The sequence below is a fragment of the Paenibacillus swuensis genome (assembly GCF_001644605.1).
Lineage (GTDB): Bacteria > Bacillota > Bacilli > Paenibacillales > DY6 > Paenibacillus_N > Paenibacillus_N swuensis.
Map to the genome: position 1 here is coordinate 4,287,703 of NZ_CP011388.1, position 57,671 is coordinate 4,345,373.

General features: G+C 47.4%; 58 protein-coding genes and 1 pseudogene (2 of these 59 only partly in view). 14 read left to right on the forward strand and 45 right to left on the reverse strand.

Annotated features, from left to right (window positions below):
* The 12 genes and pseudogenes from SY83_RS19325 to SY83_RS23815 all read right to left on the reverse strand — a co-directional run.
* Positions 1-82: pseudogene (locus SY83_RS19325) on the reverse strand (metal ABC transporter ATP-binding protein); its annotated part reaches 593 nt to the left of the window's first position; the annotation flags it as partial.
* 175 nt (positions 83-257) lie between these two features.
* Positions 258-1,286, reverse strand: a complete 1,029-nt coding sequence (locus SY83_RS19330) for a metal ABC transporter solute-binding protein, Zn/Mn family (RefSeq protein WP_231891301.1) — start codon at positions 1,284-1,286, stop codon at positions 258-260.
* A 207-nt stretch (positions 1,287-1,493) separates the two neighbouring features.
* Positions 1,494-3,491 carry a methionine--tRNA ligase gene (metG, locus tag SY83_RS19335; protein WP_068609518.1) on the reverse strand — a complete coding sequence of 666 codons (1,998 nt, stop codon included), beginning with the start codon at positions 3,489-3,491 and terminating at the stop codon, positions 1,494-1,496.
* Positions 3,492-3,887: 396 nt separating this feature from the next.
* Positions 3,888-4,907 carry a class I SAM-dependent methyltransferase gene (locus SY83_RS19340; RefSeq protein ID WP_157279891.1) on the reverse strand — a complete coding sequence of 340 codons (1,020 nt, stop codon included), beginning with the start codon at positions 4,905-4,907 and terminating at the stop codon, positions 3,888-3,890.
* A 222-nt stretch (positions 4,908-5,129) separates the two neighbouring features.
* Positions 5,130-5,372 (reverse strand): membrane protein insertion efficiency factor YidD, encoded by a 243-nt coding sequence (yidD, locus tag SY83_RS22875; RefSeq protein ID WP_082882629.1) that lies wholly within the window; start codon positions 5,370-5,372, stop codon positions 5,130-5,132.
* A gap of 10 nt (positions 5,373-5,382) precedes the next feature.
* Entirely contained in the window at positions 5,383-5,775 is a 393-nt protein-coding gene (locus tag SY83_RS19345) for a Fur family transcriptional regulator (protein WP_068611221.1), read from the reverse strand.
* Positions 5,776-5,897: 122 nt separating this feature from the next.
* Entirely contained in the window at positions 5,898-7,019 is a 1,122-nt protein-coding gene (locus tag SY83_RS19350; RefSeq protein WP_068609526.1) for a GerAB/ArcD/ProY family transporter, read from the reverse strand.
* Positions 7,016-8,089, reverse strand: coding sequence for a GerAB/ArcD/ProY family transporter (locus SY83_RS19355; protein WP_197479900.1), 1,074 nt, complete (start codon positions 8,087-8,089; stop codon positions 7,016-7,018). Before SY83_RS19355 ends, SY83_RS19350 begins: the two co-directional genes overlap by 4 nt.
* A 42-nt stretch (positions 8,090-8,131) precedes the next feature.
* Positions 8,132-8,332, reverse strand: a complete 201-nt coding sequence (locus tag SY83_RS23380; RefSeq protein WP_197479901.1) for a hypothetical protein — start codon at positions 8,330-8,332, stop codon at positions 8,132-8,134.
* Between the two features lie 45 nt (positions 8,333-8,377).
* A complete protein-coding gene (locus SY83_RS19365) occupies positions 8,378-9,601 on the reverse strand; it encodes a Ger(x)C family spore germination protein (RefSeq protein WP_082882630.1) in 1,224 nt (407 codons plus the stop codon).
* A gap of 26 nt (positions 9,602-9,627) precedes the next feature.
* Complete coding sequence (locus tag SY83_RS19370) at positions 9,628-11,196, reverse strand: spore germination protein (protein ID WP_068609529.1); 1,569 nt, start codon at positions 11,194-11,196, stop codon at positions 9,628-9,630.
* Positions 11,197-11,330: 134 nt separating this feature from the next.
* On the reverse strand, positions 11,331-11,426 hold the full coding sequence (locus SY83_RS23815) for a hypothetical protein (protein ID WP_407944638.1): 96 nt from the start codon (positions 11,424-11,426) through the stop codon (positions 11,331-11,333).
* Positions 11,427-11,569: 143 nt separating this feature from the next.
* Between SY83_RS23815 and SY83_RS19375 the strand changes: the two genes are divergently transcribed.
* The 4 genes from SY83_RS19375 to SY83_RS19390 all read left to right on the forward strand — a co-directional run bounded on the left by SY83_RS19375 (position 11,570) and on the right by SY83_RS19390 (position 13,229).
* On the forward strand, positions 11,570-11,827 hold the full coding sequence (locus tag SY83_RS19375) for a GlsB/YeaQ/YmgE family stress response membrane protein (RefSeq protein ID WP_068609531.1): 258 nt from the start codon (positions 11,570-11,572) through the stop codon (positions 11,825-11,827).
* 63 nt (positions 11,828-11,890) lie between these two features.
* Complete coding sequence (locus tag SY83_RS19380) at positions 11,891-12,295, forward strand: YtxH domain-containing protein (protein WP_068609538.1); 405 nt, start codon at positions 11,891-11,893, stop codon at positions 12,293-12,295.
* An 89-nt stretch (positions 12,296-12,384) separates the two neighbouring features.
* Positions 12,385-12,750, forward strand: coding sequence for a DUF5665 domain-containing protein (locus SY83_RS19385; RefSeq protein ID WP_231891302.1), 366 nt, complete (start codon positions 12,385-12,387; stop codon positions 12,748-12,750).
* A 32-nt stretch (positions 12,751-12,782) separates the two neighbouring features.
* Positions 12,783-13,229 (forward strand): hypothetical protein, encoded by a 447-nt coding sequence (locus SY83_RS19390; RefSeq protein ID WP_068609540.1) that lies wholly within the window; start codon positions 12,783-12,785, stop codon positions 13,227-13,229.
* A gap of 81 nt (positions 13,230-13,310) precedes the next feature.
* On the opposite strand, the gene SY83_RS19395 is transcribed toward SY83_RS19390, so the two are convergent.
* From SY83_RS19395 to SY83_RS19410, 4 genes are all read right to left on the reverse strand, one after another.
* The gene (locus tag SY83_RS19395) at positions 13,311-14,405 is read right to left on the reverse strand and encodes an AI-2E family transporter (RefSeq protein WP_068609541.1); all 1,095 of its coding nucleotides are present in this window, start codon (positions 14,403-14,405) and stop codon (positions 13,311-13,313) included.
* A gap of 139 nt (positions 14,406-14,544) precedes the next feature.
* Positions 14,545-14,862 (reverse strand): hypothetical protein, encoded by a 318-nt coding sequence (locus tag SY83_RS19400; protein ID WP_068609542.1) that lies wholly within the window; start codon positions 14,860-14,862, stop codon positions 14,545-14,547.
* A 102-nt stretch (positions 14,863-14,964) separates the two neighbouring features.
* Positions 14,965-15,735 (reverse strand): sigma-70 family RNA polymerase sigma factor, encoded by a 771-nt coding sequence (locus SY83_RS19405; RefSeq protein WP_068609543.1) that lies wholly within the window; start codon positions 15,733-15,735, stop codon positions 14,965-14,967.
* Positions 15,732-16,187: an ATP-binding protein gene (locus SY83_RS19410; RefSeq protein ID WP_068609544.1), complete on the reverse strand. Its 456-nt coding sequence runs from the start codon at positions 16,185-16,187 to the stop codon at positions 15,732-15,734. Before SY83_RS19410 ends, SY83_RS19405 begins: the two co-directional genes overlap by 4 nt.
* A gap of 181 nt (positions 16,188-16,368) precedes the next feature.
* Here SY83_RS19410 and SY83_RS19415 point away from each other — a divergent pair, with 181 nt between their 5' ends.
* A complete protein-coding gene (locus SY83_RS19415; protein ID WP_068609545.1) occupies positions 16,369-16,845 on the forward strand; it encodes a Dps family protein in 477 nt (158 codons plus the stop codon).
* Between the two features lie 162 nt (positions 16,846-17,007).
* Here the strand turns inward: SY83_RS19415 and glgD are convergent, their stop codons facing one another.
* The 5 genes from glgD to SY83_RS19440 all read right to left on the reverse strand — a co-directional run bounded on the left by glgD (position 17,008) and on the right by SY83_RS19440 (position 21,145).
* On the reverse strand, positions 17,008-18,132 hold the full coding sequence (gene glgD / locus SY83_RS19420) for a glucose-1-phosphate adenylyltransferase subunit GlgD (RefSeq protein ID WP_068609547.1): 1,125 nt from the start codon (positions 18,130-18,132) through the stop codon (positions 17,008-17,010).
* 2 nt (positions 18,133-18,134) lie between these two features.
* A complete protein-coding gene (locus tag SY83_RS19425) occupies positions 18,135-19,334 on the reverse strand; it encodes a glucose-1-phosphate adenylyltransferase (RefSeq protein WP_068609549.1) in 1,200 nt (399 codons plus the stop codon).
* 228 nt (positions 19,335-19,562) lie between these two features.
* Positions 19,563-20,339, reverse strand: a complete 777-nt coding sequence (locus SY83_RS19430; RefSeq protein ID WP_068609551.1) for a sigma-70 family RNA polymerase sigma factor — start codon at positions 20,337-20,339, stop codon at positions 19,563-19,565.
* Positions 20,339-20,794 carry an anti-sigma B factor RsbW gene (rsbW, locus tag SY83_RS19435; protein WP_068609553.1) on the reverse strand — a complete coding sequence of 152 codons (456 nt, stop codon included), beginning with the start codon at positions 20,792-20,794 and terminating at the stop codon, positions 20,339-20,341. Before rsbW ends, SY83_RS19430 begins: the two co-directional genes overlap by 1 nt.
* An 18-nt stretch (positions 20,795-20,812) precedes the next feature.
* Positions 20,813-21,145, reverse strand: a complete 333-nt coding sequence (locus SY83_RS19440) for an STAS domain-containing protein (RefSeq protein WP_068609555.1) — start codon at positions 21,143-21,145, stop codon at positions 20,813-20,815.
* A 194-nt stretch (positions 21,146-21,339) separates the two neighbouring features.
* Here SY83_RS19440 and SY83_RS23385 point away from each other — a divergent pair, with 194 nt between their 5' ends.
* Together SY83_RS23385 and SY83_RS19445 are read left to right on the forward strand one after the other, a co-directional pair.
* On the forward strand, positions 21,340-21,498 hold the full coding sequence (locus SY83_RS23385; protein WP_197479902.1) for a hypothetical protein: 159 nt from the start codon (positions 21,340-21,342) through the stop codon (positions 21,496-21,498).
* Between the two features lie 30 nt (positions 21,499-21,528).
* A complete protein-coding gene (locus SY83_RS19445) occupies positions 21,529-21,720 on the forward strand; it encodes a hypothetical protein (protein WP_068609557.1) in 192 nt (63 codons plus the stop codon).
* A gap of 63 nt (positions 21,721-21,783) precedes the next feature.
* On the opposite strand, the gene SY83_RS19450 is transcribed toward SY83_RS19445, so the two are convergent.
* The 6 genes from SY83_RS19450 to SY83_RS19475 form a co-directional block, all read right to left on the reverse strand.
* Positions 21,784-23,820, reverse strand: coding sequence for a response regulator (locus SY83_RS19450; RefSeq protein WP_068609558.1), 2,037 nt, complete (start codon positions 23,818-23,820; stop codon positions 21,784-21,786).
* 28 nt (positions 23,821-23,848) lie between these two features.
* Positions 23,849-24,688 (reverse strand): CheR family methyltransferase, encoded by an 840-nt coding sequence (locus SY83_RS19455; RefSeq protein WP_068609560.1) that lies wholly within the window; start codon positions 24,686-24,688, stop codon positions 23,849-23,851.
* 39 nt (positions 24,689-24,727) lie between these two features.
* Positions 24,728-28,357, reverse strand: a complete 3,630-nt coding sequence (locus SY83_RS19460) for a response regulator (RefSeq protein WP_068609562.1) — start codon at positions 28,355-28,357, stop codon at positions 24,728-24,730.
* A 60-nt stretch (positions 28,358-28,417) separates the two neighbouring features.
* Positions 28,418-29,548, reverse strand: a complete 1,131-nt coding sequence (locus tag SY83_RS19465; protein WP_068609564.1) for a PP2C family protein-serine/threonine phosphatase — start codon at positions 29,546-29,548, stop codon at positions 28,418-28,420.
* A gap of 279 nt (positions 29,549-29,827) precedes the next feature.
* Positions 29,828-30,391 (reverse strand): hypothetical protein, encoded by a 564-nt coding sequence (locus SY83_RS19470; protein ID WP_068609566.1) that lies wholly within the window; start codon positions 30,389-30,391, stop codon positions 29,828-29,830.
* A 32-nt stretch (positions 30,392-30,423) separates the two neighbouring features.
* On the reverse strand, positions 30,424-30,897 hold the full coding sequence (locus SY83_RS19475) for a DUF948 domain-containing protein (protein ID WP_068609567.1): 474 nt from the start codon (positions 30,895-30,897) through the stop codon (positions 30,424-30,426).
* Between the two features lie 200 nt (positions 30,898-31,097).
* Between SY83_RS19475 and SY83_RS22885 the strand changes: the two genes are divergently transcribed.
* Positions 31,098-31,259, forward strand: a complete 162-nt coding sequence (locus SY83_RS22885) for a DUF1328 domain-containing protein (protein ID WP_082882632.1) — start codon at positions 31,098-31,100, stop codon at positions 31,257-31,259.
* Between the two features lie 83 nt (positions 31,260-31,342).
* Here SY83_RS22885 and SY83_RS19480 read toward each other — a convergent pair whose 3' ends face one another.
* The 6 genes from SY83_RS19480 to SY83_RS19505 all read right to left on the reverse strand — a co-directional run bounded on the left by SY83_RS19480 (position 31,343) and on the right by SY83_RS19505 (position 40,555).
* Positions 31,343-32,827 carry a spore germination protein gene (locus SY83_RS19480; protein ID WP_082882633.1) on the reverse strand — a complete coding sequence of 495 codons (1,485 nt, stop codon included), beginning with the start codon at positions 32,825-32,827 and terminating at the stop codon, positions 31,343-31,345.
* Between the two features lie 46 nt (positions 32,828-32,873).
* Positions 32,874-34,160 (reverse strand): molybdopterin molybdotransferase MoeA, encoded by a 1,287-nt coding sequence (locus tag SY83_RS19485; protein ID WP_082882634.1) that lies wholly within the window; start codon positions 34,158-34,160, stop codon positions 32,874-32,876.
* A 166-nt stretch (positions 34,161-34,326) separates the two neighbouring features.
* Complete coding sequence (locus tag SY83_RS19490) at positions 34,327-36,441, reverse strand: molybdopterin oxidoreductase family protein (protein ID WP_068609569.1); 2,115 nt, start codon at positions 36,439-36,441, stop codon at positions 34,327-34,329.
* Positions 36,442-36,813, reverse strand: a complete 372-nt coding sequence (gene nirD / locus SY83_RS19495; protein ID WP_082882790.1) for a nitrite reductase small subunit NirD — start codon at positions 36,811-36,813, stop codon at positions 36,442-36,444.
* 28 nt (positions 36,814-36,841) lie between these two features.
* Positions 36,842-39,271: a nitrite reductase large subunit NirB gene (nirB, locus tag SY83_RS19500; protein ID WP_068609571.1), complete on the reverse strand. Its 2,430-nt coding sequence runs from the start codon at positions 39,269-39,271 to the stop codon at positions 36,842-36,844.
* A gap of 45 nt (positions 39,272-39,316) precedes the next feature.
* Entirely contained in the window at positions 39,317-40,555 is a 1,239-nt protein-coding gene (locus SY83_RS19505) for a nitrate/nitrite transporter (protein WP_068609573.1), read from the reverse strand.
* Between the two features lie 406 nt (positions 40,556-40,961).
* Between SY83_RS19505 and SY83_RS19510 the strand changes: the two genes are divergently transcribed.
* The 3 genes from SY83_RS19510 (at position 40,962) to udk (ending at position 43,347) form a co-directional block, all read left to right on the forward strand.
* Positions 40,962-41,615 carry an ANTAR domain-containing response regulator gene (locus SY83_RS19510; protein WP_068609575.1) on the forward strand — a complete coding sequence of 218 codons (654 nt, stop codon included), beginning with the start codon at positions 40,962-40,964 and terminating at the stop codon, positions 41,613-41,615.
* On the forward strand, positions 41,612-42,646 hold the full coding sequence (locus SY83_RS19515; protein WP_068609578.1) for an anthranilate phosphoribosyltransferase: 1,035 nt from the start codon (positions 41,612-41,614) through the stop codon (positions 42,644-42,646). The genes SY83_RS19510 and SY83_RS19515 overlap by 4 nt, the downstream gene beginning before the upstream one ends.
* An 80-nt stretch (positions 42,647-42,726) precedes the next feature.
* Entirely contained in the window at positions 42,727-43,347 is a 621-nt protein-coding gene (gene udk / locus SY83_RS19520; RefSeq protein ID WP_068609580.1) for a uridine kinase, read from the forward strand.
* Between the two features lie 73 nt (positions 43,348-43,420).
* Here the strand turns inward: udk and SY83_RS19525 are convergent, their stop codons facing one another.
* Complete coding sequence (locus SY83_RS19525) at positions 43,421-44,677, reverse strand: bacillibactin exporter BcbE (RefSeq protein ID WP_068609582.1); 1,257 nt, start codon at positions 44,675-44,677, stop codon at positions 43,421-43,423.
* 185 nt (positions 44,678-44,862) lie between these two features.
* On the opposite strand from SY83_RS19525, the gene SY83_RS19530 reads away from it, so the two are divergent.
* Positions 44,863-45,189 (forward strand): hypothetical protein, encoded by a 327-nt coding sequence (locus tag SY83_RS19530; RefSeq protein WP_068609584.1) that lies wholly within the window; start codon positions 44,863-44,865, stop codon positions 45,187-45,189.
* Positions 45,190-45,686: 497 nt separating this feature from the next.
* Here the strand turns inward: SY83_RS19530 and SY83_RS19535 are convergent, their stop codons facing one another.
* The 4 genes from SY83_RS19535 to SY83_RS19550 form a co-directional block, all read right to left on the reverse strand.
* Positions 45,687-46,985 carry an ammonium transporter gene (locus tag SY83_RS19535; RefSeq protein ID WP_068609586.1) on the reverse strand — a complete coding sequence of 433 codons (1,299 nt, stop codon included), beginning with the start codon at positions 46,983-46,985 and terminating at the stop codon, positions 45,687-45,689.
* A 132-nt stretch (positions 46,986-47,117) separates the two neighbouring features.
* Positions 47,118-47,981: an anti-sigma factor gene (locus tag SY83_RS19540; protein ID WP_068609589.1), complete on the reverse strand. Its 864-nt coding sequence runs from the start codon at positions 47,979-47,981 to the stop codon at positions 47,118-47,120.
* On the reverse strand, positions 47,978-48,556 hold the full coding sequence (locus SY83_RS19545) for an RNA polymerase sigma factor (RefSeq protein WP_068609590.1): 579 nt from the start codon (positions 48,554-48,556) through the stop codon (positions 47,978-47,980). The genes SY83_RS19540 and SY83_RS19545 overlap by 4 nt, the downstream gene beginning before the upstream one ends.
* Before the next feature lie 441 nt (positions 48,557-48,997).
* The gene (locus tag SY83_RS19550) at positions 48,998-49,936 is read right to left on the reverse strand and encodes a CobW family GTP-binding protein (RefSeq protein WP_068609592.1); all 939 of its coding nucleotides are present in this window, start codon (positions 49,934-49,936) and stop codon (positions 48,998-49,000) included.
* 219 nt (positions 49,937-50,155) lie between these two features.
* Between SY83_RS19550 and SY83_RS19555 the strand changes: the two genes are divergently transcribed.
* Entirely contained in the window at positions 50,156-51,145 is a 990-nt protein-coding gene (locus tag SY83_RS19555) for a permease (protein ID WP_068609595.1), read from the forward strand.
* 16 nt (positions 51,146-51,161) lie between these two features.
* The gene (locus SY83_RS19560; RefSeq protein WP_068609597.1) at positions 51,162-52,034 is read left to right on the forward strand and encodes a TIGR03943 family putative permease subunit; all 873 of its coding nucleotides are present in this window, start codon (positions 51,162-51,164) and stop codon (positions 52,032-52,034) included.
* On the opposite strand, the gene SY83_RS19565 is transcribed toward SY83_RS19560, so the two are convergent.
* The 7 genes from SY83_RS19565 to SY83_RS19595 all read right to left on the reverse strand — a co-directional run.
* Positions 52,013-52,819, reverse strand: a complete 807-nt coding sequence (locus tag SY83_RS19565) for a cytochrome c oxidase assembly protein (RefSeq protein ID WP_068609598.1) — start codon at positions 52,817-52,819, stop codon at positions 52,013-52,015. The two genes, SY83_RS19560 and SY83_RS19565, sit on opposite strands and share 22 nt — an antisense overlap.
* Complete coding sequence (locus tag SY83_RS19570; protein ID WP_068609600.1) at positions 52,819-53,319, reverse strand: DUF2243 domain-containing protein; 501 nt, start codon at positions 53,317-53,319, stop codon at positions 52,819-52,821. Before SY83_RS19570 ends, SY83_RS19565 begins: the two co-directional genes overlap by 1 nt.
* Before the next feature lie 131 nt (positions 53,320-53,450).
* A complete protein-coding gene (locus SY83_RS19575) occupies positions 53,451-54,617 on the reverse strand; it encodes an iron-containing alcohol dehydrogenase (protein WP_068609602.1) in 1,167 nt (388 codons plus the stop codon).
* Positions 54,618-54,690: 73 nt separating this feature from the next.
* Positions 54,691-55,266: a thymidine kinase gene (locus tag SY83_RS19580; protein ID WP_068609604.1), complete on the reverse strand. Its 576-nt coding sequence runs from the start codon at positions 55,264-55,266 to the stop codon at positions 54,691-54,693.
* A 111-nt stretch (positions 55,267-55,377) separates the two neighbouring features.
* Positions 55,378-56,118, reverse strand: a complete 741-nt coding sequence (locus SY83_RS19585) for an alpha/beta fold hydrolase (protein WP_082882638.1) — start codon at positions 56,116-56,118, stop codon at positions 55,378-55,380.
* Positions 56,115-56,930, reverse strand: a complete 816-nt coding sequence (locus SY83_RS19590; RefSeq protein WP_068609606.1) for an inositol monophosphatase family protein — start codon at positions 56,928-56,930, stop codon at positions 56,115-56,117. Before SY83_RS19590 ends, SY83_RS19585 begins: the two co-directional genes overlap by 4 nt.
* 149 nt (positions 56,931-57,079) lie before the next feature.
* Positions 57,080-57,671, reverse strand: partial view of an ankyrin repeat domain-containing protein gene (locus SY83_RS19595; RefSeq protein WP_231891304.1) — the 3' portion only. It continues 131 nt past the right edge of the window; the window shows 592 of its 723 coding nt (coding positions 132-723); its start codon lies beyond the right edge, outside the window; its stop codon occupies positions 57,080-57,082.

Below are 57,671 nucleotides of genomic sequence, written 5' to 3' on the forward strand. Positions count from 1 at the left end.
GCGTCGGCTTAAGAAGACCGACAATCATACGCAGAAGCGTTGTCTTACCGGCGCCGTTCGAGCCGATCAAACCGACAAAGTCCCGCTGTTTAATGGAGAAATTAACATGCTGAAGCACATTCTTATGTTCATAGGCGAAAGAAAGGTCACGCAGGGTTATTACATCCTCGTGACACGCCTCACGCATACCAATGGGTTCTGTCATTCGTCATGCTCCTCTACTGAAACCCGCCATGATTTTAACCGTGGTCGTTCTTTTATTGTAATGCCTTTAATAAATTTTGCAAATTGACTTCCATAATGGAGATATAATCTTCACCCGATTGCTCTTGTTCCTCTGTCAGTCCTTCAACAGGGTTGAGCACAAGGGTGTCCGCATCCGCCTCGCTTGCCAATGTCCGGGCTAACTGGTCAGACACCAGTTCTTCAAAGAAAATATATTTAACTTTATGTTCTTTAACGAACTTTGCAATTTCCAGCAAGTCCTGACCTCTGGGTTCAGCATCCGGAGATAACCCCATAATGGACACTTGACGCAGTCCGTAATCCCGGCACAAATAACCGAAAGCATGATGGGAAACGACAATATCTTTCTTCACCGTTGCAGCAAGCTTAGTCTTAAATTGCTCATGCAGCGAGGTTAGCTTCTCTTTGTAAGACGCCCAATTCTCCTCATACTCTCCTTGATGGGCTGGATCAGCTTTCACCAAAGCATTCTTGATATTCTCACCCATAATTAATGCTGAAGCGGGGCTGCTCCATGTATGGGGATCCGTGGATAGATCATGCTCGTGTTCACTGTTATGGTTTACGTTTCCGGCAGAATCCGAGTGTGTGTTCCCTTCTTCTGCATGTTCATCCGCGTGTTCCTCTTCCTCTGCGGAAATTAACGAGATGCCTTTGCTTGCCTCTACTGTAATCAGCTTGGAGTCTTTCGGCATCGTACTTAAGAAATCGTCCACCCAGCCTTCAAAGCCCGCACCGTTATAGAGAAACAGCTGCCCTTCGGCAATGTTCTCCATATCACGACTCTTCGGACTCCAATCATGCGGTTCAACGCCGGAAGGCACAAGATTGGATACATAGACCCGCTCCCCACCTATATTACGGGCGAAATCGGCCAATGGAAAGAATGACGTGATGATCCGAACTTTTCCTTCCGCGGCTTGGCGCTCCTTCTCCGCGCCGGAAGTACCGCACGCCGAAAGCACAACGATGAAAAGCACAGCAGCAATCAACATATAAACAGGACGTGAACGCATAGGATTCAGAGTAAGCTTAAACATAACAACACCTCATTATTTGTGGTAGACCCCTGTGTATATGTGTAAATCGTAAGTATTTTTATTTACAAGGTCAGGATTGATTATACAAATGAGCCTCTGCCCTGTCAAGACTTATTCGTAATTGTTCTTAATAAGACGATGTAACAAGACCATAAAAATGCTTCGCCAAGGATTATTACTCTCCCCGGCGAAGCATGATTCGTTCTGTTATTTCACAATAGCTCCGTTTGGCATGTCATCCGGTACGGTTGCCAGCGTTAGCTTATCACCGTGCGAAGCCGCCAGGATCATCCCTTGCGACATCTCCCCGCGGAGCTTTACCGGTTTCAGGTTCGTCACGCAGATGACCTTCTTCCCGACCATCTCCTCGGGCGAATAGAACTTCGCGATGCCTGAAACCACTTGCCGCTGCTCGTAGCCCAGATCCAGCTGCAGTTTCAGCAGCTTATCCGCCTTCGCCACCGGCTCGGCAGCAAGAACCTGCGCCACGCGCAGCTCCACCTTCGCGAAATCGTCTATGTTGATTTCCGCGGCCGCTTCCGGCTGCGCGACTGCGCTTGCCTGCGGGGCTGTGCCCCCCGCAGGCGCCTCGTCCCCGGCCGCGGCAGCCGGAACCGTTCCGCCGCCCATCGCTTCCGCGATGTAGGCGACTTCCGGCCCCGCCTCCAGCCGGGGAAAGAGCGGCTCGCCCTTGGCCACGCGGGTGCCCGCTGCCAAGGCGCCGAAGCGGTGCACGCTGTCCCACTCGGTCAGCGTGCCTTCCGCTACGCCAAGCTGCGCCCAGATCTGGCGCGGCGTGCGGGTTAAGAAAGGCTGCAGCATCACGGATACGATGCGCAGACTTTCCGCGAGGTGGTACATGACCGAGCCCAGCACCTCGCGCTTGCTCTCATCCTTGGCCAGTGTCCAAGGCTGCGTTTCGTCAATATACTTGTTGGTGCGGCTCACAAGTGTCCAGATGGCGCTTAGCGCGACGGAGAACTCCATGTTCTCCAGCGCCTCTTCCGCTTTGGAAACCGCGGCGTCAGCGGTTTCGACTAAAGCGGCATCAAACGGGGTCGCGTCCGGAACATGTGCCGGTACTTCACCGCCAAAGTACTTGTCGATCATCGCTACCGTGCGATTCAACAGATTGCCCAGATCATTCGCCAAATCCGAATTGATCCGGTCAATGAAGCTTTCGGGAGTGAAGGTGCCGTCCGAACCGAACGGAACTTCACGCAGCAGGTAATAGCGAAGCGCATCCAGACCGTAACGCTCGATCAGTGTAACCGGGTCAACGACATTTCCTTTGGACTTTGACATTTTGCCGTCCTTCATTAGAAGCCAACCATGACCGAATACTTTCTTTGGCAACGGCAAGTCAAGCGCCATCAGCATAATCGGCCAGTAAATCGTATGAAAACGTACGATTTCTTTGCCTACCAGATGAACAGCGGCCGGCCAATACTTGTTATACTTCTCCGGATTTTCCGTGTCATAACCGAGAGCGGTAATATAGTTTGACAGCGCGTCAATCCAAACATAGATGACATGCTTGGGATCGCCCGGCACTTTGACTCCCCACTCGAACGTTGTCCGGGAAACAGCCAAATCCTCCAATCCCGGCTTAATGAAGTTGTTAATCATCTCGTTTTTGCGGGATTCCGGCTGAATAAAATCAGGATGCTCTTCATAGTACTGCAGAAGTCTGTCGGCGTACTTACTCATCCGGAAGAAATAACTTTCTTCCTTCACCAGCTCAACGGGACGTCCGCAATCCGGACAGTTTCCGTTCACTAGCTGCCTCTCTAGGAAAAAGGACTCACAAGGCGTGCAATACCAGCCTTCATAGTCTCCCTTATAGATGTCCCCCTGCTCCAGCAGCTTGGCGAATATGCGCGCCACAACTTCCTTGTGGCGGTCTTCGGTTGTACGTATAAAGTCATCATATTGGATTTCGAGTTTATCCCACAACTGCCTGATGCCCGAAACGATGCCGTCCACAAATTGCTGAGGCGTTTGGTTCTTGCTTTCAGCGGCGCGTTCAATCTTTTGTCCATGCTCATCCGTACCTGTTAAATACCAGACGTCATATCCTCTTAAACGCTTGTAACGAGCCATAGCATCCCCTGCAACGGTTGTGTAAGCATGACCGATATGCAGTTTATCGCTTGGATAATAAATGGGGGTTGTAATATAAAATGTTTTTTGGTTCTCTGACATCATCATTCCTCCTCAAAATATGTAAACAAAACGTCGTAAATCCTGTAACAACAACAAAAAAAGCCCTTCCCCCCACAAACCATGGGGCGAGAGCTGTCTCACGCGGTACCACCCAAATTTCCCCTGCAGCCAGTTCTGACAACCGGGGCTCTATAGGCTTCGTTCCCGAAGCCGTTCCGCTAACGCCGGAATTCGCGCCGATGCTTGCCTATCGTTCAGGCTCACACTCGGTTCCTCCAGGACCATGTTCCAAAGGTGTTCCATACCGGTTTTCAGCTCCCCCGGCTCTCTGCAATGGACGAAACTTTGTACTTATCCGTTCACAGGAACATTCTATACATAATAGTATAACCATCTATGCAAAATATAACGTTTCGGTATGCAACATGTCAAGTTTTAACCGCGATTGCGGGATAATGATTTTCGTTTGGATCCCGAGGATCCGGCTTTACTCGATTTACTTCGCTTGCCGACAAGCCGATGCACCTTCTTCTTGTTCGCTGTTTTAGTCCCTTTTCTACCTTTTCTGCGCGGATTAACTACTACGGAAGGCGGCTGATGTCCAGGGCTCTCCTGAGGGGCTTCAATTTCTTCGGCTACGTCCGCCACTCCTTGAACATTCTCCGCCTGCATAACGGTTGACTCCTCAGTCCAATCTGCCCCAGGCTCCGTTGTTTGCTCATCCACAATTTCTTCCGTTACCGGTTGAGTACAGTCTATTGTATGTGAAGTTAGCTCCTCAAGTTCAAACCCGTCAAAAGATAATGTTCGTTCTCTCGCGGAAAGCTCGGTCCACTCCTCTTCGGAAACGTCTTGCTTTACTACTGCGAAACAATATAGAATTTCATCCACTACATTCATCTGGGTTTCCCTCAGCAGTTGCCGTTCTTCCTCGTCCAGCAAGGACGACCGATACTCGGGAAAGTAGGAATATTCCATACTCAGCAGCCTTAAGTCCATACCCGGTCCCTGAGTACCGTCCGGATCAAACAAAGGCAATCTCCCTTCGGGCGGAATGGGCTGGGGATCATCTTCATCCATAACAAATTCGGACGGGGTAACTTCCGGTTGCGATCCGGCTCTGTAAGTATCCACACCTGTAAAGAAACGAGGGGTATGTTCGTTAAAGAGGTATCGGTTGTATGGATTGCCTATATGACATTGCGAGTGAGCATACGGCGCAATAATGTATACGATGGCTTTATGGCGACATACCCGATAAATCTCCCGCATGACATACATTAAGTTGTCGACAAATTGCAGGGAATGAGACGCTACAAGTACATCAACCGAATTTTTCTCCAGAGGCAAACCTTTATCCAAATCACAAACGACATCCACACCGGCAACAGCGAACCGGTCAATCCCCACAAATCCTTTTTGCTTATGAAAACCACAGCCTAGTTGAACCTGCATTCCGTTCACCCGTTTCCGTCGATATTTCCACTAATGCAACTCCTGTCTTCTGTCCGGATCCATAGTATAGATTATGGTGTGTATGCGGTGTTGGTATGGGTATCTAATCAAAATGGGTCAATCCCCTTGCCCTGTCCGCATAAGCCTTTCCATAACAAATAAACAACCCCCGCGGACAGAATGGTGGATATTCTCCACTCTGTCCGCGGGGGTTGCATACTGTTATGATAAGTCCGTTATTCGTTTCGGCGGGACCGGATCCAGACCGCCCGGATGAAACGGATGGCATTTACAGATCCTTCTGGCAGCAAGCCATGATCCTTTAGCCGCCCCATGAATTTCAATGGCCTCTAAAGCATAAGCCGAACAAGTCGGGTAAAACCGGCAAGTAGGAGGCTTAAGCGGTGAAATCCATCTGCGGTAGGCTTGAATCGGCAACTTCAGCGTTCGTGATATCCCCTTCATACGGCTTGCTTCACTTCTCCTGTTTACAATCGTTACAATATCCGAATACTTCAAACTTGTGACGCACCACTTGAAAGTCATCAGGAACCTGACAACCCATATCCATGGGACAGAATACGAGCGGATACGTTTTCTCGCACTGCAGACAAATCAAGTGGTGATGATGATGCGCTTCCTGACAATGCACCTTGAATTTAATCCCGTCTTCAAATACAAATTGCTCTAATACGCCCAGTTCATGCAATACTCTTAAATTTCGATAAACGGTATCAAAGCTTAGACCGGAATACGTATTTCCCATGGCGTCATATACATCCTTAGCCGTTAAATATCCGTCAGCTTCCGCGAACAGCCGGGCAAGTGTCTTTCTCTGATCTGTAATGCGCAAGCCTTGTCCGGCCATGACCTTGACGATTTCTTCCGTATTCAAGCTGCAACCCTCCAGCTGACTCCTGTGATCTTATTATAATGCATGAATTCAGAACCCTCGTCAAACCAACCCCGTCCATTCCTATTTAAAATAGTTTATTCCATGCTTTTGGAGCTGCGCTTTCTTTTGACTACAATAATCATAGCCATAATCAGCGGTATTCCGTACTGCATCGGCACATGCATATAAAGCGGAACCTTCTTCAAACCCGTTTCAATATGCTCGACGTAGCTGCCGCTCATCACGAAAGATAGCCATAGTAATCCTGCCCCGAATATAAACGCGATGATTTGTCTATGTTGTGGCTGATTCAACTTCATGAGGGTCGTAAACCCTTGGACGGAAGCATAAAAGAACACCGTAACTTTATAAAACACACCGAGAATAAGAATGGAAATTGCGAATGCATCCATTCTTTGAATGAAGCTGCCGATACTAATTCGTCCGATAACCGTTAATAAGGGGAAATGCTCCAAGCTTGCACGTTTGGCTCCGAGAACCGCAATATCCGTCCAGATGACCACAGTCAATATGGCCCCGCTGGCCAGCACAGCTTTCACCATCACGGTTCTGATTCCTGATTTGGTTGACGTTCGGACGTTAGGAAAAATCATCAGGAAGGCGATTAACTCACCGAATGGGAACGTGGAGGTAAGCGGATAAGCCGTGGATAAAACGGGCTTCCATCCTTCGCCCAACACGGGTAGAGTATTTTCCGGCCTTATAATATCCGAGAATGAAATCAACAGAGCCAGAAAAATGCCAATGAGCACCATAATCTCCATAACCATTTCCCCGCTTCTCGCGAACGATTCAATCCCTTTCAGGTAGGCGTAAAGCACGACGAAGCCCATCACTATTGCCACAGGGATCGGCGACGTAAGATTTAAGGAAGAACTAATTAACAAAGCCCCGAAATCTCGCAACACCCGTCCCGCGATATACAGAAAATAAATAATATACCCCAGGGCTATTGCCGTACCGATCCAGGGACCGAACACGTTTACAATATGATCTGTCCATTCCTTCCCCGACGAACGCTCATGCAAGTAAGCATACAGATGTACGGCTGCAAGTCCGGAGAACATGCCCAGCAATATTGCGATCCATGCATCCTGCCCGGCATCCATACCTAAACCAACAACTATGGCGCTGCCCAATTCAAACAGAACCACCATACAGAAAAGTTGTCTCACGCTTATCTGATTACTCATCATTCTCTCAAGCCCCTGTTCAACTGGCCTCTAATCGTTGTTAAGAGCAACAAGAATAACGGAATAATAAATCCCATGAATACAACTGTACCCGGTATGATACGCGTGGTCACATGTCCCGTAAATGCGCTATTGGGCGAGACATAATAAGCTAAAGGTACTAGTACTAAAGCCAGCGGCCAAGTTAAAGGTTTCCAGTCTTTCGTACCTGATAATCGCGAGATCATGACTAGGGCTACATACATACATATCGTTATTTTGTAAAATATTGTAACAAACCAGATGCCGGCCATCATTATTTCCAACCTCCCAAAAAAACCGCCTGCTTCAATCGACTGCGCTAACCTGTACGTGGGAAATGTATTTACCGAGGTCAGCATCGCCCCGTTACACATAATGCACAACAGAGTCAGCACTGTAATGCAGCTCCCACCAATCCAGACCGCGTGAAACATCGCTTTCCGAATTGTGCGATATTGGTTGGAAACATGAGGAGCTATAACAAGAAACAGAACCATTTCCCAGTAAGGAAAAGTCATGAACATGAGACTTGCTTTCGCAATTCCAAACAAACCAAACCCCATATAAGGTTTAATGAGATCAATCTCGGAATCTTGAAGCAGGAATACGGTAAAAAAAATCAAGATGAGGCAAATCAGCGGAAAGAAGATTTCCGTTGAACGCCCCAACGCTTCCAATCCCACCCTAACCGCATATGTGCCCAGCACAGTCATCACGATTAGAATTGTGACTAAAGGTGTTGCTGTTTCAATTTGCGTCGTGATGAAGGTTCCCATATCATTAATGTTCAGTGTAGCAAGGATGAGCGCAAATGCGATATATAGTAAATTAAGCATGCCTCCTGCCCATGTACCAAGTGTAACGTTTAGATACTGTTCGAATGACAATCCATTCATACAGCGGTAAATAGCCACATACAGCAAGATGCTAAACATCGCTCCCACGGTCCCGACGATTCCCGAAATCCATCCCGCTTCCCCGGCGTATCTCGTTAATAAGCTAGGTAAGTAGAGGATGCTGCTGCCGATGATAAACAGACAAATCAATAACATGTACTGCCTTGCACTGATAACGCGCAACAGATTCACCTTCCCTTACATGCTGATGGGAGACTTCAGAACGGAAGCCAGAATTGAATTGGAGATATTATCCATTCGACCCAAAGAAGCGGACTCGGCAACTCTATATGCATTGCCAATGCGCCAGACAATGACCCGCCCGCAATCAAAAATATTGCGAATACTCCAATCTCCTTGCCTTCGCGGCGAGAAATCAAACCAGGATATTCCTTCCAACCAATGAAAATCACTGCGGCGATTACGAGCATTATTCGCATTTTGTTACTCTCCTTCTACGATTATTCTGCGATTTAGTGTCCCTGTACGACGAATTGCGTAATCTATTTTATACTCTACTTTTATATCAGCGAATCGTTCAGGCCAGTCCTTCTCCATGGCTTTCCATTCTTGCGGGTATCTTCTATGAACAGCCTCGCCAAAGCCGTAAATATCAGCTTTGTATTTTTGAGCTTTTTTAATCGATGCGCCCATAATGTCAATTAATGTCTTCTTCGCGGACGTTTCCAATTCATCGATTACTTTAGGATCGGAGATGTCCACTTTGCACATCACCTCGCCTATATTAGCTTCCACTCTGGATTTAATCAGAATAAGAGGTTCTTTTCTCCGCATCTCCGCCTTGAACTTCGTATTCACATGAATGAGTTCCAGATTGAGCAACCCGCCATCCGGACAGGGAATATGCCCTACCGTATTTTCAACGTTATTGGTGATATAGTTATAGCCTTTACTTTCTTTCTCATTAAACCAGGTGATTAGACGATCCTTTTTGAAAAGGGCAAGATTCCCTATTTCAAGCCGAGTTGGAGGATCGATGCTGGAAATATTACCTGGTTGCTTCCCCTCTTCCATGTTGCCGTTTATTATGATCCCGGTTAGAACAGGGGATTTGCTCTTGCTCATAATCGAGGTTAACAGCTCGTCCAAATAAATCCCGATAGACGGAGCAAATGCCTTTTCGGCCGTAGTCAATGTGCTGAATATTTTCTCGGCAGGTATGACTTCCAAAGGGGTAAAGACGCTGAGTACGTCCTGTGCTGTGGCATCCTTCGCTACGGTAACGTAGAAATCGTTACGCACTTCATAATCCCTTGCCAGCAAATCCAGAACCGGTGCAACTCCTTGTCGAGCCAGTTTCTCGCCGATAATCAGAATACGCAGATGGGCTACATAAATTTTACGGGGAGATTGCTTCGTAATTTTCCGGACCGCTTCATAGACGGTTGAAGCTTTGGAAACATATGTAACTACGGCTGAACCGCTCCCAGAGCCGGATCTGTTCGCAATAGAGGAAGGATTCACAACTTGCGCGCTCACCACGTAATTTCCTTCGTCATCCACATCCAGACCCAAACCGACAGTTATGGCTAATTCATTCAACTCCCTGCGGTTCCAACATCCGGTTAGCAGTCCGGTCAGGAGAAGGACAGATAGAACAATCCAGGCTGCACGTCTGAACTGGTTTAAGGAGATTTGCTGAGACAATCATTTTCCTCCTCCACTTGTGGACCCTATTCTTTATTCGATGCGGGTTTGTATCTCTTCACATAATCCGGAACTTTCTTCTTCATCCAGGATGGAAAGCGAAATATGGCGTCGCTTTGGTCATCCACATCCCACGGTGCGAATGGAGATAAATAAGGAACACCAAATGACTTTAAAGAACACAGATGCAGGATTAACACAATCAAACCCACCGTTATCCCGAACAAACCGAACGTAGCTGCGCAGATCATAAAAATAAATCTAAGCATACGTATGGAAATGCTCATATTGAAGGAAGGGAATACAAAGCTTGTAATCGCTGTTACGGACACCACAATAACCATAGCAGCGGAAACAATACCTGCCTCTACCGCGGCTTGCCCGATGACCAAAGCTCCGACAATCGATACGGCTTGACCGACCGCGCGAGGTAGTCTTACGCCGGCTTCCCGCAGAACTTCAAAGGTAAATTCCATAATAACCGCCTCAATAAAAGCGGGAAACGGAGTGCCTTCACGCTGGGCAGCCAGGGAAATCAGTAACGGCGTCGGCAACATCTCCTGATGAAAAGTGGATATTGCAATATATAAAGCCGGAGCCAACAGTGAAATAACCAGAGCTATATATCTCAATATTCGCAAAAAGAAGGCGATATCCGCACGTTGATAATAATCCTCCGCCACCTGGAAAAAGTGAACGAATAATGCGGGCACCAGCAGGACAAAGGGTGTTCCGTTTACAAGAATGGCTACCCTGCCTTCCATAATCGCGGCGGCTATCGTATCCGGACGTTCCGTGTTGTAAACTGTCGGAAACGGGGTCAGGAATTTGTCCTGAATATATTCTTCGATATTCCCGCTCTCGAGTATGCTGGTTGTGCGAATTTTCTCCAACCGATGGAAAAGCTCCTGTACGACCTCAGGGACAGCAACGCCCTCCATATACATCACGACTACGTCTGTTTTACTCATTTCTCCGATGATCATTTGTGTACACCGCAATCGTTTATCACGGATCCTCTTGCGGATTAACATCATATTCGTCCGCAGATCCTCCGTAAAGCCTTCTCTCGGTCCTCGAATAACTGTGGAAGAGGAAGCTTCCTCAATTGATCTTTTCTCCAGTCCTGCGGAATGAATGGAAAGTGCTTTGGAAATACCATCAGCAATCAGCATTGTATTTCCGGAAAGGAGCTCAAGATACAACGGTTCCCAGGTGTCGACCTCCTTTAAATCCCCTACAGCAATCACTTGATCTTTAATCCAACGAAAATCCTTCGATGTTTCTGTTCGCCTGTCTTCTAACTTATCCTTCCATTGGAGCAACGGCTTTACAATGGAATCATTAATGGTATGGGGGTCTGACAAACTGTCCATATACACCAAATAAGCTTTATTCGTGAATGGTCCAAGTGGAATCGGTTTGAATACTAGATCCGCATCCTTGCCAAACGTTTGTTGAATTTGTTTCTTATTGATGTCGATTGAGCTGTCTATATATTTATTTTCCGCATCAAGCGAAGGGTTTGGGCGAGGTTTTGCCTTATGATCAGCACGTTTCTTTCCCGAACGAAACCATCTTGTAAAACCGTTCATAACATCCCTCCTTTCCCGGTAGCTTAACCAACTTCTGCCATGTCAATTCTTTGAGAATCAAACAGGAGATCAAGAGGGATTCCCTTCCGGGCTAGGTCTAAAACGGGTATAATCCGAAGCCATTTAGCGCATACCTACAGTAAAGGAAGTTTCTTCCCATTCATATTTATCACCGCGATCACATAAACACGTTCTACATCATCTCTTTCGGTACGCAGGCGAAGATGCACTGTTTCCTTGTTAATGCTGTAGACGCAATTTTTCTTAAAAAAGTTCAAACTATACCCTCTCCTGTTTCAAAGCAAATGTTGTCGTGTAAGAATAGGCATGCAAGTCAACATCCAAATTCGAAACATTAAAGGAGTGATGAACCATGTGGAGTTTATTAATCAGTATCATTATGGCAATTGTCATCGGACTAATCGGAGACGCACTGGTAAAGAACGATATGCCGGGCGGTATCATCGGCTCGATGATCGCAGGGTTTGTAGGCGCTTGGTTAGGTAACCTGTTGCTAGGTTCTTGGGGCCCGGATATCGGCGGTTTCGCAATCGTCCCAGCCATCATCGGTGCAGCCTTATTCGTCTTCTTGCTAGGCCTGATCTTCAGAATGGTACGTAAAACGGCTTAATCTATTCAATTTAATGCTAGCTTCAGAAACATAATAAATGATATTTTAAAGGAGAGATTTATAATGAGTACAACAAAAACAAGTAACGGTATGATGTCTGGTGTCATTGTCGGAGGTTTAATCGGTGCCGCGGCTGCATTACTGTTCGCCCCTAAGAAAGGTACTGAACTTCGTCAAGATCTTATGAACTCTTGTTCTACGCTGAATGATAAAACTACAGAATTGGCTTCCAATCTAAGTGTGAAAGCCAAAGACATTGCAACTAACGTTTCCGCTTCGGCCGGAACGGTTGCAGGTACAGCTACAGATGCGCTGACGAAAGCTAAAGAATTAGGACAAGGCGCTTTGGAAGAATACAAAACTTGGCGTACAGAGCAACAAAGCGCCGGTATTGATTCCGCTCCTGAAACTGACACTGCTCCGAAGTCAACTCCTGCTTCCGTTAACACGAACAATACGACGGTTTAACCCCAAATGACTTTAGAGAATAGCCAGACGTTCTATCTTTATAGACACTGGCTATTCTTTCTTTTATAAACCAACCGGAGGTGATTTTGATGTCTATGCGACAACCTAATGCGTACTCAACGAAATCCAAAGAACGAGCGGAATTTCCTCATCATGAAGGTCCTGGTGCGCGTTCAGAGGAACATAAAGATGTGAAGAAGTTGGACAGTAGATTGGAAACCTTGAACCGTTTTCTTGAGCAAGCTGAATTTAAGGATATCCTGGAGAACTACGGAAATACCCGTAAACGCTTGTTTAGCAATTTTACCGCGGGGATCGCTCGTGGTCTGGGAATGACGTTGGGTACAGCGCTCATTATCGCATTAGCGGGTTGGTTATTAAGCATGTTCATTGACATGCCCATTATTGGCCAGTACATTGCGGATCTCCAAAGTTACATTGATGCGTACAAATAAATTCATCACATTATGAATGCGAGGGAAACCCTATGCAACGATCTCTGTTTGCCAATTCATCCGACAAGCACGTTTATCCGTTTTCTTTCATGCATTCTGTCTTTACACAGCTCGGATTTTATTCCTCTGAAGGAAACGGGGATGCTGGATATCGATTCACTTTAAAAGACGACATCCATCTTGTTATCCCCTTCCACAGTGCAGATCAAGAGGCTGCTACTGTGGATTGGGGCAATGCTTACATCACAGACAATCCCAACGATGAAGTGGCTTATAACGACGCCATCATCCGTTGGGAGGAAACTAAGGAAGCCTTTGCCAGAAAAAGCGAGGACTACGAAAAGATGAAGCTTGCCGATAACAGTTCATTGGCTCAGAATGAAAGTGAGCTTGTGCAACTGGGCAAAGATATGGATAGTATGAAAACCAATGAGCAGTTAAGAGCGCGCGGCGTTATCTCCGATCCGATACAATCCTAATCGCATAGCTCTCTGCCTAATAATGAAAAAACAGCACCTTGGAGGTGCTGTTTTTTTTGTATGTTCGAGACTGATTAATGGTCAACCCTTCTCTTGCAGCTCCGGCCGCGAGCGTAGCACAAACAATCGAATTGCATGTTGTACGATCAACTTCCCTACAGCGTAAACCGGCACGGCCAATAACATGCCCAGAAAGCCTGCAAGGCTCGCCGAAATCAATAACAACAGGATAATGGTTAGAGGATGGATATCCAGCTTTCTGCCCATAATATGAGGCGATAAGAAGTTACCGTCTATTTGTTGGGCGATGGTAACAACAATGATTACTTTAAGGACCATCGTGGGAGAATGGATGAAAGCCACGATGATGCTCGGAATAACACCTATAAGCTGGCCGATGGAGGGTATTACATTCGTCACCATGGCCAGTATAGCTAATAAGAGGGAATATTCCATACCGATGATGGAATAACCAATAAATATGACGACGCCAAGTACCAAGCTTACTAAAAATTGTCCCTGAATATAGGAGCTCAGCGCGTCATCCATATCCGCAAGGATTTTACGTCCCTCTATTTCATGGCGTTGAGGCAGCCATTTTAATAGTATTCTCGGTACCTTCTCCCCATCCTTCAGCATATAGAAAAGAATGAAAGGGATCGTAGAAAGGATCACGATAGCGCTTGTTGTAGCTGCCATAAATGTTAACAAACGATCCCCCATGGTGGACATGGATTGATTCAGGTAGGTTGCGACTCGATCCGTCAAATCCGCATTCCCTCCGCCCCCAAATAATCCTTTGGCCCAAGGTTTCTGCTGAAGTTCGGTCAACTGCCCTCTAAAGTTTTCTACAAGCTCCGGCAGATTCGTGACCAGCATTTCTACCTGCCGTTGTACGATAGGTCCTATCAGCAACACTACGGCCGTTATAAGGCATGTGACCAGCAGATACAGCACGATGATGGAGGCGGACCGGTTAATACGTCTTTTCTCCAGCAATAACACCAGCGGCCTTAGTATGTAATAGAAAACACCGGAAATTAGGAAGGGAAAGAATAAGGCGCGCACAATTGTAAAGATCGGTTGAAACAGATAATCCACTTTCGTCGCCAAATACGCGATTAACAAAAAAATAATGATTCCATATCCGATACGAAAATACTTGCCCTGGGGCATATGACACCTCTTTCTATATCCAGAAACAACATGAGAAAACCTCTATCGGGGCCACTCGGATGAGCGACCTCGCCTAGAGGCGGATTTACTTTAATGAAATGCGGGCTGTTAACCCGCGTAAGCGGACGCGTATGCTAGTTTAACCTGCCAAGATTGTGGACCATTCATCTTCAGAGAATTTCTTCTCAATGACCCAATTCGCGGCATAGCTTTCTTTGTCAGGTTTAGTGAACGAATTATTCTGCAAATAGTATCCTTTTTCCTTGGCAATCGTGTACATGTGGCAAAAGTATTGTGCGGCAGATACGGCGTCATCTTCGTCAAGAAACGTTTCCAATGCGCTTCCGAACCCCAACGGATTAAGCAAGGACTGAATGCTCAACTCATATGCCTCATTTTTGTGCACCACCAATATTTCACTATCGAAACATTTGACACGATGTTTAATCTTTTGCATAGATTTCACCACCTAAGGAATTTTTGTGTTTATGGGGTTAGTTATCATTACCCTTGACAATCGGTGGTGAAACCGCTTTATCTTGTCCTATGGCATTTTATTTTAGTAACTGTCCAACTCGGACAAGATTCGTTTCAGCTTCTCCATCGCGCGTCTCTGAATTCGGGAAACACTCATTTGAGACATCCCCATCTCCTGCGCTATCATACGTTGCGAGTAACCGTTATGATAAGCCAGCGTCAGAATTTGCCTCTCTTCTTCCTTCAGTCTCTCAAACGCCTGTTGAAGGTCTAAACGATTCTCAATGAACGCATAGTCGTCAATATCCGACGAAATCATATCTCCGATGGTTGAAGCAGCTTCCTCCATGGAGAGGGGCGTATCCAAAGATACATACTGATAACACTCGCGACCCGCTAACACTTCTACCGTCTCCTCAACCGAAAGCTGCAAATGCGCCGCAATTTCCGCAATATCCGGAGAACGCTCCAGTTTCATGGTCAGCTCGTCTATCGCTTGCTGTAATAAGACACCCTTTTCCTTAATACGCCTGGGCACCTGAATATACCATGAGCTGTCTCGCAAGTAATTCTTCATGCGTCCAATCAAGCTCTTCATAGCATAAGGTTCAAAGGGGATGCCCAGCGTCGTATCGTATTGTGTGAACAGCTTCAGCAAAGCGATCTGGCCGATTTGATACAGGTCTTCGTACAAGTCGTTACGATTTCTGGACATCTTGATGGCAGCCAGCTTCACCATAGATTCATAATGCTGCAAGAGGCGGGTAGCAACATCCTGGCAATGGTTCTGTTGGTACAGAATAATATCGTCTATCGAACTTGAGCCTGGCAATGGACCGGTTTGAGATTTCATAGCCAACCGCTCCTGTGAATCTGTTTCGTTAATATAACCTCGGTTCCGCCATCATTGGTGATTCTGACTTTATCCATTAACGTACTTAGCATGAGTTGACGTAATTCCGGCGGCACCTGATCAAACTTCTTTAATGAAGAAGGATCCTTGCTTAACGGCGGTACCGATCGCTGATAATAGTAGCCGGAAACTTCATCTTTAACGATGATGGTCAACGTCTCGTGATCTACAATGAAGGAGAGTTGAAGCAGATAAGAGTTACTCTCGTGACTGCTAAAGAATAAAGCCCCTTCGCAAGCTTCCGTAACCGCGATCTTCATATCTTCAATATCTTCGAAGCAGAATCCCATTTTACTTGCGACACTGTACAACGTTGCCCGGACCACTTCGAAGTATTCCAGTTTGGCAGGTATATGTAGAACTATGGATTCCTGACTTTGACTTGTATTCATTGTCCATCCCGTCCTTTTCCTGTAAATTCATTTTCCATTGACGAACATTTAATTTTAGTTGTATTTAAACTTAATTTTTTTGTTTGAAACCCAATCTAGCGCAGTGTTTGAAGTTGCTAGGATGGAGGTAATAGAGGATAGGCAGTACTACTAAATTAAATTTATTGGAGGTTTTACAGAAATGGCAACGAATAAATCACCGAAAACAACTACTCAAACTCTCGAAGAGGCACTGAATCTGCAAGTGGCTAACTTCTCCGTCCTTTATATGAAGCTGCATCATTATCACTGGTTTGTTACAGGGCCTACATTCTTCTCCTTGCATCCTAAATTTGAAGAAATGTACAATGAGATTACGCTCCATCTGGACGCATTAGCAGAGCGTATGTTAGGACAAGGATATAAGCCGGCATCTCGCCTCAAAGATGTGTTGAGTATCTCTTCGATTAAAGAAGCTGAAGGCGGTGAAAGCGCCGAAGAAATGGTAACACAACTGGTAGCGGATTATACCCAGGTGTGCACGGAGCTGGATGAGGCGATCACCATGGCCGAAGAGGAAGAAGAAGACCAAGCTACGGCGGATCTGTTGACTCAATTTAAACAAGCCATTGAAAAGCATGTATACATGTTGAATAATTTCTTAGGCAAAAAAAGATAAAAATAAAACGAGGCTGTCCCAAGGGTAACTAAACCTTAAAGGACAGCCTTCTTTATTTTCTGAAATTTTGTAAATCCATACTTATGGAACAGCCTATATACAACAATAAAACCGTCCGACGGCCTTCAGCCATCGAACGGTTATTATTTGTTCGCGTACACCTTAAACTAACAGACCGCGGTCAACTTGATTCATGGTGACTTGAACCAATTCATACGAAGAGACGTTCGGTGTGATTGAACCGTTGGGACCCAAGATCACATTCTCTAAGTCCGCGCCTGGAGGCACCGTACATCCTTCTAAAATTACGCAATTCTTTACGCGGGCTCCGCGTTCAATATGCACTTTGCTGAATATTACCGAACTTTCCACACTTCCTTCAATGACACAGTCACCCGCAATCAACGAATTACGAACGATGGATTGTTGGGAATAATGTGTCGGAGAAGATTCCTCGGCATGGGTATAGATGGTATGATCACCGCCAAACAGTTGATCCCATACCTGCGGCTTCAACAAGTCCAGGCTGTGTTTCAGATAACTTCCGGCAGAATCAATATGCGCCGTATAACCATAGTACGGATGTGCAAATACATCATATTGGTCGGCGTTCTCCAGAACTGCATTCATGAGCACGGTGTGAATACCTTCATCATAAGTTTTCTTAATCAGATCAATTAAGAAGGTCCGACTCATCATGGCCGTGCCTAAGAACACATTCTGTATTCCCCTGCGGTTCATACCGGCTTCTTCCGTTGCGATGACATATCCTTTACGGTCAAGTGTCAACACATCGCAATCCAATGAAACTTCTTCTTGCATCGAATCTGTTGGCTTATACAGCAAAGTAACTTCAGCACCGCGCTGTTCATGCACTTGACGCATTTGGAGGTAATTTTCCGTACATAACACATGACTGGAAGTAAGGATTACATATTTCTCCTCACAGCTTTCTAGGTAATCGAGATGGCTATGGAATTTATGCACATCACCTGTCATATAACCAAAGTCAAGTACAGTCGGCAACACCGTCAAACCGCCGCGACGACGACGTTCCATCCCCCATGTCCGTCCGGACGATACATGATTAATCAGCTCACGGGATTGGACATTGGAAAGTACCGCCGCTTTCGTGATACCTGAGTTCACCAGGTTCGAAAGCGCGAAATCCACCAGTTTGTAATTCGCTGCAAAAGGCAAAGTCCCTACACAACGGTTCCACGTCAAATCAGAGAGTGCCTCTTCTCTTTGATGTGTCAAATTAACAATACCCAGTATATCCTGCATGATTAACCGATCCTTTCAAGAAGATGTAATAGTTGCTTTTCGCGGGAAGTAAAGACGATGGTATTGTCCTTTTCAACCGGGTTCAAATCTTCTTTGCAGAAGAGCGAAACCTGTTGTGAATTGCCGATCATATCTCCGTCCGCAATGATAGTGCCTTCTCCAATGATCGCGTTATGAATTTGCACATTCTCACCAATCTTCACATTCGGCATAATGACCGAGTTTCGGATCAAGGAGCCCTGTCCCACCTGAACACCATAAGAAAGAACGGAGCTATCAACGTCCCCGAAGATCTGGCAGCCTTCGCTTAACAATGAATTGCTTACAGAAGCGGGACCGCCGATATATTGCGGTGCACGATTCTGATTAGCCGTATACAGGGGCCAAGCTTTGGAATTCAACCGAAATTCCGGTTCATCCCCCAATAAATCCATGTGGGCATCCCAGAGACTTTCAATCGTGCCGACATCTCTCCAATACCCTTCGAAAGGATAAGCGTAAAGCTTCACATCATTGGCAAGCATGGCCGGAATGACATCTTTACCGAAGTCATGAGTGGAGCCCGGCATTTGCTCATCTCGCAGCAGATACGTGCGCAGAACATCCCATTTGAAAACATAAATGCCCATGGACGCCAAGTTGCTCTTCGGCTGCGCCGGCTTTTCCACAAATTCTGTAACTCGGTTCCGATCATCTGTCGACATGATGCCGAAGCGGCTCGCTTCATCCCATTTCACGCCGATGACTGAAATCGTGACATCCGCACCGGTTTCCTTATGTCGGTCAATCAAGGCGCGATAGTCCATGTTATAAATGTGATCTCCGGATAAAATAAGCACGTGTTCCGGATTGCAGCTATCCAGATAATTGAGATTCTGGTATACCGCATTTGCCGTACCGGTATACCATTTCATCTCCTTCTTCTCCATGTACGGAGGCAGAACGGTTAAACCGCCGCGATCATGATGCAGGTCCCATGGTGTTCCGACACCGAGGTGAGATCCCAGCGCAAGCGGTTGGTACTGAGTCAATACGCCGACCGTATCAATCCCTGAATTTGCGCAATTGCTCAATGCAAAATCAATGATTCGATACTTCCCTCCAAAATGGACTGCGGGCTTAGCTACGTTGGCCGTGAGCGCTTTCAGTCTTGAACCCTCTCCTCCCGCCAAAAGCATCGCCACACATTCTGTTTGTTTCATTCTATATCGTCACCTTTCATCGTGTAGTAAACATAGTCTGTGATACGAACGTTTCAACGTTTGATATGAATTTATACACGCAATGCTATCATTTGAAACAATATATTTTGGATAATGTCACGAAGTTTCATAGAAAGGGGAATGAATCATGAGTTTCATGTAAAAGTAAACAAGAAAAAGCCGATCCGATCTCCGTAGGAGAATTCGAATCGGCTTTACATGGATATATTAACCATCCATCACATCTTGATACCCTGTAAGTAAGTCCTTTAATTTATCCACAGCGCGTTTCTGAATGCGGGATACGCTCATCTGGGATACTCCGAGCATCTGTGCAATCATACGCTGAGATAATCCTTTCTCATAAGCCAGCACTAGAACCTTCTGTTCTTCTTCTTTCAGTTTCACAAAGGCTTCGCGCAAATCCAGTTTCTTCTCAACGGAATCATAATCGTCAACCCCGCTGCCGATGAGATCGCCGATTGTAGCCGCGCTTTCTTCATGCGAAAGCGGAGTGTCCAAGGATACATACTTGTAACACTCGCGACCTGCAAGTACTTCCATCGTTTCTTCCAAAGAAAGATCCAGGTGTTGCGCGATTTCTTCCACAGAAGGAGAGCGCTCCAACTTGACCGTAAGATCGTCAATAGCTTGTTGGATGACGAAGCCCTTCTCTTTCACCCGGCGCGGCACTTGAACATACCACGCCTTATCGCGCAGATAGTTTTTCATGTGACCGATTACGCTCTTCATAGCGTACGGTTCAAATTGAATACCTACATTTGTATCATATTGGTCAAACAATCGGAGCAGGGAGAGTTGCCCTACTTGATACAGATCTTCATACAAATCGGGACGGTTACGAGATATTTTGCCTGCCGCGATTTTCACAATCGGCTCGTATTGTTTGAGCAATTCGGTAGCGATATCGTTGTCATGACTTTGCTGGTATTCTAAGATCTGTCCGATCCAGTCTCTTGGTGAATCCGAAGCTGAATTCGGCATTAGGCCATCTCCTTCTCCTGGCTGCGGCTTAGCAGTTTGGTCAGTACAACCTCCGTACCGGTTTCGCTTTCTACACGTACATCATCCATGAGTGCTTGCATCAAGTAAAGCCCTAACCCACCTGCTTGCACTTCATCCAATTGCTTGTTGTGCATTGAAGCATTCTCTGTATCACGTCCGCCCACATCGAAGCTTTTACCTTCGTCTTTAACCGTAATCGTTAAAGAATCGATACCGCGCTCGAAGCGGATTTCCATATATCCCGCCGCAATCCCTTCATAAGCATGAAGCACAGCATTGTTACAGGCTTCAGATACGGCTACTTTCATGTCCTCGACTTGTTCATACGTAAATCCCATCTTTACAGCTATGCCGTACAGGGTCAATCTAACAATATCCACATACTCCGCGTCTGCCGGCAATCTCAGACTAACGTATTTATCAGATGCATTCATTCTGTTCCCTTCCCTTTCTTATGCAAATTGTCCGTTGGTTGGAATAAATTTCGATACACCCGTCATATCGAATAAACGCTTGATCTTAACCGGAATTTCCTCCACTAAAAAAGGACCTTCATTCGCCGTTCTAGCTTTGAGTATGGAGAGGATAATGCCGATGCCTGTGCTGTCAATATAACTTAATTCTTTAAGGTTCAAGATTAATGTACGTTCTGTCTGTTCAATTAGCGGTTCCACCGCGGAACGCATTTCACCGGCCATCGACAAATCCAGTTCTCCGCTGATGTAAACTACACATTCAGTTTCTTTGTTTTCTGTTGTTACTTTGAACTTATCCATTTGATTCATTAAGATCCCTCTCTATATACAAAGTTATTTTATAACTATCTGTGTTAATTAAACCACATTTGTTAGCTTTGAAACATCTAAACGAAAAATGTATTTTCGGGACTTTTTGCATACTTCCTGTTTAATTTTCCTAAAGCGGTGGTAAGGAAAGATAGACGTTGAGACGAATTACCCAAATACAGGAGGTTAGGATCATGGACGAAAATAAGAATGTTGAAATTGAACAACGGCATGTTGAGCACAAATCGGATTCAAGTTTGGTTGCTTCAACTCTAATCAAATATTTGGCATACGTCATCATTATCTTCGGAATCCTTTATTTCTTGGTTCAATACGTTTTCCCTAAATTCTAGATTTTCAAATTACTACAGAGGTGACATCGAATGAGAACGCAAACGATACAAGTAATGAAGAAAAATAAACAATTCTTAAGCTCCCCCGTACGCGCAGTGAAGAAGCATGCGGAATCCAAGGATCATCCTCTTCAGGAATTTTACAAGCTGATGCTGGAGTACGGGACGCCGAAGACCAAACAACAAATACTCCAGATGGGATTAGCATCCCCAGTTAAGTAAATTAACTGCATCAGTGGACATGAGAAAAGCCGGATTAGAGTCAAGACTCTAATCCGGCTTTTCTCATGTGAGAATCTGGTGCAACAAACGTTTAACCTGTTCCAGTTTCAGTGGTTTAGGAATAAAGTCGATCATGCCGGCATCCAAACATTTTTCTTTATCTCCATCTAACACGTTGGCGGTCATAGCCACCATCGGGGGGTGCTTGTCTGTCCTTGCATGAATCAATCTCGCAGCCTCCAAACCGTCCATTACTGGCATATGGATATCCAAGAGAATGAGATCATAGTCCCTGGTTTCCGACCATTGTACCGCAAGTTCACCGTTTTCCGCGATGTCAAAGCTGTAGCCTAACTTTTGAAGCATACACGAAATTAACTGCTGATTAATATCATTATCCTCCGCTACAAGGATATGTTTATGCTGAAGCTCACCTTCAGCCTCCGCACTGCTGGCACAATAGGGTTCCGTTTCTTCCATGAAGTGATCCGACTTGTAAGGTTCCAACAGAATGGTAAATATAAACATCGTCCCGTTTTGCTCTTCGGGAGTTTCCACCCGAATCCGGCCCCCCATCAGTTCAACCAAATTTTTGCAGATGGCTAAACCCAATCCGGTTCCGCCGTATTTACGCGTCATGGATGAGTCCAATTGAGAGAAAGGCTTGAACAGCTGCGGCATTTTATCTGCCTGAATCCCGATACCCGTATCACGCACACAGAATTCTAGTTCAATATATTCCTCGTCCTCTTGCTTCTTAGAAACAACAATATAGACGCCGCCTTGATCCGTGAATTTCACCGCGTTTCCGACCAGGTTCATCAGGACTTGACGCAGCCTCGTTACATCGCCAATGTACCAAGACGGAAGGCCAGGATCAATACAAGTCACCATTTCAAGATTGCGCTCTTTGGACTTGGCGCTAAATAGATCCAATGTCTCTTCTATGCAAGAAGAGATACTGAAAGGATGCGGATCCAGCTCCATTCTTCCGGATTCCATCTTGGAAATATCCAAAATATCGTTGATAATCGCAACGAGGGAATCACCGCTCTTCCGAATAATATCGGCATATTCACGCTGCTCTTCGGATAAATCGGTTTCCAATAGCAGATCCGTCATGCCGATGACTCCGTTCATGGGTGTACGAATTTCATGGCTCATCATGGCGAGAAACTCCGTCTTGGCTCTGGCGGCGATCTCCGCTTTTTCTTTAGCGTAAACCAATTGTCGCTCCGCTTGCTTTCGCTCCGTAATATCCGAGACAGTGCAGGCAAAAATTCTTACTTCATCGATGAGGGCTTCACCTATCTGTATTTCAGCATCAAACGAGGTACCATTGGCGCGTCTGGGTTTCACTTCAGACAACTTACCTACTATATATTTTCCGGACAAACCCTTTCCTGCTGCCTCGCCGGAACGATTCTCAAGGTCAGAAAGAGCAGGAAGAATCAGGTGTATGTCTTTATCAACCAGATCCGTGTCAGGATAACCAAACATGATTTCCACTGCGGGATTGACCGTCATAATTCGACCTTCTTCATTAAACGTAATCATGGAATCGATCGAGGTTTGGTGAATCATCCTTGCCTGTGCTTCCACTTTGGTCAATGAATACGTGACCCTAAGCAGCTCGTTGTTCATTTTCTCAAGCTCGAGTGTTTTCTGGTGCAAAAGGTTCGTTTGCATTTGTAATGTTTTTGTGCTGATATACAGGCTGACAAAGCCTTCAATCTTGGATTTCAGAATCTGGGGAACGAACGGCTTGACCATATAATCCATAGCGCCGACCGAATAGCCGGCAAATAAGTGATTCGTTTCTTTACTGTTCGCTGAAATAAAAATGATCGGGATGTGTTTGGTTTTGTCTCTCGCTTTAATCAGTCTGGCGGTTTGAAAACCATCCATTCCGGGCATTTGCACATCCAGCACAATTACGGCAAAATCATATTTAAGCAGGTACCGTAACGCTTCTTCACCGGAATTCGCTTTAATCAAGTTGTAGTTTTCATCGGTTAGTACGGCTTCAAGCGTCAACAGGTTTTCAGGTTGATCATCGACCAGTAACAGATTGACGGGTTCGTTATATGATTGAGACATATTCTCATTCTTCCTCCTTTCCTGTGAACTATCTAACCTTGCGGTAAAGCTTCTCTTTATCGCTCAACACTTCATATTGAGCCATATGGGCGGTGAAATTAATGGATTCTTTATTTCCTAATGCCAATACGCCGTCCATAGCCAAACTTTCGTAGAATAATCTGTGAACTCTGTCCTGAAGCACTTTATCGAAGTAAATCATTACATTCCGGCAAAAGATGACCTGAAACTCATTAAAAGATCGGTCCGTGGCGAGATTGTGTTCTGCGAAAATAATATTTTTCTTTAGAAATGGCTGGAAAATGACGGAATTATATTTAGCCGTATAATACTCCGAGAACGACTGCGTGCCGCCGGCATCCATATAATTCTTCGTGTAATCTTTCATCTTCTCCAGAGGAAATAAACCTTCTTTGGCTTTATCCAGAGAGAATTGGTTCATATCCGTCGCGTAAATCCGGGTACGATCATATAATCCTTCTTCGTGCAGCATGATCGCCATAGAATAAACTTCTTCCCCGGTTGAGCACCCAGCATGCCATATACGCAAGTAGGGATAGTTCCTTAAAATCGGTATTAGATGTTCGCGAAACCATCGAAACATCGTCGGATTGCGGAACATTTCAGTCACAGGAATACTTAAATCAGAAAGCAGTCTTTCCAGCGCTCCCCGATCGTGTAATATTCTTTCTTGCAAAGCGGATACCGTTTGTAGCTTCTCTGTATGAATCCGGTGCCAGATCCGACGCCGCAGGGAAGAGTATGCGTAATTCCGAAAATCGAAACCATAGAACCGATGAATACCGTCCAGCATCAATTCTATTTCAATTTTCTCCCGTTCATCTTCGCGGTTCATCATGTCATCCATGGCTATAACTTCCTTTTTGTCCAGATCTTCTAGTATAAATTATTTATAAAGCCAAACTCTCATTAATGATAGCAATTGATCGGGTTGAATCGGTTTAATCACATAGTCGGAAGCTCCGGCTTCAATACACTTCTGACGGTCATCCTTCATGGCTTTAGCTGTAAGCGCAATGATGGGCAATTTGGAATATTTAGGCATCTCCCGGATGTTCTGCATCGCTTCATATCCGTCCATTTCGGGCATCATAATATCCATCAGCACCAGGTCATAGTTCGCTTTGGTGTTCAATTGCTCCAGAGCCTCTCTGCCGTTCTCGGCAAAGCTGACTTGCATTCCGTATGCTTCAAGTACACTGGAGATTGCGAATACATTGCGTATATCATCATCCACCAACAAAATGCGTTTACCGTCAAAGATCGCTTCCTTGTTCTGGTAGCGGCGAAGCATCTCCCGTTTCTCCAGTGGTAAATCCGCTTCAATCCGATGCAGGAACAGCATAGTTTCATCCAACAGACGCTCAGGTGTGCGGACATCCTTAATGATAATGGCTTCAGCGTATCGCTTTAATTTCACTTCCGTGTACTTATCCATCTCTTTACTTACGTGAATGATAATGGGCATTCCTTTCAACTCATCGCTGGCACGAATCAGGTCGAGTAACTCAAATCCGGAAATATCCGTTAATTCCATATCCAGAACCATACAATCAAACTGTTGATTCCTCAGGATCTCTATCGCTTCTTCACCCGTATGCACTTCAGTAATCATAATGTCGTCATGCCCAATCAAGTCAACCAGTTCCTTACATTGCTTTATATCACTCTCAACAATTAAGAGCTTCCGAAGGTTTCGTTCAATGAAACCTTCAATCTCTGAAAACACTTGCTCCAGACGATCGCGCTCGGAAGGCTTCTTCAAGAAAGCCATTGCCCCCATAGTCAGACCCTGATGTATCTCATCGGCCACCGAGATGACGTGTACAGGAATATGCCTTGTTTCGGCAGCATTTTTCAGATGATGCAGAATGGACCAGCCGTCCATAACAGGTAATTGAATATCGAGTAAAATCGCATCAGGAGTATACATCTTAGCCAAGGATAATCCTTGATCCCCTTGTTGCGCGGTAATCACCTTAAAGCCCCGGTTGCGGGCCATATCCATTAGTATTTTCGCGAAATTGACATCATCCTCTACAATCAGGATTACCCGGTCTTCCGAATTCAGATCCGCTCGGTCATCCTCCAAACTTGGCATAGGAGCCTCACTTAATCCTTTGCCCGATTCGATCGTAGCTATAACTTCGTGATATAACGGCACTGTAACAATCGGTTGTTCCACACTTGCCGCCGCCTCTTGCATGGCGCTCGAGTTAAGTTGCAGCGGAATGGTTAATATGAAGGTGCTTCCCTGACCTTCGATACTTTCTACTTCTAGGTTGCCGTGCAACAGTTTGGCAAGCTCTCTGCTTATGGATAAGCCTAAACCCGTTCCACCGTATTTACGGGAGGTTGTACCGTCGGCTTGTCTAAATGCCTCGAAAATAAGTTCCTGCTTCTCCTGAGGAATGCCGATTCCGGAATCCCTAACAATCATTCGTACCGACTGATCACCGGTTGCCTCCATGGAGAGGGACACATAACCTAAATTAGTAAATTTAAAAGCATTGGAAAGCAAGTTTTTCAGAATTTGTTTCAGGCGCTGCGTGTCCGTATATAAAGTAGGCGGCAGCATGGCGTCAACTTTGACCTGAAAATCTATTTTCTTATCGGAAGCGACAGGGCCGAAATTGCGTTCCACATAGGAAACCAGACTTTGAATTTGCAGAGGTTCCGCATACACATCCATCTTGCCTGTTTCTACTTTGGACAGATCGAGAATTTCATCGATAAGTTTCAGTAAATCGCTTCCTGAACCATGAATCGTCTGTGCATATTCCAGTTGTTTATCGTTTAAATTACCTTCTTTATTATCCGCTAACAATTGGGATAAAATAAGCAATGAATTTAGTGGTGTTCTTAATTCATGCGACATATTGGCCAAGAATTCGGTCTTGTATTTGGAAGCCAGGGCTAATTCTAAGGCTTGCTTCTCAAGCGATTGGCGTTGAAGTTCCACTTCGTGATGCTTCGTGTCGGTTTGCTTGATTTGTTCTTGAAGCAGCTGGGTTTTCATGACCAACTCTTCGTTACTGTGCTCCAAATCCGCTTGTTGGCGCTGTAACAGATCCTCGGATTTCATTAAAGCATGGGTATGCTGCTCCAGCTTCTCATTGGAAACCCTTAGTTCTTCCTGCTGCGCCATTAATTCTTCAGATTGTGCTTGCAGCTCCTCTGTCATCGTCTGGGATTCACGAAGCAGGTCTTCGACTTTCATGCGGCCGATAATTCGATTCATTATAAATCCGGTGCTGTCGGCTAACTGAGATAACAAATCTAATTCCAAGGATGTAAACTCCGACATTTTGCCCATTTCAATAACTCCGAGCACCTTATCTTCAAATCGCACAGGTTGCACAACCACGCTCGCAGGTAAGGCTTCGCTCAAAGCGGAAGTAACTCTGATATGCTCCGAAGTGATACCCTTCAGCAGAATTTGACGGTTGTCACGTAACGCCTGACCAGCCAAGCCATCCCCTGCCATAAGGCTTTGGCGTCCGTTCGCTTGGTTAAAGCCGTATGTTCCGTGTAAACGCAACAAGTCTTCATTATGTTCATCGACGATATACACCGCCCCGAAGGAGGCCCCCAACACAGGCGTAAATTCACTTGAAAAAGTCTGTGCCAGCTTAGACAGATCCGTAATTTCGCCATAAACTTCCGTAAGGCGGGCTACATGCGTTTTGATCCAGGTCTGAGCTTCCTTCTCCTCCAATATTTTGCGTTCGGAGACATTGCGTTCTTCCAAATCCACAGCCAGTTTCTTAAACACAGTCGCCACTTCGCCAAGCTCATCCTTCGATGTAACTTTAACTCGGCTCAATGCCTTTAACTTACCTTTAGAAAATCCGCTCATCAATAAATTCACAACGTTAATACCGCGTGTAATTGAAATCGTAGTCCACAACACAATAGCCATGCCGATCAGCAATCCTAATAAAGTAAGGGATGATAACCACTGGATCGATTGACGGAACGTTGACGATGAATCGGAATAAGCCGAGTCCATCTTATTCTCTTCATAGGACATTAACTGCTCCGCCAGTTCCAGAAACCTCTCTTGAAGGCCGAGACCGGTAGCTGTACGAAGGGCTATGGCTTCTTCTACCTTCCCTGCCTTGGTCAGCCGGATAACTTCATCCGCATACGTGTTAAATTGCTGAGCCAAACTCGCTCCCGTGTACGTTAGCTGTTGTTCTTGTTCATCAATCGTTGATGTTTCGCGCAACTTAACGGCTAATTCTTTATTCACTGCGACGCTTTCTTCCAGCCTCATCATGTTCGCAGCTGAATTGGTTTGGCCCGGAATCATAGCATTAGCGACGTATCTGGCCACCTTATTTACTTGCCCGCGCATGTTCTGCGCGTTCTTATAATTCTGATAACGTTCATTATAAATCATTTCCAGCTTTTCATTCATCGTAGACATTTGGTTATAAGCCAAAGTTGTCAATACAAGCATAATCAACATCATGGCGCTAAAGCCCAGCAGTAATTTGGCTCTGATCTTCACTTTACCATCCCCTTTCTTTCAAAATCATGTCTGCAGATTAAATCCATCGTTTCAGAGGATCTACGGCTTAATATCAATAATCACGATACACATATCATCCTGAATTTCTTGTCCTTCGAAGAAATGTTGATGTATGGTGTTAAGATCCGATTTCTGATAGGGAGCAAGCTTCGAAACCATGGCAGGAAACAACTCTTCATCTTCTTGAACCAGGTGGTCGGATAGTCCGTCTGTATACAGGACGATACGGCACTCCTCGTTATACTCCACGGTTTGGGTATGCACCTCAATTGAATCGAAAAATCCGATGGCGCAAGCGCCTTTGTCCAACGGTCTGGAACGACCTTGTTCCTCGAGCATTAAACCTGCGGGATGTCCTGCATTAGCGTATTGAATCGTTCTGTTCTTGGTATCGACCACCAGATAAATGGCCGTAAAATAATATTGTACAAATGAACCCGGCACATAAAGCTGATTCATGCGTCTGTTCAATTCCTGAATAACCTTCTGAGGCGTAATCATCGTGGTAATAATGTCTCTGAGCAAAGAAGCCACAAACATGCTGACCAAGGAGGATGAAATACCGTGGCCCATCACATCCAACAGAATGATGCCACGCCGATGTTCATCAATAGGATACCAAGCATACAGATCCCCCGCAAGTACGGCGGACGGCTGATAAATCGCTTGAATATGAATGTGATCCTCAAGCAAAGTAGGTGTCAATACACCTGTCTGTACTTGCTTGGCTAGCTGTAATTCGTTGCGCATATGATCATCACGTTCTTTGTGCCAATCCTTCTCATGCTTCAGGCGCAAAGCAACACGTATTCGGGCCAGCAGCTCGACACGGTTTATCGGTTTGGTTACATAGTCGATCGCGCCCGCATCTAATGCTTCTGCCAGCTTATTGGAGTCTCCTAACGCCGTAACCATAATAACAGGAATATCTTTCAACGCCGGCAACAATTGAAGTCTGCGGCACGCTTCAATCCCATCCATATCCGGCATCATGATGTCCAGCAATATTAAATGAAAAGGCGAAGTTCCCTTGACTTCTTCCTGCTCCAGCAGCTCAAACATGACCTGTGCGGACGGAGCGGTTATCAGATCGCGGTAGCCGGCCTTCTTCAGAATTTCTTTAATAATTATTAAATTGGTGGGATTGTCGTCAACAATCATTATGCTCATAGATCAAGGCTCCTTCTTTAATTGATCCCACGGTGCTTCATCGAGATGTTCTGAGAATACACCAACCTCTATACTAGACCATCCTATCTGTAAAGTCTATGTCATTCACAGCAATACAGAAACCAATATATACAACATGTACCAACGGGATTACACACTCAAATATACCAATAAGGATGAGAGATTTGGGCTCTTTCATCCTTATTGGTATATTAATTAAACCGATTATAACGATATAAACACACGAAATCCCTTTTGAATCAACATAAGCATATATTTTTAGATTGCTGATTTAGAGAAATAATCCACACCTATCACAGCACCTGTTTTCGGATGAGTAAAGGCCTTAATTACATCGCTCGCACGTTCATATACATATCCGTCTTCCGCTACATAATCTGGCTTTCCGAAGTAACCATTCAAACCGGCTTTACTGATTCCAACTTGTCTTCCATTCACAGACATGAAACGTTTGGTGGCAGGTATCGAAATGTACTCCACAGTTCCTTCATAGAATCCGACAGCTCCGTCGCGAAATTTATATTCCACCGTTCCGAGCCATGAATCCTTTGAAACAGCTGATGGCGCTCCTTTATATTTAACAACAGCGCTTTTGGACTGACCCAATAGGATACCATTCACCGTAAGCGGAAGTTCAGAAGCTGAGTCCGTAGTTGCGTAAGTCCCAACGGATTGTATAGCTGCAACCTCTGCCGTATAGTTGGAAGCTTCTGAAACGCTGACTGTGCGGGTATGAGCCACCGATTCTTCCGCGAACGATGGAATTGCAGTTGACGCTGCTGTTAATGCGAGAAGCAAGACCCCTTTGAGTACATTCTTCATTGCTGCCACCCCTTTCAATCAAAAAACTCTATTTACATCGTTGACTTCACCTTGTTATTTTGCCAGCGGTTAATGATCCGGCTTCCCAAAGAAACATAGCTGGCAATGGAAGACACGCGGTTCAAAATATTAGGATTAGAGGAAGAAGCTACGGGATAACCCGTAGTAGGAACACGTTGTCCCGATCCGGTTTCACCTAATACGGCAGCCGTAACTTGCTTAACAGAATTCGTCACACCGTGCAAAACCTCGCCTACGTCTTGAGCAGTCTCAAAGAAAGGTTCAACCGAGTTGATCTTTCCTTTAACGTCAACCGTAATTTGATTTACCGTGTGCATTAATTGTTTCGCTTCCACCGTCAAATCATTAACCGTATGCTGTACCTCGGTAAGCGTTCGGTTCGTTTGTTCTAACGATTCCATTACTTTCTTAAGGGTTTTAATAAGAAATACGACTAAGATGGCGAAAGCCACGGCGATCACGGCGACACTGACTTGAGTTAACATATTGAGGTTCCTCCTTGATTTCAATCCTTCTGTGAGGATCGGTTATGTATGGAAAATACCCCACGGCTTCTTCTTTGAAACAAAGCAGGACGGGCGAATCCGGCTGCTCCACGGGCAAATAGAACCTCTTGTTTCACCCCGTTCAGATAGGGTTAAGAACTGACTATCGCAGCATAAAATTACGAAGGAGGAACAACATCATGTTGAAATGGAGTTTTATATTTCTAATCATTGCTTTAATCGCAGCCGTATTCGGATTTATGGGTATTGTCAGTGCAGCCGCAGGTATTGCCAAGGTTCTGTTCTTTGTATTCATCGTACTGTTCATCGTATCTTTGTTTACAGGCAGAAGCCGAGCCTAGATATCATTTACTGGTGCAAAATAAACCCAAAGAAGGCAAGCCGATCTGATCGGCTTGCCTTCTTTTGTGATTAAAGTTAAATTCTAGGTTCGGCTGCCGTCTTTGGGTTGAAGGACGGAGGGACGTTTATGTTTCGCAGGCACCGGGGAACGCACGATAATATCCAATAATGCTTTCCCGTTAAAGGGCAGCAAAGGCCATAAATAAGGCGTATTCAGAGACTTGGTAAAAGCAAGCAGCAAGAACCAGAACAAGGTGCCCGCGATTAAACCGATTCCATGAAAAAAACCGGTGAGGACGAGCAACGATAAACGAACAATCCTTGTCGCCATTCCGAATTCATAGCTGGGTGTAGCAAATGTGCCCAGAGCGGATATCGAGAGAAACAAAATAATATTCTTCGTTAACAACCCTACATCCACAGCGATTTCTCCGATCATCAACGCCGCTATAAGGCCTAATGCCGTCGCTAGCGCATTCGGTGTATGGATCGCAGCCATCCTTAAAGCATCGATTCCGATCTCTGTAAGCAGCGCTTGTAACAGAAACGGGACCTCGTGCTCCCCTTTAGGCAACAAGAACCGCAGATCGTCCGGTACGTTGGCAGGATTCACCGCTATGAGCAGCCATAGCGGCAATACAAAAACCGAGGCTAACATGGCAGCGAAACGTACCCATCTTAAATAAGCCCCAACGATAGGTTTCTGACGATACTCCTCCGCATGCTGCACGTGATGAAACAAAGTAGTTGGCGTAATCATGACACTCGGGGAAGTATCCGTATAGATGAGCACATGCCCTTCCATCAGATGGATAGCGGCCACATCCGGTCTTTCCGTGTAGCGAACCATCGGGAACGGATTCCAATGCCTTTTGAACAGAAACTCTTCAATCGTCTTGTCCGCCATCGCCAAACCTTCAACCTCAACCGCCTGCAGTTTGCTTCGAATCGTATCCACCAGTTGTTCGTCTGCGACATCTTCCAAATACGCTAAAGCGATATCTGTTTTGGAACGTCTTCCGATTTGCAAATATTCCATCCGAAGGGAACGGTCCCGAAGTCTTCTCCGGGTTAAAGCCGTGTTAAAGATCAGCGTCTCTGTGAATCCATCCCGCGACCCGCGGACCACCCGCTCAATATCAGGTTCATCCGGATTTCTTGCGGGATAAGTTCGGGCATCAATCATAATCGCCGTGTCTGAACCTTCTATTAATAATACAGGCGGTCCTGCCAGCACAGCGGCAATGATCTTTTCTGTATCCTTGACCGTTTCCGTTTCAACATAGGCGATATGCGTGTGCAGCAATTTGCTGACGGCCGACGGATTTAGATCTTTAAATTCCAGCTTGGCCAAATGAATGAATATGACGTTCAGCACGTCGTCCTTCACAAAACCGTCCACAAAAAACAAACCCATCCGAACGCCCGCAAATTCGAGCTCGCGATGGATAACGTCAAAGCTTTTTTTGACCCCTAGCGATTCCTTTAAATATTCCACATTCGTGTTGAAATCCGTAGTAAGCTCCTTTAAATCTCTGGCGCCAGTAATGTCCGATGCTGCGTCCATCTGATGTCTCCCCTAACCGGTTCTTAGATATCACCAGTTTTTCCTATTATAGGGGCAGGTATTCAACCGGACCGTAAATGACAACTTCGGCCGTGTCACCGGTCTCTAAACAAGAATGAGCAGGCAACCGAAGTAAAGCGTTGGCTCCGATAAAACTCCCGATCATACCGGAGGACTGCGCTGCCGGAATATGTATGTGTAAGCGTCCATCCTTCATAATAACGGTACCTCTGAGATACCGGTCCGCAGGCGCGGTTCTCCTTACAAATCCTTCCGAAACCGTAGCTACGGTCACCTGATTCGCATACCGCTCGTGTCCTGCCATATAACGGATCGCCGGGGCTACAAAGAGTTGAAAATTAACAAACCCCGCTGCTACGTTTCCGGAAAGTCCGAACAAAGGCGTTTCTTCATATATAGAGAACCTAAAGGGCGCGCCCGGCCTCATCCGAACCTTGGTGATTCTCTGCTCCGCCTGCAAGACTTCATATACGGCGGGCATGAGGTCGAAATCACCGACAGATACGCCGCCTGTTGTGATGATCGCATCGGTTTCCATTGAGGCTTGTCGTATAACGTTGGCAATCGCGGCTAAATCATCCTGTTCCGCGCTATAGACTCGCGGCACCGCACCCGCTTCTTCTACCAGCGAAACCAGCATGGGCGTATTGGAGTCCCTGATTTGGGCTCCTTCAGGCAACGTATCGGCATGGACCAATTCCGAACCGGTTGCCAGAATGCCGATGACCGGTTTGCGATATACAGAAACGGCCGCAACGCCAAGTGCCGAGAGGACGGCAATCTCCGCGGCTCCGATCCGTTTACCTTTACACAGAATGGGCGCCCCAAGCGACACATCTTCGCCTTCCCAAGAAATATTCTCACCAAACGTAACAGGTCGGGTAACATGTATAGTTGTAGCTACGCCGGTCAATGCTTCAACCGTATGTTCAAACCTGCAAACCGCGTCAGCTCCCTCAGGAAGCTTACCGCCCGTCATTATCCTTGCAGCCTCGCCAGCCGCAAGGACTTTGCGAGGGTCATGACCGGCGGGGATGTGCTCGATGACTTGTAACGCGATCGGGGAATGCGCGGAAGCTCCCGCGGCATCCTCATAACGAATGGCGAAGCCGTCCATCATCGAACGGTCGAAACGAGGCAATGCGCTTGGCGCATATTCGGTCTTCGCAACGATCGACCCCCGTGCCATTTCGCGCTTTACAAGCTGTACCTCGGCACGTGACACTGCTTGCATGATGATCTGCTGCGCTTCTTCCGCTGTCTTAGATTCCAATGTTGTATGGTTCATTAGTGATTGAATCGAAACAGACATTTCTATTCCCCCTTGAAATGGACCGGCTTACCAGCGGTATGAACTCATCGCCAACGATATACATAATTTCTACGCATTCTGCGCGATCTAGGATTTAGGCGATTTAGGCGACCTAAGTGATCTAGGTGATCTAGGTGATCTAGGCGGCCTAGACGACCTAAGTGATTTAGGCGTCCGAGCGCTCCACGCGTTCTACCCGTTCGATCCGAACCGCGCAAAGCTTGAACTCCGGCATCCGGCTGGTCGGGTCCAGCGCATCATTCGTAATTTGGTTAATGGCGAGCTGATCTCCCCAGTGAAAAGGTACGAATACCGTTCGTCTTTGGATGCCCTCTGTGATTTTCACCGCAAATTCCAGCGAGCCTCGCCTTGAGGTGATCCGGATCTTATCCCCGAGCGTCAGTCCGATGCGCTGCGCCACGGCAGGATGAATCTCGGCCACCGGCGCGGGGGCCTTCTTCACCAGCTCCGCTGTGCGGCGCGTCTGGACGCCGCTCAAGTAATGGTTCGCGAGCCTGCCCGTTGTCAGAATCAACGGGTACTCGCTGTCGATCGGTTCCGCCGGACGCTTCGGCGTGATGCCATGCATCACGGCCCGTCCGTCCGCGTGCGCGAACCGATCCAGAAACAGCTGCGGCGTGCCCGCATGCTCGGGGGCGGGACAGGGCCAGAACACGCCCTGTTCCGCCTTCAGGCGGCCATAGCTCAGGCCGCTGTAATCGGCTTTGCCGCCCGCGGTGGCGCGGCACATTTCCTCGAAGACGGCCTCCGGGCCGTCATAGCGGAAATACCGGCCGCGGCCTAGCGCCTCGGACAAATCGCTGATTAAGCGATAGTCCTCGCGGCACTGCCACGGCGGCGCAAGCGCCTGGCCGCGGTGGAACACGCGGCCTTCGAGATTGGTCAGCGTGCCCTCCGCCTCGAGAAACGAGGTGCCGGGCAGCAGCCAATCCGCGTAGCGGGCGGTTTCCGTCTCGAACAAGTCGACAACGACGAGCAGTTCGAGACGCTCCAACGCGCGGCGCACGACCGCGTTGTTGGGGGAAGACACGAGCGGGTTCGAGCCCAGCACGATCATCGCCTTGATCTCGCCCTCCGCCGCCTTCACCAGCATCTCATAAGCCGATACGCCCTTGCCGGGCAGTTCGGCGGGATCGATGCCCCAGACGGCGGCAACATGCTCGCGGTCAGCCGGGTTCTCAATCAGCCGGTAGCCCGGCAATTGATCGGCTTTCTGCCCGTGCTCGCGCCCGCCTTGCCCGTTCGCCTGTCCCGTGACGGCGCCGTAACCGCAGCCCTTGCGACCGATCTTGCCGGTCAGCAGGGCCAGGTTAATGTAGTTCAACGTGTTCTCCACGCCGTTGACCTGCTGCTCCAGCCCGCGCGCCGTCAGCACGATCCCGGTGTCCGCTTTCGCGAAGCCCCGCGCGATTCCGCGCGTGACTTCCTCCAGCACCCCGGTCAACTCGCGCACCCGCGCGGGCGTGAATTCCTTCACGGCTTCGGCCACTTCGTTAAAGCCGTGCGTTCTTTCGTGAACGAACGCCCCGTCATACAGCCGTTCATTCACGATTACGTGGAGCAGCCCGTTGACGAAGACGCTGTCGAAACCGGGCTGTAGCCCGACGTGTATATCCGCGGCTTTCGAGGTCATCGTCGTCCTCGGATCAATGGTGACGATGACGGCGCCCTTCTTCTTCGCTTCCATCAGATAAGGCATCATCGTCGGCTGGCACTCCGCAATGTTCGTGCCGGCAAGAATAATATATTTGGCATGGGGAATTTCGGATAAAGGCATGGTCATCCCCCGGTCAATGCCGAAAGCCTTATTGGAGGCCGCCGCAGCCGAGGACATGCAATAGCGGCCGTTATAGTCAATGTATTTGGTCCCGAGCGCTACCCGGGCGAATTTACCGAGCAAGTAGCACACTTCATTCGTAAGAGAGCCTCCGCCGTACACCGAGACGGCATCTTTCCCGTGTTCAGCCTGAATGCGGCGAATATCCCCCGCTATGCGCGATAGTGATTCCTCCCAGGAAGCCGGTTGCCATGCATCCGAACGGGCGCGTCTGCCCAAAGGCGTTTGGAGTCGATCCGGATGCACCACATGACCCAGTGAATATAATCCTTTCTGGCATAATCGACCGGTTGCCACCGGAAAGGTCTTGCTCGGTTTAATCGTAATTCCTGCTTCGCTGTCATCCGGCACGACGTCCATTCCGCACTGCATACTGCAGAAGCAGCAGTGGGAGGTTCGGGTTTCCACCGCTGTTGTCATCATTTAAGACGCCATTTCTTTAGCTGCAGGAAGACCGATGTAAATCTGTCCATCTTCAATACGAACCGGGTATGTCGTCACACAGCCTGTATCCGGGGCCTGAACCAGCCCAGACATTAAATCGATTTTACGGTCATGCATCGGGCAAAATACGTGTTCCCCGGCAACGATCCCCTCGGCAAGCACGCCGTCTTTATGGGGGCAACGATTCTGAATCGCTCGGATCGTCCCACTGGAAAGTTTGAACAAAGCCACTTCTGTCGCATCGCATCGAATCGTCTTCCCCGTATTGAAAGCCAGGTCCTCATAAGCTACAGCCGCATACCATGCCAATTGCCCCTCTGTACCTGCCGAATGTAAAGTTGTGTTGTTCATGTTCATTCCCCTCTCCTCCCGAATCTCTTTATGATTTAATCTCTACGACTTCATACAAATCTTTACGAATGGTTGCGTTGTTGACCGCTTCTTTCCATGGATCTTTAGTAACGGAAAGGGTCTCATTCATCCGTGCGCACAATCCGGCCCGTTGTTCCGGATCGCTGATTACTTCTTTAATAGTATCTATGCCTAAACGTTTCACCCATTCGGATGTACGCTCTCCATATATGCCCGTTTCACGGTAATACTGCAAGTAAGCTTCTGTGTATTCGATAACCTCCGATTCGGTCTTCACCACCATCATCAAGTCGCCGGCACGTACTTTGACCCCGCCGTTTCCTCCCGCATAGAGCTCCCAACCGCCGTCGATCGCCACAACGCCCAGATCCTTAATGCCGGACTCCGCGCAGTTCCGCGGACAGCCGGATACAGCCATTTTCACTTTGGCCGGCGTGTTCAACCGCTCGAATCGTTTCTCCAACTGGATTCCCATGCCCATGGCATCCGCAGTTCCGAACCGGCAGTAGGTATCACCCACGCAAGTTTTCACTGTCCGCAAGGCCTTCCCATAAGCATAACCGGATGGCATATCCAGGTCTTCCCACATCTGGGTCAGATGTTCTTTCTTCACACCCAGTAAGTCGATCCGTTGTCCTCCGGTAAATTTCACGGTAGGCACTTCAAACTTCTCAGCGACTTCGGCGATTCGTTTAAGCTCCGCAGGAGAAGTTACACCGCCGTAAATGCGGGGAATAACGGAATAGGTGCCGTCCTTCTGGATATTCGCATGCATTCTCTCATTTACAAACCGGGATGTCGGATCATCCGCATACGTAGTAGGGTTTAGCATGGCCAAATAATAATTAAGGGCAGGTCTGCACTTGGAACATCCGCCTTCGTTCTTCCAGGCCAGCACACTCATGACTTCCTTGACGTGGCTGAGACCTTTCTCTTTCATGGCCGCCAAAATTTCTTCGCGGGAATGGTCCGTACAACCGCAAATCGTCTCTTTGCCTGACGTTTTCTCATAAGCATCGCCCAACGTATAACTTAACAGCTCGCTGACCAGAGGCTTACAACCTCCGCAAGAGCGGGAAGCCGTGGTGCAGTTCTTCACTTCTTCCACCGATGTGAGCCCTTGATCCTTAATCGCTGAACAGATCGTCCCTTTGCTGACGCCGTTACAACCGCAGATGATCGCGTCATCGGCCATCTCGGCTACTCCGGAACCCCCTCCGTTGCCTGAGCCGCTGTTATCTCTCAGAATCGCTGTTTTTTCTAAGCCGGAGATGTCATCACCGTTGCGAATCATCTGCATCAATCGGGTGCCGTCGGCTGTATCCCCGAACAATACCGCGCCTACAATTTTGTTGTCCTTGACCACTACCTTCTTGTATATACCGGAGAACTCATCGTGCACACGGATCGCCTTCGTATCTTCAGCGTCCATGAATTGTCCGCCGGAGAATACGTCTACGCCGGAAACTTTCAACTTCGTGTACACGACTGAGCCTTCATAAGGTACGGTTTCCGCACCGGCCAACCGTTTGGCTAACACAGCCCCTTGCTCATACAGCGGAGCCACGAGTCCGTATACCGCGCCGCGATGCTGCGCGCATTCCCCGACCGCATAAACGTTGGGCACGCTTGTTTGCAAGTAGTCGTCAACCACGATCCCGTTAGCCACCTCAAGCCCTGATTCTCGGGCTAAAGCTACATTCGGCCGAATGCCGACCGCCATGACGATTAAATCCGCTTCCGCAACCGTTCCGTCTTTAAATTTAAGGCCTTGGACACGCTCATCGCCGATAATCGATTCCGTTTGTTTTTCCAGCAGGAAGTTCATTCCCTGTGCTTCAAGAGCTTCTTGAAGCATCTTGGAGGCAGTCCGGTCCAGCTGCCGCTCCATAATCGTATCCACGATATGCACAACATCCACCTGCATGCCGAGATTCAGGAAGCCACGGGCCGCCTCCAGCCCCAGCAGACCGCCGCCGATCACGACGGCTTTCTTGTACTGCTGGGAAGCTTCAATCATAATCTCGCAATCCCGAATCGTTCTGTAAGCCATGACTCCTTCTTTATCGGCGCCCGGTAAAGGTAACATGAACGGATTTGAGCCCGTGGCAACAATCAGCTTATCGTACGCGACCGTAAGACCGCTGTCTGTAGTGACGTTTTGACCTGCAGTGTCTACGGATGTTACCGTTTCGTTACTATATAAATGAATACCGTTTGCTTCATACCACTCCATCGGATGAATCACGATATCCTCTACCTTCGAGTCCCCAGCCAATACATAGGAAAGTAAAATCCGATTGTAGTTTGGATGAGGCTCACTGCCAAATACCGTGATATCGTACTTATGCGGAGCCAACTTAATAATATGTTCAATCGTATTCATGCCCGCCATTCCGTTACCGATTAACACTAACTTTTCTCTGGATTCACCCATGTGTTATTCCTCCTCAGGTTAATTAACTAAGCATGATTATTGAAGCTAAGCTTGGATTTGCGGCTCTTCCACCCGAAGCGCAGATACTTTACCGCCTTCGCCGATCCAAGTGCGTTTCCATTCCTTTTGCACAATCAAAATGACGAAGATACACAACAACGCAATCCCGCTCAATATGAGAAAGCCCGGCGTGAACGATCCTGTGGAAAGCTTCAGATTACCGAGAATTTTCGGAAGGAAAAACCCGCCTAGTCCCCCTGCCGCTCCCACAATACCTGTTACAATGCCGATTTCTTGTTGGAATCGTTGAGGAACAAGCTGGAATACCGATCCGTTCCCCATTCCGAGACCCATCATACCGATGAACAACAAGGTCGTTGTAATCCCTATGCTTGGCAATGTGGAGACACCCAGTAACATGAGCGAGATTACACCGTACAGCACCATCAGCATCCGAATGCCTCCGAGACGATCTGCCAGATACCCGCCTACCGGACGGAAGAAGGAACCCGCCAACACACATAATGTTGTAAAGTCGGCAGCTCTGATCGGATCCAGATTGTATTGCGTGTTAAAGAATATGGTTAGGTAATTGGACATGCCCACAAATCCCCCGAAGGTGACGGCATACAGCAGGCAGAACAACCACGAATCTTTTTGTTTCAAAACGTTGCCGTAATCCCTTAATTTCTTCGGAGCCGGCTGATTCGGACTGTCTTTAGCCAACAGGGAGAACACAATGAATGTAATAACAATCGGTATCAGCGCAATGCCGAATACAATGTGCCAATCCCCGTAGTGCTGTGCAATCCGATTAGCGAACAAGGTCGTGATAATCGTTCCGCTGTTCCCTGCCCCGGCAATTCCCATCGCTAAACCTTGATGTTCCGGCGGATACCAGCGACTTGCTAACGGCAAGGCGGCCGCAAAGCTTGCTCCGGCAACACCTAACATTAAAGCCACCATGTATACATTCGATAAACTGTCCGCGAATTGCCATCCGATGACCAGCGGGATTACGGTAAGCCCCAATCCTAACTGTCCTGTCCGCTTAGGCCCGATATAATCCGTTAAATATCCCAAAACCAGCCTTAAGATAGATCCCCCCAAGATCGGCAGGGCAACCAAATTTGCTTTCTGGGCGGCGTCCAAGCCGTATTCTTGCGCAATAATGACAGCCAGCGGTCCAAGTAATACCCATACCATGAAACTAATGTCAAAATACAGAAATGCACTGAATAAAGACCCCTTATGCCCGCTTTGCAAAAAGCTTTTCTTCTCCATCCCCATCGCGCTCCTTTTCATATCTCTCTGATTAATAACAAAAGCCGCCAAACCGAAGAGGAGATGTGGCTCCCACTTGCGGTTAGCGGCTTCATTGCCGTTCTTCTGCGATTACTTCATTGTGACCGCAGAAGGATATGAATACAGAAATAGCCTATCCTCGTCATTAAGGATAGGCGCCGTTGCCTAAAAAATGTAATCCGTGGCACTTCGCTGTGCCGTTCACGTCAGTGTGATAAGGTAATTATATGTCGATGCATTTCAGATGTCAACAAACTTAACGTGAAAAATTCAAATAATTTATTTAATGGAAATTGTCGACAAAGAAATGGCCATATGCTATATTTTGTGATATCAAACCTGACATGTATAATTTTCTCGCAATAAAGTTTATGGGGGTATGAAGATGCTGCAAACGTTTATCCTCATTGATGATTTCTCAGCAGAACGTAAGAAAGCCGTAACCAATACCCAGACGGTCCCTCCAACTTCCGCCGACGTTTCAGGAAGGCATATGCTTCCCGAACCGAAGTTAAAGCATCTTGGATTTCGATTGCATCCGCATAAACACGATTCCCCCGCTGAAGGGAATGTGCATCTGGCAGATGCGGTAATCTTGGCCGTGCTTCCCGAAGAGATCGCTTCTTGGCGCAGCCGTTTGACCGCAATCAAGCCGCTCCCGCTCATATGGTGGTGTGATGAATTTACCTTTCCAGGCAGTAACTGTACGTTAGATATGGAGATTGACGGAATGCTCAGTCCGGGCATGAACGCATCCGAAATTCATTGCACCATGCTTCTTTCCTTTAATAGGCATATTCAACGAAGAGACTGGCACATGGAGCGCGAGCAGCTGCTCTCCCGGCTGGAAGAGCGCAAATGGGTGGAGCAAGCCAAACGGATCTTATGCGAGATCAAGGGAATTACCGAGGCTGACGCTTATGACTTTTTACGTAAACAGGCCATGAATGAACGGAAGAGGATTGTTGACGTATCCACCTCCATTGTTAAAGTTTATCAATTACTTCAGGATCAGAACAAAGGAGGACGAACACGATGATTACTCTGCTTAAGGAAGTTGGACGCGGAAAGCGCGGCGCCCGGGACCTAACCTATGAAGAAGCGAGGAAAGCAGCCCGTCTGATTCTGAGCGGCGAGGCCACTCCCGTGCAGATCGGCGCCTTTCTCGTTGCGGAACGCATTAAGATGGAATCCATTGAAGAGATTCAGGCGTTTGTTCATACCTGCAAAGAACAAAGTCAACGATACCCGATGCCAGGGGGACTGGATTGTTCCGGTCCATATGACGGCCGGACACGCACTTTCATTGCCACGATCCCGACCGCCTTTGTGCTGTCGGCCTGCGGCTTACCTGTAACGCTTCACGGAAGCAAGTCCTTGCCGCCAAAGTGGGGCATTACCCTAAGCGATGTTTTCTCCGCATTAGGGGTACCCGCAGGTGAACTGCCCTCGGAGGCTTTGACTGCCGCGGCGGAACAGACATCCCTTCTCTTCGTACCGGCTGAACGCTGGTGCCCGGCATTGGCCCAAATGAGACCTTACAGGGAACAACTGGGGCTTCGTACCGTTTTCAATTCCGCCGAGAAGCTGTTGCGATATTCCGAAGCGGATTACATGGTTACGGGTGTATTTCACGGAACGGTATTCGAGAAAATGGCGAAACTCGTTGGAGACCTCGGTGTTAAGCGTGGATTGATTGTCCAAGGAATGGAAGGCTCCGAGGATTTAACGGTTGATAAGCGCACTAGAACCTACACTGTAAACGACGGCCATTGCGAGTTATTCGTTATTGATCCCGAAGTGTATGAGCTGCAGACAGAATTACCGGAGGTGCCCGAAGGCTACTGGGACGCACAACAGCAAGCCGCAACTTGCATGAGTGTCCTTCATGGGAACGCGGAACTGGCCTACGTAAACATGGTTCTATTGAACAGCGCCGTTCGCTTATGGATTGCTGAGAAAGCCGAATCCATTGAACAAGGCGTATACATTGCCAAGGGCGCGCTTGAAAGCGGAGATGCTTTAAGACAGTTTGAAGCTTGGCAGCATGGAGTCATGAAATATTCATAGAGATTTATTTTTAGAAATGTAAAGTTTGTGTTAAACTGTCTAGGTACATTTAACGGTTAGACAGGAGAGATTCGTTTTCTATGTTAATTATTGGGATTGCAGGCGGCACCGGATCGGGTAAAACCTCGGTTGCGCGCTCCATTATGGATAAAATGGGAAATAACGACGCCGTTCTTATTTCTCAAGACAGTTACTATCTGGACCATGCTGAACTTACCATGGAAGAACGGGAACAAATCAATTATGACCACCCAAATGCGTTTGACAATGAATTGTTGTTGAAGCATTTATCCGCCTTGCGAAGCGGTCAAAGCGTTGATATTCCGGTATATGACTTTACCGTTCATGCCCGGTCTACGGCGACGGAGCTTGTGGAACCTAAACAGGTAGTTTTGGTTGAGGGTCTTCATGTCCTATCCGACGAAAACCTTCGTTCCGGCTTGGATATCAAGGTATTTGTGGATACGGATGCGGACATCCGAATTCTTCGCAGGGTCGTGCGCGACATTCAAGAACGCGGACGGTCATTGCAATCGGTGGTGGATCAATACATGATGACGGTGAAACCGATGCATGACGCTTTTATTGAGCCCTCCAAGAAACATGCGGATATTATCATCCCGGAAGGGGCCGAGAACCAAATCGGCATATCCATGTTAACCACCCTTACGGATCGATATCGTAAGCATGGCAAGCTTTAATTCATTAGAACAGGCTGTTCTCTCAAGTTGAGTACATCAACTTTGAAGGAACAGCCTTCTTTTTTGGGGACTATCATGATCCGATTCGAATGCGCATCTTCTTTCTTCCCTTGCTTTTGTCCGATTTCAGAGCCCCCTTGTTGGGGTGAATGGCAAACATGGCGATAATAGCCGCAAACAGACATGCTCCTGAAACGGTGTAGAACATGGCATGTTTTGAAACATTAAGCAAAATAGAAACCGCAGGCGGACCGATCGCAACGCCGATAAATCGCATCGAGCTGTAAAGGGATGTAATCGTGCCTCGTTGTTTCTTATCTATTCCCTCTGTAATAAACGCGTCTAAGCTAGGCAGTACCAACCCCATCCCCAGTCCCGAAATACATAACAACGCGATGATCCATGGTACGGAATGGACCAGAAATCCGCAGGCGAATACCGCTCCGGTCAACACGGCGGTACCGATGAAAGTGAGCCATTTCATGAGAATTTTGTTTTGCCCTATTTTTCGGCCTGTAAAGAAAGAAGACACACATAATGCGGCCAAGGGAATCGCAAGTACAACACCTTTAAGCACCCCTTTAATGCCATACACCGCCTCCAACTCATCCGATAAATAAAACAGCGTGCCAAAAATAACAAACATACATATGCCGCCAATGGCGAAGATTGCGTAAAGCCAGCGCCCTTTTTCAGTAAATATGTAGCGAACGGAGGCCAGAAATGACTTTAGCTTCACGGGTTTACCCGGCTCCTTTTCCGGAGACTTCACCAGAAAGAGCACCATCAGGATCGAGATTACACAAAATACGGGAATGAACAGAAAAGGCAAATACCATAAGAACGAGGCAAGAAAGGAACCCAGGATGGGACTCAGGACCTTACCCAAGGTGTTCGATGTCTCCACAATACCTAATCCCTGACTGACATCCTTCTCCCTTTTAAACAAATCTCCGATTAAAGGTAACACAATGGGCGCCGCGCCTGCCGCACCGATTCCTTGAAGCACCCTCCCTGCCAGAATCATCGCATATGGCTCATCGATCCACCAACTGGCCAAACCTGACACAAGCCCGCCTAACCCTGCAGCGATCAAACTTGGAATGATGACAGCCTTACGACCATATCGATCAGATAAATATCCCGCAATCGGAATTAACAAAATAGCCACGGCAGAATACACCGTGATGAGCAGACTTACTTGCAAGGAAGTAATGCCCAGACGGGTACGAATGGCCGGCAGTACCGGAATGAGCATGGAATTGCCCAGAGTCATGATAAGCGGGATCGAGGCGACGGATGCCAGGTCCCATTTTTTGTCCGCTTCCATTGGGGGAGAATCATCCTTTATTGTGTGCCATTTCACTCCGGCGGTCCGGTTGTCAACGTACAGTATGCCTCAAATCAGGAAGATTTATCATTTTTATGGAGTGAAGTCTTTTCAAGCTAGACAAAATACGGTAATATATAGGGGTGGTGTGAAAATAGTTTACATTAAGGGGTAGGTGTACTATCATGTTAGATGCTTTAAAACTTGATGCTTACGAGAAGTTTAACATGCCGCAAGATGCGGACGTCTACTCGTTTCTGGAAATGTATATCGCGAAGCGGATGCAGCAGGTTGCCGATATTGAGAAGGCCGTGGAACGCTACGAAAAGCGCAGAATTAAAGAAGAGCAGGTCTATCAAAGCATGTCAGGTATTCGCAAAATGTTAACAGGTAAGAAACCGGATCATCATCTGGCAGTTGAGCATATCCATTACGTGAAGAAGCCCTTGGAAACCGCACGCCGAATTCGCGGGGAAATTGAAACCGCACGAGCTATGCTGACAGAGCAATAATGTTAAAGTCCCTGGAGTTTAGGGGGCTTTTTTTATGCGTGTGCCACGTTATCCCTTTAACTCAGAGCTCCCTTTCCACTCGGTCCGCAAGCTCCTTTTGGTCCCTTGTCCCACTCAGTTTGTTGGCTTGTTGGTCCTTTGTCCCGTTCACTCAGTTTCTTAATAGTTACCTTTGGCACTTATCCCGTTCACTCAGTGCGCGTCTCCAGTCCGTCCTTATCCCGTTCACTCAGTTTCGACTGCCAATTTTAACACTTATCCCACTCGCTCAGTTCTTTGGTTTACTCAGTTTTTTGTAAAATCGCTTCTGACTCAAGGGGATAGGCACTAAAAGTGGATGGCTATATAGATGGTAATAAACAACAGGCTCCCCTCCCCAATCTCAGCAAATGGGATAAAGTGTACTGACTGAAAGGGATGATACCTAAACGGAGAAACAAGCATACTTGGACAAAAAAAGAGGCAACAGGCAATAACCCGTTGTCCCCTAATCCTAATCATTTCCCGATCATCTTCGACAAATCGATAAAATCGTCTTCTTGGCTGTAAGCCGGCACGCCATGAATACCAACATCCAGGCCGACCAACTCCTCGTCGGCTGTGACACGCACCGGCACGATGGCGGCAATCGCCTTAAGCGCTAACCAGGTCAGACCGAAGCCCCAAGCGCTAACCACCACAAGACCGAGTGCCTGCGCGCCGAGGAGCTGCCATCCCCCGCCATACAACAATCCGGCCGTATCCAACCCGAACTTGGCGGTGAATTCCGGTATGGCGAACAAACCCACGGCAAGCGTGCCTATACTGCCGCTAATGCCATGTACCGCGAAAGCGCCGACAGGGTCGTCGATGCCCCGGCGCTCCAATGCCTCCGTGGCGAACACCATCGCCACGCCGCAGATCGCGCCAATCAGAATCGCCGCTACATCGGACACGTACGCGCATCCCGCGGTAATCCCCACTAGACCCGCCAACGCGCCGTTAATGACCATCGGCGGGTCGGATTTGCGATAGCGCAGCATGGTGAATAATATACATGTCGCACCCCCTGCCGAGGCAGCCAACATCGTTGTTACCGCAATGTGGCCAATCGCTTCATAGAAATTGGCAGCGCTCAAGGTGCTCCCCGAATTGAACCCAAACCAGCCAAACCAAAGAATGAACGCCCCCACAGATGCCAAAGGTAAATTAGAAGGCGGCACAATGTTCGCGGAACCATCCGTGTTAAATTTACCGATCCGCGGTCCTATGACGATGGTTGCCGCCAAAGCGGAGAAACCGCCTAAAGCATGAATAACCGCGGAACCCGCGAAGTCAATCATCCCCAGCTTTCCGAGCCAGCCGCCGATTCCCCATACCCAGTGACCCGCAATCGGATAAATGAGTCCGGTCATTGCGATTGTATACAGAATATAAGCCTTAAAGTTAATTCGTTCAGCCACCGCGCCTGACACTATGGATATGACAGCAATGACAAACGCGCATTGAAACAACCAATAGGTTTCATGCGAAATCATATATTGAATATGACTCAGGTCACCATTCAGCAGAAAACCGCTTGTTCCGATCAGACCTCCGGCATCCTTGCCGTACATGAAAGCAAATCCAAAAGCGAAGAAAATTAAAGCTCCAAACGTAATATCCACAAACACTTTCATTATGATGCTTACCGCATTCTTCTGCCTGACGAAACCAGCCTCCAGCAACGCGAATCCGCCCTCCATGAGCAAGATCATGGCCGCTGTCAATACGACCCAGACCGTATCCAGGCCGCCGGCAAGTTGTTCGATGGTCATTGTTCTCCATCCCCCATGTGAATAAAGTTGACTTGTCTTTAGCCACCTCATTATAAATATACAATGAGAAAGATGTCAACGAGGAATGTTAGGATTAATGACGTCGAGTTTCTGAAAAAGCGAACATTTCACTTAAATATCAGCTGCTAAAATCGCTTTTCCACGCGGCAAATCTCCATAAGCATCAGGTTCCAGTGTAATCGCGATTTGATCATAATCAGGCACAGCCGGTTCCAGAGTAAAGAAGATAGCCCCACTGCCCTTCCGGGATTGGAATGTACCTGCATTCACTACTTTATCTCCTTTAATGAGCCAAACCTGGAACGCCTCTTCCGTTTGCAACTCCGGTAAATTCTCGGCCGATACAATCAAATGTGTACCCTTGGAATTAATCATGATCGTTGCTAACCCTTTGGCAACCAAGCCTTCCGCAGCGGGATTCAACGTTACAACTTCATTCGTTTTGGCCCCTTGAATAGGCGAATTTAGTCCGTCCGCGATGGGCTGAAGCCGGTTGATTTCATTAGAAAATTTAATGTTATAGAAGCAGGAAATTGCCACCGCCGCCACCAATCCGATATTCGCTACACTTTTCCAATCATAACGTTTTGGTCGGGATGGACTGACATTTTCTTTCAGAACCTGCACCTTCTCAACCACAGCCTGCTGTTCCCTAGTAAGAGAAGCAGGAGATGCCGGTTTAATCACCGTTTCAGGTGGCGCTGGCTCTGTTCCTTTTGTCTGTTCCGTGTCACCTGCAGTAAAGGATTCTCCAAGCACATTGCTCATGATCCTTGCGCGCATGCCGGAGGGCACTTCCACTTCTGGAGCAGCGTAAGGCAAGAGATCTACAATACTCTGCAATTCCTGTAATCCATTCTTGCATTCATTGCAGGTTGATAGATGTTTCAAAAAAGCAGCTTTATCGCTTTCATCCAACCCATCAATCACATACAACTCCAAATCGTCACAAGGCTTCTTATCCTGCTCTCTCATTTCCATGCCTCCTCCTTTCCACCGCTGGTAAGAATCTGTTTCAGTTGCTTAATCGCCAACCGCACCCTGCTCTTGACGGTCCCCAGTGGAATTTCCTGTTGACTGGAAACCTCCTGCTGCGTGTAGCCCCCAAAGTAAATCATTTCAATCACCTGCTGTTGGTCTTTGTTGAGAGACTGCAGCGCCGCCCGCACCTCTTCGCCTATCAATTTATTCTCGATTTCCGCTTCCGTGTTCGTATTGCGGTCGGCGTATTGTTGTAATTTCTCCGGTTCAGTCATCTGTTTAACGGTACGGTTTTCTTTCTTACGTAGTCCGTCAATGGCAATATTACGGGTTAAAGTAAACATCCATGTCGTCCATTTGCCTTGGGCAGGATCATAATGCTCAGCTGCGTTCCAGATACGGAAAAACAATTCTTGTACGATCTCCTCCGCCTGCATCGCGTCTTTCACCATACGATAAGCAAAAGCGTATACCGGCTTCTCATAGCGATCATACAGCTGCTGCAGCGCTTCCGCGTCTTTCGCGGCAATCCGCTCCAGAAGGTCCGTATCGGCTAATCTATCAATCATTCTGGGATACCCCTTTCTGACAAGTATCCTCCCATTATATACTTCGCAGAAAGATCTTTGTTGGATGACTTTTATGGAATTATATATTTTTCATGAAAAGTGATCCAACATCCATTATTTTCCGTACTTCCAAAAGAGGGTAGAAAATCACTTCCTAAGATTAGTCTGATTTAAGGAGTAAACGATGAGAGAACCTTTTCCGGAACAACCAGAAATCAAGCTTCCCCCTATAGCCACGAACTCAACCACCAACAGGCGCAGCAGTAAACGAGCTTCCTCCCATCTAGGAATTCGTCATCACCATGTCCGTATCAATGCCAGACAATATTCACGTCTCCTCGGCGCAAATTCCAAACGAATTCGGTGTGAAAAATAAAACACAAAAAGCAGCCGCCCCGTAAGGGAACAGGCTGCTTTGTATTTGGACCTTAAATCATGGTGTTACATCGAATTCAGTTTGCTTTGCAGCTGCTCTTTAGAGAAAGGCTCGCCAATAAATACAGCTACGTCCCCAATCTCACCCTGCGGGTTGATCTTCGTGAACTCCGCTTGTCTGTATGCGAATTGAAACAAGTAACGGCTCGCCGTGTCCGAGAAAGTTACGATACCTTTGGCTCGATGAATTTCCGGAGGCAGTGCTTGCAGAAATGCTTCGAACGCATAGCTGTCAACAGGTCCCGTTAATGGATGGGTGTAGACCAACATGTGATGATGGCCGTGAACAGATCCGTCTGATTCCCTGGAATCTTCAGTTGCCTCCTTATTCTGTAATACGGTGTTGCCGATCAATAAAGCCGGATCAATCTGACAACGAATCGCAGGAATGATGGGCGCCCGCTTGTTCCAGTCCTCAAGCGCTTCTCTCACTCTTTCAACATCCTCTAAGTTTACCAGATCTGTCTTATTTAATATCAATAGGGAGGCGCAACGAATCTGATCTTGCATAAGGCGGAAAGTCGGCCCTTTACCTTTAGCCAATAGTTCAGATAGATGATAGGCGTCAACCACGGTAATGACACCCTTCAGCTCAATAGGCTTATACAGCGATAACTCAGCCAACTCATCCAGTACTTCCATCGGATTCGCCACACCTGTGGATTCAACCAAGACGACGTCAGGTTCATGCTCCTCCATTAATTCATGCAGCTGATAACCAAAGTCTCCCCGAACTGTACAACAAATACAACCGCTCAACAGTTCCTTCATGGGAACATCCTGTCCAACGACCACACCGTCCAAATTCACTTCGCCTAACTCATTCATAAGTACTGCTGCCTTGATGCCTTGGGTGTTCCAATATTCCATCATACCGGTCAATAATGTCGTTTTCCCGCTGCCCAAAAAACCGGACAACAAATATATAGATGTCATTTTACTCATGTTAGCCTCCGAATCACTGTTCATTAGTGTTGTTGTCCCTATTATAACGAATCACTTAAAGGTTCGCCAATACTAATAGTAATATTTACGAATAACAAGAATAGATTAGGATTAGGTTATGCAGATGAGGAAAATTCACAGAGATGTGCTATTCAATCTCAATCTAGCATATTATTCTATGAAACTATCACTCTACTCATGGAGGAGGAGCTGAGCTTGATGAATCCAGATCTGCAAAATTTTAAAACCATTTTTTTAAGCATCATTTTGGAAGCTTTTCCTTTTATTTTGTTAGGCGTAATGGTATCCGCATTGCTTCAAATGTTTGTATCCGAAGAAACCATCAGACGTCTTATGCCGCGGAATTATATATTAGGGATTGTGGTTGCCTGTCTATTAGGGATCATTGCCCCTTTGTGCGAATGCGGAATGATTCCGGTGGTTCGGCAATTGATCCGTAAGGGAATGCCGGTTTATGCCGGCGTCACCTATATTCTTGCCGCGCCGATTATCAATCCGGTGGTTTTCGCCTCGACGTCCATGGCTTTTCGCGCGGAGCCGGATTTAGTGTTCGCTCGAATGGGACTGGCCTTTGTCGCTTCCGCGGTTATTGGACTCATTTTATACAAAACAGTGCGAGGCAATCCGTTGCGGGCTGCACCATCCGGCAATGCAGGTGTGCAACATCTGCATACTGATGTCCATGATCCTCACCATCATCATGAGCATGATGGTAAACATCATCACCATGACCACCATCACCATGTTCATCATCACCATCACAACCATCAGAAACTCGCAGGACGCGTTTCCGCTCTGTTGGCGCACGCTTCCGGTGAATTTTTTGATATGGGCAAATATCTGATGTTCGGCGCGCTGTTAACCGCCCTGATTCAGACCCTTTTGAGCCGTGAATTGCTGACAAGCTGGGGAAGTGATGTCATGGGCGGGCACCTGTTCATGATGGGATTTGCTTACATTTTGTCCATATGCTCGACATCGGATGCCTTTGTTGCCTCGTCCTTCGGTTCATTATTCACCAAAGGTCCATTACTTACATTTCTGGTATTCGGACCGATGCTTGATTTGAAAACTACGCTGATGTTGCTGTCCACGTTCCGAGTGAAATTTGTTATGGGCCTGATGGCTCTAATCATTGTCGTTGTGGGGGTTGGGTCACTGATCACTGAATTGATCCTCTGGAAATAAAGAAAGGAGTGTTGTCATGCGTCACAGCCATTCGAATTCCATGCTAATCCATTACGGACTGCGGGCTTCCATTCTGCTCGGCTTTGCGTTACTCATCGTATTCCTGACCCGAAGCGGAGATCTCATCCTGTACATAGCACCGCGCATGCAGCTTTATGTGAAGCTATCAGCGATTGCATTTTTCGTGGCCGCCGTATATCAAGTGTATTTAATACTGGAGAACTCATCCGCACATTCAGATGACTGCCATTGTGAACACCCGCCTTCCCCTTCCCTGTTGAAAAATGGGATCACCTACACCCTGTTTCTGCTGCCGTTACTGCTAGGGTACCTTCTGCCGGATGAAGCGATGAACAGCGCCATGGTGAATAAGAAAGGAATTAATTTGAGCTCCGCGCCAACCACAAATCCGCCCGGAGAAGGAATTCGGATCGCCGAAACAGGGCTTTTCCCGGCTGAGGACCCGTTCACCCAAATCTATGCGGACTATGCCAAGACCATTTATAAACATAACGTCATCGAAGTGAAAGACGAGTTGTATATTGAAACGTTAACCACATTGGACATGTTCAGAAAGCCTTTTTTGGGCAAAACCATTTCAATTACCGGATTCATTTACCGTGCGGAAGGCATGAAAGCGAATGAATTCGCCGTAAGCCGTTTCAGTGTGGAATGTTGTTCCGCGGATGCGGCTCCTTACGGGATGTTGGCTGATTTCCCGAAAGCCTCGGTTCTCAAAGATAACGAATGGGTGCAGGTTGAAGGTAAGCTGTCGGAGTCGAAGCTTGGCGAGGAGCGCATTTTGAAAATCAATGTAACGAACATCCGCCGAATCACGGCGCCAGCCTCACCTTATGTCTATTACAATTATAACTTTGGTTCGGAATAATAAGGTTTCGGTAACGTTAATCTTTCTGTTCTTGCTGATCGGTACCATCCCGCAAAGAATAGGATGAGAAGCAATGCCTCAATCACGTCGCCGCCATAATACATCAGCATGGCACCCGATTCCGCCTCTGCCCAGGGCACACCCTCCGGTGGATGCGCGTAAATATATTTGGACAATATCCCGTGTCCCGCCCAAGCTAATCCAAACACGATCGTGCGTGTGATGAAACTCGTTCGATGGAGCATAGATTCCGCGCGGAGAATGGAAACCGTGAAAAGGTAGCCGGCCAAGAAGACATGAAGATGCACCAGTACGTGGGCATAGAAATGATGTTGCATGAAGCTGTAAAGCTCGGTAGTATACAGCAGCCACAATCCTCCGATATTGAGAATGGCGGTAAAGACGGGATGACACAGCACTCTCGGAAGTTTCAGGGACAACCACCCGGTAAGACGGCGGGCATGCCGCACAGGTAACGAACGTAGAAGCAACGTTAACGGTAATGACATGGCAATAAAAATCGGAGCCAACATACCCAGAAACAAATGTCCGAACATATGTGTATTAAAGTCCGTAGAAGTGTGATTAAACAAAGCAACAGCTATACATATCATGCCCGCCAACCAACACAGGGAACGATATAACGGCCAAGTTCGGCGGTAACGTTGTTTGGATAATGTGACAGCAACCAGATAAGAAATTATAACTGTGCCTAGCACAAACCCGATCCAAATAACACTGACATGACTGCCTGCGTGGTGGGTATGAATCATTACGGGATCCATTACGGATGCACCTTCAGTTCTGTGTTGGCCGTATCTTTTCTCTTGCGAACCATTAGCGCCAAGCCAACTCCAATCATTAGAAGAGCAAGCAGGTTCCACGTGAGGTCGTACGGTACAATGTTCACGTTATATCGAATTTGATGCAGCTTCATCAGCTTATGCTGAATCGTTCCGTCGTATAATTGGAAAACCCCGGCCCCGAGTAATACTCCACCGAACCATTTGGCAGGCATCCAAGCTTGTTTTCGGCGTAGATCCGCATACATGAAGGAAGCGCCGATCGTTGCGAACCAGCTTAAGGCGTGAAACAGCCCATCTGACACCAAACCCGCGTCTGTTGTGGATTTATCATAGAAATGATGCCAATGCAATAGCTGATGAAACACGGTCTCATCGATGAAAGCAACAAAACCTACGCCGAACAGTATGCCGGACCAGCGATTTCGAGCGGCGGAAGAGGTTGAAGGTTTGAGCCTTTGTTGAGAAACCTGGGAAGCCATTAGACATAATCTCCTTTCTGGGACCAAGTTATGGTAATGATTAGAATGCCCATTATATTTTCCGATCAACCCAACCGCCGATTGGATTTGGATTAAAAAAAAGCATCCTCTGGTGAGGATGCTCGTTCATATTACAGAGACATTCTGTAGATCGCCAAAATGTCTTCCCGGTTCAATCTCTTGAATTGTCCTACCGCACCGCCGGCTGCAAGAACTTTGTCAGCCATCAGCTCCAGGTTGGAATCATTGATGTTGTAATCACTCAGACGGCTTGGCGCGCCGATGGAGGTCCAGAAGTCGCGAAGCGCCTTGATGCCTTCCTCGGCAACCTGGCGGTCCGATTTACCTTCCGTGCTGACACCAAATACGTTCACAGCGAGTTGCTTGAAGCGCGTAACGTTCTCATCTAGCACATAGGTCATCCAATTCGGGAACAGAATCGCTAGTCCCCCGCCATGGGGAATATCATATACGGCTGAAACCGCATGTTCCAGACCATGATTCGCCCAGTCGCCGACTACACCCATGGACAGAACGCCGTTAAGCGCCAGAGTACCCGAATACAATACCGTTGCACGATGTTCATAGTTGTTCAGGTCGTTAACCAGCTTCGGAGCTGTATCTATAACCGCACGCAAAATGGATTCACAGAAACCGTCCTGCACAAGGGTATTCGTATCATGATGGAAGTACTGCTCAAAAACATGCGCCATCATATCGACCATACCGTACACGGTTTGATCTTGCGGAACGGAATTAGTGTGTTCCGGATCCAGGATCGAAAACTTAGGGAATACCAACGGACTTCCCCAGCCATGCTTCTCATTTAATTCCCAGTTGGTGATTACGGATCCGGAGTTCATCTCAGAGCCCGTTGCCGCCAATGTCAAAACTGTGCCGAACGGCAATGCATCTTGGGCTGCCGTTTTCTTGCTGACGATGTCCCATACATCTCCGTCGTATTTCGCCGCAACCGCTACAGCCTTCGTCGCGTCCAATACGCTCCCGCCGCCAACCGCCAACAGGAAGTCAATGCCATGCTCTTTGCAGATTTGCGCGCCCTTGTTCACCGTTGTATGTCTCGGGTTTGGTTCCACGCCTGATAATTCATGCACTTCCGCGCCAATCTCTTTCAGTATTGTCATTACGTTATCATAAATGCCGTTGCGTTTAATGCTGCCGCCGCCGTAAATGACAAGAACTTTACTTCCGTATTTAGGAACCTCTGTTGCCAATTGTTTCAACTGATCCTTACCAAATATTAATTTCGTCGGATTGTGATAGGCGAATGATTTCATTGCTCCAGCTCCTTTGATCCCTAAAGGGGATAAATACAATACTTACTTATTGTAAGCATGCAGAAGGACAAAGTCAAATGGAAGTCTCGGCTGATTTTTTCTCCTTCATATAACACTGTCTGCAGAGGGGCAGATACTTCTCGTTGCCGCCGATGTCGATCTGTTCGCCGGTAAAGACAGCCTTGCCGTTCTTGAAGCGGGTGTTGAATCTCGCTTTACTTTTGCAATACCAACAGATGGTTTTCACTTCTTCAATTCGGTCCGCCAGTTCCAGAAGCCGCTTGCTGCCCTCGAACATTTCTCCTTGGAAATCGGTCATCAAACCGTATACGATCACCGGAATATCCAGCGTATCCACAATTTCCGCCAATAAATCAATTAATTGCGTCGAAGCAAACTGACCTTCGTCCACAACTACGCAGTCCGGCTGCTCTTGTTGAACTTTCTCAAAAACCGTTTCATCCAATAAATAAGCTTCGCGCTGAATGCCCACCCGAGAGGTGACTTTCCCTAAACCATGCCTGTCGTCTATGGCGGATGTGAAAATAAGCACTTTTTTGCCTTGTTCTTCGTAGTTATTGGCTATTTTGAGAATATCAATCGACTTGCCGCTGTTCATCGTGCCGTATCTGTAATAAAGTTTAGCCATAATCGTGTCCTCGTCTCCGCAATGTCAGCTATGTAATCCCTAAAACCATAAGGATTTCAGTATACACAATCGACGCTTTTGCTGTCCATATGAAAGAACTTTAAATTAATCCTAATGTGCATGTAAGAAAGCTTGAAGCGTATGTATGAATTTATCCCGCTCCGTGTTGTGCAAATCGTGCCCGGACCTATGAAAAGTGACCACTTTACCGTTAGTGAGGTGCTTCGAGTATTGTTGCTCATGCTCGTCCTGGATTAAGGCCTCTTCCGTTGCGCCTCTTAACACCAGAACGGGTACGTCTATCGAGTGTAACTCTTCCCAGAATTCAACTTCTTGCGACTCCCTTTGGATCCCATGGACCGCTTCCACACGGATGCATTCGATACGATGATGCGGAATCAGATAGTTATGAATATAATCCTCGGCCCACTCTTCCGACATTTGTTTATGCGCAGCCGGGTAGTCTTGAAGAATGATGGATCGAAGTGGAGGTCGATTTCGCAGTGCATAGCCTAAAGCATAGGACACCCCTCTGGAGTAGGCCATAAGGTGAAAGTTCTCAAGCTGCAGATGTTTCGTTACCGCAACAATATCCGATATGTGATGTTCCAGTGCGTACCCTTGCGCAGGAGTGTCGCTTAATCCTCTTCCTCGGAAGGACAGCGCTATACATCGACGGGGAGAAAGCTGCTCCATCAAGTCTTTATATTCCTCCGCGCGCATCGACAAACCCGGAGAGATCAGCAACGGAGAAAGATTTGTCTGAATTTCGTCGGTAGTCGGGACGGATTCTATGCAATGGATCGTGACGCCGCGGTTATTGATGAAGTGGTCTTTGAATTGAATTGTCACAGAGGTTTTACCCCTTCACTAACCAATTGGAGCATGAGCTCGCGATCTCGCGGGTGGCAAGCAATAAGATACGGCTCGGTGCTCATACCCGTGAAATCTTTGCCTTCGAAATCCATCACCACTCCACCCGCTTCTTTCACCATAAGCACACCCGAGTATAAGTCATCTCCTTCGGAATTATAGACGATGATACCGTCAATGGTGCCTTTAGCAAGCATGCACCAGACCAGTGTCGGAGCCCATAATCGTAATATTCGCTTAAACGTATGCTCCTCGAACTGACGTAGCAGTAAAGCTCCTGCATCTTTCTGCACCGCATGTCCTTGAATCCAACCAACGGTCATTTTACGAGGTTTGCGTTCTGTTGAATATATGAGTTCAATCTGTTGTCCGTTGCAAGTTGCTCCCCTGCCTTGTTCGGCGATGTACAGCTTATCTGTTATGGTCTCGTAGATAACACCCAGCACAGGTTTTTGACGATACAACAGCGTGAGCGAAACCCCAAATAACGGGAGACCAATGGCGAAATTGTTGGTTCCGTCCAGTGGATCGACTAGCCATAACCAATCTCCCTCCACGCCAATCCAACCGGTTTCTTCACTGCGAATTTGATGATTCGGGAATTGTTCCTTCAGAGATGTCAGAATTACTCGTTCAGCCAGAAGATCCACCTCTGTTACGATATCGCCGTGATCGCCTTTATCATCCGCCACGAAATCAAAACTCTCAAAGTGTTTTTTCTGGATTTGTCCCGCTTCTCGGGCTGCATTGACTGCTACGGTTTTGGCTTTGCTCAAAATATGATCGTGCATAGGTTCCTCCTGATCGGGATGTTGTGTAACAATGGTGCATATTGCTGATTATGGATTATCATACCATAACCGCAAGCACAACAAAGCCACCCGCGTATGAACCGCGGATGGCTTTGTGTTTGTGCGCGCGTGCGAGGATCGAGCACGCGTTATTCGGCGCCGGCGGCTTGCAGCATGCCGGCGATTTCGTGGTATCCCCGCTTGCTGGCGTGAGCCAGCGGGGATATGCCGTCGCGGTCGGGCAAGTTCACGTCCGCGCCATGGGTAATCAGCAGCTTGACGATCTGCTGATGGTTCTGTCCGCCATCGCCCAGTACGATGGCTTCCATCAGTGCAGTCCAGCCCAGGTTGTTGACGTGATTGACGTCAACATCCGTGCGGGTCAGCAGTTCGCGGACAATCTCCACGTGTCCGCGGTCGCTGGCGGGGATCAGAGCCGTACCGCCGTAGCGGTTCGTCAGCTTGGTATCCGCCCCCGCCTCAATCGCGAGTCGGAGAATGTCCATCAGCCCGTCGGCACCGGCGAGCAGCAGCGGATTGTCCGAACGGTGATCGCGAATGTTGATATCGGCGCCGGCTTCAATCAACAGCTTCAGCACCTCCGGACGATCACCGTGGGTTGCGGCCATAGCGGCTGTGCGCCCTCTGCCGTCCACAACGTTAAGATCTCCGCCTTGCCGAATCCAATCTTGCACTTTCGTTACATCGCCGCGTTCGGCGGCTTCAATGAACTCCAGTCTC

Coding starts and splice junctions, on each gene's coding strand:
- SY83_RS19330 (WP_231891301.1), bottom strand. CDS start 1,286: ATGTTTAAGCTTACTCTGAATCCTATGCGTTCACGTCCTGTTTATATG.
- metG (WP_068609518.1), bottom strand. CDS start 3,491: ATGTCAGAGAACCAAAAAACATTTTATATTACAACCCCCATTTATTAT.
- SY83_RS19340 (WP_157279891.1), bottom strand. CDS start 4,907: ATGCAGGTTCAACTAGGCTGTGGTTTTCATAAGCAAAAAGGATTTGTG.
- yidD (WP_082882629.1), bottom strand. CDS start 5,372: ATGAAGGGGATATCACGAACGCTGAAGTTGCCGATTCAAGCCTACCGC.
- SY83_RS19345 (WP_068611221.1), bottom strand. CDS start 5,775: ATGGCCGGACAAGGCTTGCGCATTACAGATCAGAGAAAGACACTTGCC.
- SY83_RS19350 (WP_068609526.1), bottom strand. CDS start 7,019: ATGATGAGTAATCAGATAAGCGTGAGACAACTTTTCTGTATGGTGGTT.
- SY83_RS19355 (WP_197479900.1), bottom strand. CDS start 8,089: ATGTTATTGATTTGTCTGTTTATCATCGGCAGCAGCATCCTCTACTTA.
- SY83_RS19370 (WP_068609529.1), bottom strand. CDS start 11,196: ATGAACGGTTTTACAAGATGGTTTCGTTCGGGAAAGAAACGTGCTGAT.
- SY83_RS19375 (WP_068609531.1), top strand. CDS start 11,570: ATGTGGAGTTTATTAATCAGTATCATTATGGCAATTGTCATCGGACTA.
- SY83_RS19380 (WP_068609538.1), top strand. CDS start 11,891: ATGAGTACAACAAAAACAAGTAACGGTATGATGTCTGGTGTCATTGTC.
- SY83_RS19385 (WP_231891302.1), top strand. CDS start 12,385: ATGTCTATGCGACAACCTAATGCGTACTCAACGAAATCCAAAGAACGA.
- SY83_RS19390 (WP_068609540.1), top strand. CDS start 12,783: ATGCAACGATCTCTGTTTGCCAATTCATCCGACAAGCACGTTTATCCG.
- SY83_RS19395 (WP_068609541.1), bottom strand. CDS start 14,405: ATGCCCCAGGGCAAGTATTTTCGTATCGGATATGGAATCATTATTTTT.
- SY83_RS19400 (WP_068609542.1), bottom strand. CDS start 14,862: ATGCAAAAGATTAAACATCGTGTCAAATGTTTCGATAGTGAAATATTG.
- SY83_RS19405 (WP_068609543.1), bottom strand. CDS start 15,735: ATGAAATCTCAAACCGGTCCATTGCCAGGCTCAAGTTCGATAGACGAT.
- SY83_RS19410 (WP_068609544.1), bottom strand. CDS start 16,187: ATGAATACAAGTCAAAGTCAGGAATCCATAGTTCTACATATACCTGCC.
- SY83_RS19415 (WP_068609545.1), top strand. CDS start 16,369: ATGGCAACGAATAAATCACCGAAAACAACTACTCAAACTCTCGAAGAG.
- glgD (WP_068609547.1), bottom strand. CDS start 18,132: ATGCAGGATATACTGGGTATTGTTAATTTGACACATCAAAGAGAAGAG.
- SY83_RS19425 (WP_068609549.1), bottom strand. CDS start 19,334: ATGAAACAAACAGAATGTGTGGCGATGCTTTTGGCGGGAGGAGAGGGT.
- SY83_RS19430 (WP_068609551.1), bottom strand. CDS start 20,339: ATGCCGAATTCAGCTTCGGATTCACCAAGAGACTGGATCGGACAGATC.
- rsbW (WP_068609553.1), bottom strand. CDS start 20,794: ATGAATGCATCTGATAAATACGTTAGTCTGAGATTGCCGGCAGACGCG.
- SY83_RS19440 (WP_068609555.1), bottom strand. CDS start 21,145: ATGAATCAAATGGATAAGTTCAAAGTAACAACAGAAAACAAAGAAACT.
- SY83_RS23385 (WP_197479902.1), top strand. CDS start 21,340: ATGGACGAAAATAAGAATGTTGAAATTGAACAACGGCATGTTGAGCAC.
- SY83_RS19445 (WP_068609557.1), top strand. CDS start 21,529: ATGAGAACGCAAACGATACAAGTAATGAAGAAAAATAAACAATTCTTA.
- SY83_RS19450 (WP_068609558.1), bottom strand. CDS start 23,820: ATGTCTCAATCATATAACGAACCCGTCAATCTGTTACTGGTCGATGAT.
- SY83_RS19455 (WP_068609560.1), bottom strand. CDS start 24,688: ATGGATGACATGATGAACCGCGAAGATGAACGGGAGAAAATTGAAATA.
- SY83_RS19465 (WP_068609564.1), bottom strand. CDS start 29,548: ATGAGCATAATGATTGTTGACGACAATCCCACCAATTTAATAATTATT.
- SY83_RS19470 (WP_068609566.1), bottom strand. CDS start 30,391: ATGAAGAATGTACTCAAAGGGGTCTTGCTTCTCGCATTAACAGCAGCG.
- SY83_RS19475 (WP_068609567.1), bottom strand. CDS start 30,897: ATGTTAACTCAAGTCAGTGTCGCCGTGATCGCCGTGGCTTTCGCCATC.
- SY83_RS22885 (WP_082882632.1), top strand. CDS start 31,098: ATGTTGAAATGGAGTTTTATATTTCTAATCATTGCTTTAATCGCAGCC.
- SY83_RS19480 (WP_082882633.1), bottom strand. CDS start 32,827: ATGGACGCAGCATCGGACATTACTGGCGCCAGAGATTTAAAGGAGCTT.
- SY83_RS19485 (WP_082882634.1), bottom strand. CDS start 34,160: ATGTCTGTTTCGATTCAATCACTAATGAACCATACAACATTGGAATCT.
- SY83_RS19490 (WP_068609569.1), bottom strand. CDS start 36,441: ATGATGACAACAGCGGTGGAAACCCGAACCTCCCACTGCTGCTTCTGC.
- nirD (WP_082882790.1), bottom strand. CDS start 36,813: ATGAACAACACAACTTTACATTCGGCAGGTACAGAGGGGCAATTGGCA.
- nirB (WP_068609571.1), bottom strand. CDS start 39,271: ATGGGTGAATCCAGAGAAAAGTTAGTGTTAATCGGTAACGGAATGGCG.
- SY83_RS19505 (WP_068609573.1), bottom strand. CDS start 40,555: ATGGAGAAGAAAAGCTTTTTGCAAAGCGGGCATAAGGGGTCTTTATTC.
- SY83_RS19510 (WP_068609575.1), top strand. CDS start 40,962: ATGCTGCAAACGTTTATCCTCATTGATGATTTCTCAGCAGAACGTAAG.
- SY83_RS19515 (WP_068609578.1), top strand. CDS start 41,612: ATGATTACTCTGCTTAAGGAAGTTGGACGCGGAAAGCGCGGCGCCCGG.
- udk (WP_068609580.1), top strand. CDS start 42,727: ATGTTAATTATTGGGATTGCAGGCGGCACCGGATCGGGTAAAACCTCG.
- SY83_RS19525 (WP_068609582.1), bottom strand. CDS start 44,677: ATGGAAGCGGACAAAAAATGGGACCTGGCATCCGTCGCCTCGATCCCG.
- SY83_RS19530 (WP_068609584.1), top strand. CDS start 44,863: ATGTTAGATGCTTTAAAACTTGATGCTTACGAGAAGTTTAACATGCCG.
- SY83_RS19535 (WP_068609586.1), bottom strand. CDS start 46,985: ATGACCATCGAACAACTTGCCGGCGGCCTGGATACGGTCTGGGTCGTA.
- SY83_RS19540 (WP_068609589.1), bottom strand. CDS start 47,981: ATGAGAGAGCAGGATAAGAAGCCTTGTGACGATTTGGAGTTGTATGTG.
- SY83_RS19545 (WP_068609590.1), bottom strand. CDS start 48,556: ATGATTGATAGATTAGCCGATACGGACCTTCTGGAGCGGATTGCCGCG.
- SY83_RS19550 (WP_068609592.1), bottom strand. CDS start 49,936: ATGAGTAAAATGACATCTATATATTTGTTGTCCGGTTTTTTGGGCAGC.
- SY83_RS19555 (WP_068609595.1), top strand. CDS start 50,156: ATGAATCCAGATCTGCAAAATTTTAAAACCATTTTTTTAAGCATCATT.
- SY83_RS19560 (WP_068609597.1), top strand. CDS start 51,162: ATGCGTCACAGCCATTCGAATTCCATGCTAATCCATTACGGACTGCGG.
- SY83_RS19565 (WP_068609598.1), bottom strand. CDS start 52,819: ATGGATCCCGTAATGATTCATACCCACCACGCAGGCAGTCATGTCAGT.
- SY83_RS19570 (WP_068609600.1), bottom strand. CDS start 53,319: ATGGCTTCCCAGGTTTCTCAACAAAGGCTCAAACCTTCAACCTCTTCC.
- SY83_RS19575 (WP_068609602.1), bottom strand. CDS start 54,617: ATGAAATCATTCGCCTATCACAATCCGACGAAATTAATATTTGGTAAG.
- SY83_RS19580 (WP_068609604.1), bottom strand. CDS start 55,266: ATGGCTAAACTTTATTACAGATACGGCACGATGAACAGCGGCAAGTCG.
- SY83_RS19590 (WP_068609606.1), bottom strand. CDS start 56,930: ATGCACGATCATATTTTGAGCAAAGCCAAAACCGTAGCAGTCAATGCA.